47 protein-coding genes and 1 pseudogene (2 of these 48 cut by a window edge) are annotated in these 57,671 nt (G+C 71.7%); 25 read left to right on the forward strand and 23 right to left on the reverse strand.

The window, feature by feature from the left end:
* The 6 genes in view from ASE25_RS07360 to ASE25_RS07385 are tightly spaced (at most 3 nt apart) and all read right to left on the reverse strand, a layout consistent with a single transcriptional unit that may run on beyond the window.
* Positions 1-185, reverse strand: the start of a protein-coding gene (locus tag ASE25_RS07360) for a hypothetical protein (protein ID WP_056824366.1). It extends 301 nt beyond the left edge of the window; only the first 185 of its 486 coding nucleotides appear in the window; it begins with the start codon at positions 183-185; its stop codon lies beyond the left edge, outside the window.
* Entirely contained in the window at positions 182-1,828 is a 1,647-nt protein-coding gene (gene pgm, locus ASE25_RS07365; protein WP_056824368.1) for a phosphoglucomutase (alpha-D-glucose-1,6-bisphosphate-dependent), read from the reverse strand. The genes ASE25_RS07360 and pgm overlap by 4 nt, the downstream gene beginning before the upstream one ends.
* Complete coding sequence (gene glgB / locus ASE25_RS07370; RefSeq protein ID WP_056824371.1) at positions 1,825-4,107, reverse strand: 1,4-alpha-glucan branching protein GlgB; 2,283 nt, start codon at positions 4,105-4,107, stop codon at positions 1,825-1,827. Before glgB ends, pgm begins: the two co-directional genes overlap by 4 nt.
* On the reverse strand, positions 4,104-5,531 hold the full coding sequence (locus ASE25_RS07375; protein ID WP_056824374.1) for a hypothetical protein: 1,428 nt from the start codon (positions 5,529-5,531) through the stop codon (positions 4,104-4,106). Before ASE25_RS07375 ends, glgB begins: the two co-directional genes overlap by 4 nt.
* Positions 5,531-7,237, reverse strand: a complete 1,707-nt coding sequence (treS, locus tag ASE25_RS07380) for a maltose alpha-D-glucosyltransferase (protein WP_056824377.1) — start codon at positions 7,235-7,237, stop codon at positions 5,531-5,533. Before treS ends, ASE25_RS07375 begins: the two co-directional genes overlap by 1 nt.
* A gap of 3 nt (positions 7,238-7,240) precedes the next feature.
* Positions 7,241-9,259: an alpha-1,4-glucan--maltose-1-phosphate maltosyltransferase gene (locus ASE25_RS07385; RefSeq protein ID WP_056825629.1), complete on the reverse strand. Its 2,019-nt coding sequence runs from the start codon at positions 9,257-9,259 to the stop codon at positions 7,241-7,243.
* Between the two features lie 310 nt (positions 9,260-9,569).
* Between ASE25_RS07385 and glgP the strand changes: the two genes are divergently transcribed.
* Positions 9,570-12,158: an alpha-glucan family phosphorylase gene (glgP, locus tag ASE25_RS07390; protein ID WP_056824381.1), complete on the forward strand. Its 2,589-nt coding sequence runs from the start codon at positions 9,570-9,572 to the stop codon at positions 12,156-12,158.
* An 84-nt stretch (positions 12,159-12,242) separates the two neighbouring features.
* Here glgP and glgX read toward each other — a convergent pair whose 3' ends face one another.
* Entirely contained in the window at positions 12,243-14,384 is a 2,142-nt protein-coding gene (glgX, locus tag ASE25_RS07395) for a glycogen debranching protein GlgX (protein ID WP_056824384.1), read from the reverse strand.
* A 78-nt stretch (positions 14,385-14,462) separates the two neighbouring features.
* Between glgX and ASE25_RS07400 the strand changes: the two genes are divergently transcribed.
* From ASE25_RS07400 to ASE25_RS07410, 3 genes are all read left to right on the forward strand, one after another.
* The gene (locus ASE25_RS07400; RefSeq protein WP_056824387.1) at positions 14,463-14,969 is read left to right on the forward strand and encodes a hypothetical protein; all 507 of its coding nucleotides are present in this window, start codon (positions 14,463-14,465) and stop codon (positions 14,967-14,969) included.
* A complete protein-coding gene (locus ASE25_RS07405; RefSeq protein ID WP_020142899.1) occupies positions 14,969-15,748 on the forward strand; it encodes an enoyl-CoA hydratase/isomerase family protein in 780 nt (259 codons plus the stop codon). The genes ASE25_RS07400 and ASE25_RS07405 overlap by 1 nt, the downstream gene beginning before the upstream one ends.
* A gap of 91 nt (positions 15,749-15,839) precedes the next feature.
* Positions 15,840-16,187 (forward strand): hypothetical protein, encoded by a 348-nt coding sequence (locus ASE25_RS07410; RefSeq protein ID WP_056824391.1) that lies wholly within the window; start codon positions 15,840-15,842, stop codon positions 16,185-16,187.
* Between the two features lie 113 nt (positions 16,188-16,300).
* Here ASE25_RS07410 and ASE25_RS07415 read toward each other — a convergent pair.
* Positions 16,301-17,099 (reverse strand): annotated as a pseudogene (locus ASE25_RS07415) (SDR family oxidoreductase).
* Between the two features lie 246 nt (positions 17,100-17,345).
* Here ASE25_RS07415 and ASE25_RS07420 point away from each other — a divergent pair.
* Positions 17,346-18,128, forward strand: coding sequence for an electron transfer flavoprotein subunit beta/FixA family protein (locus ASE25_RS07420; protein WP_056770359.1), 783 nt, complete (start codon positions 17,346-17,348; stop codon positions 18,126-18,128).
* 41 nt (positions 18,129-18,169) lie between these two features.
* Positions 18,170-19,135: an electron transfer flavoprotein subunit alpha/FixB family protein gene (locus ASE25_RS07425; protein ID WP_056824396.1), complete on the forward strand. Its 966-nt coding sequence runs from the start codon at positions 18,170-18,172 to the stop codon at positions 19,133-19,135.
* 95 nt (positions 19,136-19,230) lie between these two features.
* Here ASE25_RS07425 and ASE25_RS07430 read toward each other — a convergent pair whose 3' ends face one another.
* Together ASE25_RS07430 and ASE25_RS07435 are read right to left on the reverse strand one after the other, a co-directional pair.
* Entirely contained in the window at positions 19,231-19,704 is a 474-nt protein-coding gene (locus tag ASE25_RS07430) for a hypothetical protein (RefSeq protein ID WP_056770354.1), read from the reverse strand.
* Positions 19,705-19,780: 76 nt separating this feature from the next.
* Positions 19,781-21,298 carry a S8 family serine peptidase gene (locus ASE25_RS07435; RefSeq protein WP_056824398.1) on the reverse strand — a complete coding sequence of 506 codons (1,518 nt, stop codon included), beginning with the start codon at positions 21,296-21,298 and terminating at the stop codon, positions 19,781-19,783.
* A 189-nt stretch (positions 21,299-21,487) separates the two neighbouring features.
* Between ASE25_RS07435 and ASE25_RS07440 the strand changes: the two genes are divergently transcribed.
* Both ASE25_RS07440 and mnmA read left to right on the forward strand, forming a co-directional pair.
* Complete coding sequence (locus ASE25_RS07440) at positions 21,488-22,678, forward strand: cysteine desulfurase family protein (RefSeq protein ID WP_056824401.1); 1,191 nt, start codon at positions 21,488-21,490, stop codon at positions 22,676-22,678.
* A complete protein-coding gene (gene mnmA, locus ASE25_RS07445; RefSeq protein ID WP_056770343.1) occupies positions 22,675-23,781 on the forward strand; it encodes a tRNA 2-thiouridine(34) synthase MnmA in 1,107 nt (368 codons plus the stop codon). The genes ASE25_RS07440 and mnmA overlap by 4 nt, the downstream gene beginning before the upstream one ends.
* Before the next feature lie 13 nt (positions 23,782-23,794).
* Here the strand turns inward: mnmA and ASE25_RS07450 are convergent, their stop codons facing one another.
* The gene (locus tag ASE25_RS07450) at positions 23,795-24,688 is read right to left on the reverse strand and encodes a GNAT family N-acetyltransferase (RefSeq protein ID WP_235508592.1); all 894 of its coding nucleotides are present in this window, start codon (positions 24,686-24,688) and stop codon (positions 23,795-23,797) included.
* 84 nt (positions 24,689-24,772) lie between these two features.
* On the opposite strand from ASE25_RS07450, the gene ASE25_RS07455 reads away from it, so the two are divergent.
* On the forward strand, positions 24,773-25,753 hold the full coding sequence (locus ASE25_RS07455; RefSeq protein WP_056824402.1) for a methionine synthase: 981 nt from the start codon (positions 24,773-24,775) through the stop codon (positions 25,751-25,753).
* A gap of 88 nt (positions 25,754-25,841) precedes the next feature.
* On the opposite strand, the gene ASE25_RS07460 is transcribed toward ASE25_RS07455, so the two are convergent.
* Positions 25,842-27,074, reverse strand: a complete 1,233-nt coding sequence (locus ASE25_RS07460) for an Ig-like domain-containing protein (RefSeq protein ID WP_235508593.1) — start codon at positions 27,072-27,074, stop codon at positions 25,842-25,844.
* 158 nt (positions 27,075-27,232) lie between these two features.
* A complete protein-coding gene (locus ASE25_RS07465; RefSeq protein ID WP_056824407.1) occupies positions 27,233-28,744 on the reverse strand; it encodes a long-chain fatty acid--CoA ligase in 1,512 nt (503 codons plus the stop codon).
* Between the two features lie 129 nt (positions 28,745-28,873).
* On the opposite strand from ASE25_RS07465, the gene ligA reads away from it, so the two are divergent.
* The 6 genes from ligA (at position 28,874) to ASE25_RS07495 (ending at position 36,232) form a co-directional block, all read left to right on the forward strand.
* Positions 28,874-31,021, forward strand: a complete 2,148-nt coding sequence (ligA, locus tag ASE25_RS07470; RefSeq protein ID WP_056772500.1) for an NAD-dependent DNA ligase LigA — start codon at positions 28,874-28,876, stop codon at positions 31,019-31,021.
* Between the two features lie 258 nt (positions 31,022-31,279).
* Positions 31,280-32,044: an ABC transporter ATP-binding protein gene (locus ASE25_RS07475; protein ID WP_235508594.1), complete on the forward strand. Its 765-nt coding sequence runs from the start codon at positions 31,280-31,282 to the stop codon at positions 32,042-32,044.
* Entirely contained in the window at positions 32,037-32,828 is a 792-nt protein-coding gene (locus ASE25_RS07480; protein WP_200959017.1) for an ABC transporter ATP-binding protein, read from the forward strand. Before ASE25_RS07475 ends, ASE25_RS07480 begins: the two co-directional genes overlap by 8 nt.
* Before the next feature lie 153 nt (positions 32,829-32,981).
* Positions 32,982-34,226, forward strand: coding sequence for an ABC transporter substrate-binding protein (locus ASE25_RS07485; protein ID WP_056824410.1), 1,245 nt, complete (start codon positions 32,982-32,984; stop codon positions 34,224-34,226).
* Positions 34,227-34,346: 120 nt separating this feature from the next.
* Positions 34,347-35,216 carry a branched-chain amino acid ABC transporter permease gene (locus ASE25_RS07490; RefSeq protein WP_056770330.1) on the forward strand — a complete coding sequence of 290 codons (870 nt, stop codon included), beginning with the start codon at positions 34,347-34,349 and terminating at the stop codon, positions 35,214-35,216.
* The gene (locus ASE25_RS07495) at positions 35,213-36,232 is read left to right on the forward strand and encodes a branched-chain amino acid ABC transporter permease (protein ID WP_157623358.1); all 1,020 of its coding nucleotides are present in this window, start codon (positions 35,213-35,215) and stop codon (positions 36,230-36,232) included. The genes ASE25_RS07490 and ASE25_RS07495 overlap by 4 nt, the downstream gene beginning before the upstream one ends.
* 61 nt (positions 36,233-36,293) lie before the next feature.
* On the opposite strand, the gene ASE25_RS23170 is transcribed toward ASE25_RS07495, so the two are convergent.
* The gene (locus tag ASE25_RS23170; protein ID WP_200959018.1) at positions 36,294-36,893 is read right to left on the reverse strand and encodes a hypothetical protein; all 600 of its coding nucleotides are present in this window, start codon (positions 36,891-36,893) and stop codon (positions 36,294-36,296) included.
* Between the two features lie 165 nt (positions 36,894-37,058).
* Here ASE25_RS23170 and gatC point away from each other — a divergent pair, with 165 nt between their 5' ends.
* The 3 genes from gatC (at position 37,059) to gatB (ending at position 40,549) form a co-directional block, all read left to right on the forward strand.
* The gene (gene gatC / locus ASE25_RS07505; protein ID WP_056824413.1) at positions 37,059-37,355 is read left to right on the forward strand and encodes an Asp-tRNA(Asn)/Glu-tRNA(Gln) amidotransferase subunit GatC; all 297 of its coding nucleotides are present in this window, start codon (positions 37,059-37,061) and stop codon (positions 37,353-37,355) included.
* 118 nt (positions 37,356-37,473) lie between these two features.
* Complete coding sequence (gatA, locus tag ASE25_RS07510; protein ID WP_056825636.1) at positions 37,474-39,000, forward strand: Asp-tRNA(Asn)/Glu-tRNA(Gln) amidotransferase subunit GatA; 1,527 nt, start codon at positions 37,474-37,476, stop codon at positions 38,998-39,000.
* 1 nt (position 39,001) lies between these two features.
* Positions 39,002-40,549 carry an Asp-tRNA(Asn)/Glu-tRNA(Gln) amidotransferase subunit GatB gene (gene gatB, locus ASE25_RS07515; protein ID WP_056824416.1) on the forward strand — a complete coding sequence of 516 codons (1,548 nt, stop codon included), beginning with the start codon at positions 39,002-39,004 and terminating at the stop codon, positions 40,547-40,549.
* A 107-nt stretch (positions 40,550-40,656) separates the two neighbouring features.
* Here the strand turns inward: gatB and ASE25_RS07520 are convergent, their stop codons facing one another.
* The 3 genes from ASE25_RS07520 to ASE25_RS07530 form a co-directional block, all read right to left on the reverse strand.
* Positions 40,657-41,340, reverse strand: a complete 684-nt coding sequence (locus ASE25_RS07520; protein ID WP_056770322.1) for a DUF937 domain-containing protein — start codon at positions 41,338-41,340, stop codon at positions 40,657-40,659.
* Positions 41,341-41,449: 109 nt separating this feature from the next.
* Complete coding sequence (locus ASE25_RS07525) at positions 41,450-42,628, reverse strand: sorbosone dehydrogenase family protein (protein WP_056770319.1); 1,179 nt, start codon at positions 42,626-42,628, stop codon at positions 41,450-41,452.
* Positions 42,629-42,668: 40 nt separating this feature from the next.
* Entirely contained in the window at positions 42,669-43,334 is a 666-nt protein-coding gene (locus tag ASE25_RS07530; protein WP_056824419.1) for an MOSC domain-containing protein, read from the reverse strand.
* Between the two features lie 104 nt (positions 43,335-43,438).
* Between ASE25_RS07530 and ASE25_RS07535 the strand changes: the two genes are divergently transcribed.
* Genes ASE25_RS07535 through ASE25_RS07545 form a run of 3 tightly spaced genes read left to right on the forward strand, consistent with a single transcriptional unit; the run spans position 43,439 to position 45,806 of the window.
* Entirely contained in the window at positions 43,439-44,395 is a 957-nt protein-coding gene (locus tag ASE25_RS07535) for a 2-hydroxyacid dehydrogenase (protein WP_056824422.1), read from the forward strand.
* A gap of 14 nt (positions 44,396-44,409) precedes the next feature.
* Positions 44,410-45,492 carry a hypothetical protein gene (locus ASE25_RS07540; protein WP_056825638.1) on the forward strand — a complete coding sequence of 361 codons (1,083 nt, stop codon included), beginning with the start codon at positions 44,410-44,412 and terminating at the stop codon, positions 45,490-45,492.
* A gap of 17 nt (positions 45,493-45,509) precedes the next feature.
* Entirely contained in the window at positions 45,510-45,806 is a 297-nt protein-coding gene (locus ASE25_RS07545) for a MoaD/ThiS family protein (RefSeq protein ID WP_056824425.1), read from the forward strand.
* On the opposite strand, the gene ASE25_RS07550 is transcribed toward ASE25_RS07545, so the two are convergent.
* Positions 45,795-47,180, reverse strand: a complete 1,386-nt coding sequence (locus ASE25_RS07550; protein ID WP_082619327.1) for a sensor histidine kinase — start codon at positions 47,178-47,180, stop codon at positions 45,795-45,797. The genes ASE25_RS07545 and ASE25_RS07550 overlap by 12 nt on opposite strands.
* Entirely contained in the window at positions 47,170-47,823 is a 654-nt protein-coding gene (locus ASE25_RS07555; protein WP_056824429.1) for a response regulator transcription factor, read from the reverse strand. Before ASE25_RS07555 ends, ASE25_RS07550 begins: the two co-directional genes overlap by 11 nt.
* Before the next feature lie 235 nt (positions 47,824-48,058).
* On the opposite strand from ASE25_RS07555, the gene ASE25_RS07560 reads away from it, so the two are divergent.
* Positions 48,059-49,057, forward strand: coding sequence for a BTAD domain-containing putative transcriptional regulator (locus ASE25_RS07560; RefSeq protein ID WP_056824432.1), 999 nt, complete (start codon positions 48,059-48,061; stop codon positions 49,055-49,057).
* Here ASE25_RS07560 and lepB read toward each other — a convergent pair.
* The 3 genes from lepB to ASE25_RS07575 form a co-directional block, all read right to left on the reverse strand.
* Entirely contained in the window at positions 49,035-49,601 is a 567-nt protein-coding gene (gene lepB / locus ASE25_RS07565) for a signal peptidase I (RefSeq protein ID WP_162260594.1), read from the reverse strand. The genes ASE25_RS07560 and lepB overlap by 23 nt on opposite strands.
* 83 nt (positions 49,602-49,684) lie before the next feature.
* Positions 49,685-50,299, reverse strand: a complete 615-nt coding sequence (locus tag ASE25_RS07570) for a hypothetical protein (RefSeq protein WP_056770302.1) — start codon at positions 50,297-50,299, stop codon at positions 49,685-49,687.
* The gene (locus tag ASE25_RS07575) at positions 50,296-51,867 is read right to left on the reverse strand and encodes a multicopper oxidase family protein (RefSeq protein WP_056770299.1); all 1,572 of its coding nucleotides are present in this window, start codon (positions 51,865-51,867) and stop codon (positions 50,296-50,298) included. The genes ASE25_RS07570 and ASE25_RS07575 overlap by 4 nt, the downstream gene beginning before the upstream one ends.
* Before the next feature lie 171 nt (positions 51,868-52,038).
* Between ASE25_RS07575 and ASE25_RS07580 the strand changes: the two genes are divergently transcribed.
* Positions 52,039-54,174, forward strand: coding sequence for a PKD domain-containing protein (locus ASE25_RS07580; RefSeq protein ID WP_056824435.1), 2,136 nt, complete (start codon positions 52,039-52,041; stop codon positions 54,172-54,174).
* Between the two features lie 120 nt (positions 54,175-54,294).
* Here ASE25_RS07580 and ASE25_RS23175 read toward each other — a convergent pair whose 3' ends face one another.
* A complete protein-coding gene (locus ASE25_RS23175) occupies positions 54,295-54,915 on the reverse strand; it encodes a TetR/AcrR family transcriptional regulator (RefSeq protein WP_056824438.1) in 621 nt (206 codons plus the stop codon).
* Between the two features lie 57 nt (positions 54,916-54,972).
* Here ASE25_RS23175 and ASE25_RS23040 point away from each other — a divergent pair, with 57 nt between their 5' ends.
* Both ASE25_RS23040 and ASE25_RS07595 read left to right on the forward strand, forming a co-directional pair.
* Complete coding sequence (locus tag ASE25_RS23040) at positions 54,973-55,851, forward strand: hypothetical protein (protein WP_056824441.1); 879 nt, start codon at positions 54,973-54,975, stop codon at positions 55,849-55,851.
* On the forward strand, positions 55,848-57,671 hold the 5' portion of the coding sequence (locus ASE25_RS07595) for a YhgE/Pip domain-containing protein (RefSeq protein ID WP_056824444.1). The gene runs 240 nt beyond the window's last position; 1,824 of the gene's 2,064 nt are visible here — the first part of the coding sequence; the start codon lies at positions 55,848-55,850; the stop codon falls past the right edge of the window. The genes ASE25_RS23040 and ASE25_RS07595 overlap by 4 nt, the downstream gene beginning before the upstream one ends.

Raw genomic sequence — 57,671 nt, forward strand, 5'->3', positions numbered from 1 at the left:
GGCGGCTCGTCCCACCCGGGGACGGCGCCGCTCGTGACGGCCGCCTCGAGGGCCGCACCGTCGACGACGACGGCCCGTTGGAGACGAGCAGCCACGGCCGACGCGAGGCCGGCCCGAGCGTCGGCGCGGGCCGCCGTCACGAGCACCAGCCGGCCGCGCGGACCAGACTCGTCGAGCTCGCTCATCCGCCGAGGGCCGCCGACACGACGTCCTTGGCCTCGGCCTGCACCCGGGCGAGGTGCTCGGCACCCTGGAAGGACTCGGCGTAGATCTTGTAGACGTCCTCGGTGCCCGACGGGCGCGCGGCGAACCACGCGCTCTCGGTCGTCACCTTGAGACCGCCGATCTTGGCGCCGTTGCCCGGGGCCTCGGTCAGCTTGCCTGTGATCGGCTCTCCCGCAAGGGTCTCCGCCGTCACGTCGCTGGGGGAGAGGGCGCCGAGCTTGGCCTTCTCCTCACGCGACGCCGCCGCGTCGATGCGGGCGTATGCCGGGTCGCCGTGTCGCGCTGTCAGCTCGGCGTAGTGCTGGCTGGGCGTCCTGCCGGTCGCGGCGAGGATCTCGGACGCCAGGAGGGCGAGCAGGATGCCGTCCTTGTCGGTCGACCAGACCGTGCCGTCCTGGCGCAGGAAGCTCGCTCCGGCGGACTCCTCCCCGCCGAACCCGACCGAGCCGTCGAGCAGCCCGGGCACGAACCACTTGAAGCCCACGGGGACCTCGAGGAGCGTGCGACCGAGGTCGGAGGCGACGCGGTCGATCATCGAGGAGGACACGAGGGTCTTGCCGATGGCGGTCGTCGCGGGCCAACCCGGTCGGGCCCCGCCGTAGAGGTACTGGATGGCCACGGCGAGGTAGTGGTTGGGGTTCATCAGGCCGGCGTCGGGCGTGACGATGCCGTGCCGGTCGGCGTCGGCGTCGTTGCCCGTCGAGATGTCGTAGGCGTCCTTGGCGTGGATGAGCGAGGCCATCGCGGACGGCGAGCTGCAGTCCATCCGGATCTTGCCGTCCCAGTCGAGGGTCATGAAGGCCCACTGCGGGTCGACGCGCGGGTTGACGACGGTGAGGTCGAGCCCGTGCCGTTCACCGATCTCTCCCCAGTAGGCGACGGACGCGCCACCCAGCGGGTCGGCTCCGATGCGCACGCCGGCCTCGCGGACCCGGGCGAGGTCGACGACGTTTGGCAGGTCGTCGACGTAGGTGCCCATGAAGTCGTAGGAACCGGCCTCGCCGCGGGCCTGCTCGAAGGCCACGCGGCGGACCTCGCGCAGCCCACCGCGGATGAGGTCGTTGGCGCGCTCGGCGATGACCGACGTCGCGTCGGTGTCGGCCGGGCCGCCGTGCGGCGGGTTGTACTTGAAGCCGCCGTCGGCCGGCGGGTTGTGCGACGGCGTGACGACGATGCCGTCGGCCAGTCCGCTGGCGCCCGAGGCCTTGCCGCGATTGGCGCGGAGGATGGCGTGCGAGACGGCCGGGGTCGGGGTGAACCCGTCGCGGTCGTCGACCAGCACCTGCACACCGTTGGCCACGAGCACCTCGAGCGCCGAGCGCCAGGCGGGCTCGGACAGCGCATGCGTGTCGCGGCCGATGAAGAGCGGCCCGTCGAAACCCTGCGAGACGCGGTAGTCGACGATGGCCTGCGTCGTGGCGAGGATGTGGTCCTCGTTGAACGCCGTGCGCAGGCTCGACCCGCGGTGTCCCGACGTGCCGAACGCGACCTGCTGGTCGGGGTCGTCGACGTCGGGGTGCCGGTCGTAGTAGGCCCCGACGAGGGCGTCGACGTCGACGAGGTCCTCGGCCTGTGCGGGCTGACCGGCGCGCGGGTGGGTCATGAGGGGTCTCCGTTCGGGGTCGGGTCGGCGTCGCTGCTCGCGAGGGTCCCGGACACGACGGCCGGGACGGAGGGCTCGTCGACGGGGACGAGCCAGACGGTCGACAGGCGCGGGACGGTGAGGTCGGCGGCATACGGCTGCTGGTGCCAGGCCTCCTCGCGCGCCTCGACGACGGTGCCGGTGCTGCTCGGGGCGTCGGGGTGGTAGCCGGCCGTGTCGAGGACGACCGTCCACCGCCCGCCGCGCGGCAGCCCGATGCGGTAGGACTGCTGCGTCTCGCCGCTGAAGTTCATGACGCACGCCACGACCGGGGCGTCGGTCGCCCGGTCGCCCGTGCCGAAGCGCAGCCACGAGAACGTGTTGTGGGCTGCGTCGTCGGCCTCGAGCCACTCGAAGCCCGAGCGGTCGGAGTCGAGCTCCCACAGCGCCCGGTTGCCGCGGTAGATGCCGTTGAGGTCCTTGACGAGGTTGTGCACGCGGTAGTGCAGCGGCTGCTCGAGCAACCACCAGTCGAGGCTGCGGCCCTCGGACCACTCGGACTCCTGGCCGAACTCGCAGCCCATGAAGAGCAGCTGCTTGCCGGGGTGGCACCAGAGGTAGGCGAGGAAGGCGCGAAGGGTCGCGACCTGCTCCTCGCGCGGGCCCCGCGACTTGCGCAGCAGCGAGCCCTTGCCGTGGACGACCTCGTCGTGGCTGATCGGCAGCACGAAGTTCTCGTCGAAGGCGTACATCAGGGAGAAGGTGAGCTTGCCGTGGTGGTAGCTCCGGTAGATCGGCTCCTCGCCGAGGTACTTCAGCGAGTCGTTCATCCAGCCCATGTTCCACTTGAAGCCGAAGCCGAGACCGCCCTCGTTGGTCGGCTTCGTGACGCCCGGCCACGTCGTCGACTCCTCGGCGATCGTGACGATCCCGCCGACCCGCTTGTAGGCGGTGCCGTTCGTCTCCTTGAGCAGCTCGACGGCCTCGAGGTTCTCGCGCCCGCCGTCCTTGTTGGGCACCCAGGCCCCGGAGTCGCGGGCGTAGTCGAGGTAGAGCATCGAGGCCACGCCGTCGACGCGGAGGCCGTCGAGGTGGAACTCCTCGAGCCAGTAGATGGCGTTGGCGACGAGGAAGTTGCGCACCTCGGGCCGGCCGTAGTCGAAGATGTTGGAGCCCCACTCGGGGTGCCAGCCCTTGCGGGGGTCCGGGTGCTCGTAGAGCGGCAGGCCGTCGAAGCGGGCGAGGGCCCACTCGTCGGTGGCGAAGTGCCCGGGCACCCAGTCGAGCAGGACGCCGATGCCGGCACGGTGCAGCTCGTCGACGAGGAAGCGGAAGTCGTCGGGCCGGCCCCAGCGCGAGCTCGGGGCGTAGTAGCCGGTCACGTGGTAGCCCCACGACGGGACGTACGGGTGCTCCATGACGGGCAGGAACTCGACGTGCGTGAAGCCGAGGTCGCGCACGTAGTTGACGAGGTGCTCGGCCAGACCGCGGTAGCCGAGCTCCTGGCGCCACGAGCCGAGGTGGACCTCGTAGATGCTCATCGGTCCCTGGTGGGCGTTGCTCGTGCGGCGGCGCTCCATCCAGTCGTCGTCGCGCCAGTCGTAGTGGGTCTCGGTGACGATGGCGGCCTGCTTGGGCGCGACCTCCGTCATCCGCGCCATCGGGTCGCTCTTGAGCCGGACGAGCTCGTCGGGGCCGCGCACGGCGAACTGGTAGTTCATCCCCTCCTGGGCGCCGGGCAGGAAGAGCTCCCAGATGCCGCTCTCGCCGAGCGCCCGCATCGGGTGCGAGCGGCGGTCCCAGTCGTTGAAGTCGCCGATGACGTGGACGGCCTTGGCGCGCGGCGCCCACACCGCGAACGACACGCCCCGGACGTCGCCGAGCGGGCCGGGGTAGTGGCGCACGTGCGCGCCGAGGACGGTCCACAGCTGCTCGTGGCGGCCCTCGTTGATGAGGTGGCGGTCGATCTCGCCGAGGGTCGGGGCGAAGCGGTAGGGGTCGTCCTGCTCGTGCTCCACGCCGTCGCCGTACTCGACGAGGAGGCGGTAGTCGTGGGTCGTGCCGAAGTCGGGCGAGGTCATCGACCAGATGCCGTCGCGGACGTGCTGCAGCTCGACCCGCTCGCCCGAGTCGAGACGGGCGCCGACCCGTGTCGCGAACGGGCGGTAGGCGGTGATCGTCAGGCCGCCGGGCCCGACGTGGTGGCCGAGCAGGTCGTGCGGCTGGCCGTTGCGGCCCTGGAGGAAGGCCGTGATGGCGGCGTCGTCGAGGGAGGGACCGTGGGCGGTCTCGGTGGTCATGGCGTGCCTTCCTCGGTGGTGAGTCGCTCGACGGCGCCGAGCGGGATCGGCAGCCACGAGGGCCGGTTGCGGGCCTCGTAGACGACCTCGTAGAGCGCCTTGTCGAGCTCGAGCGCGCGGGTCAGTGCCTGCGCGTCGGCGTCGGGCGCCCCTGCGACGGAGGCGTACCCGTCGAGGAAGGCGGCCCGGCAGGCCGCCGCCCAGGCGGTCGCGTCGACCGGTGACTCGGCCAGCGCCACCGAGCCCGCGGCGTAGTCGAAGGAGCGGAGCATGCCTGCGACGTCACGCGCCGTGAGGTCGGGGAGTACGCGTTCGGCGAGCGGGCGCAGCGGCTCACCCTCGAAGTCGAGGGCCACCCACCCGCGCTCGGGCACGTCGAGGACCTGGCCGAGGTGGTAGTCGCCGTGGATCCGCTGCAGCGACGGCCAGTGCACGTCGCGCACGGACGCGACGACGCGCTCGACGGCGGCCGAGCGGGAGGCGAGGTCGGGCACGAGGGCCACGGCGGCGGCATACCGCTGGCGCATCGACGCGACGACGGCCTCGCGCGCCTCGGGCGTCACCTCGTGCGTGCCGAGAGCGTGCGCGAGCGCCGTGTGGATCTGGGCGGTGACGATGCCGAGGTCACGGGCCCGGTCGGTGAAGTCCGTGCCCGACGCGGCGGCGACGAGTGCGACTCGCCACGCGTCCTCGACCCCGGGGATGAACTCCTGGGCGAAGGCGAGGTGCCCGTGCATCGTCGTGCCACCGGTCGGGGCGTCCCAGGCACCCGACAGGTGGCCGATGGCCATCGGCACACGGTCGGAGCCCTCCTCCGTCAGGGCGGACTGCACGACGACGTCGGGGTTGTCGCCGTCCTGGAGGGTGCGGAAGACCTTGACGATGACCGGCTCGGCCGGGCCGCCGTCAGGAGCGGTCATGCGGCAGATGACCGACGTGTTGGACTGCTCGCCGCTGAGCACCGTCGACGACGACACCGAGCCGTCGGCGTGGCCGGTCGAGGAGCCGGTGGCGAGCGCGTTGCTGCCGACCGAGGCCTGCGCCTCGTCGGAGGCGCCGCCGCCGAGGATCGTCGCCATGAGCTGGCTGACGTAGACCGGGTCGTGCGGTCCGTCGTAGACCCACCGTGTGCCGAGGACGCTGTGCTCCATCGTGCCGAGCAGCGCGTGCTCGGCGCCCTCCAGAGGGGCCGAACGGTAGGTGAGGGGCACCTGGTAGACGACGGCCGGGGCCACGGCCTCGTCGGCGAGGAGCAGCGTCTCGCAGCCCACGTCGCCCTCGGGGTCCTCGAAGCGGAACCCGCCGACGCGGCGAAGCTGCGGGACGTGGCCCTTGCCGTGGTACCACCGCTGGTGCGGCATCCACTCGGTGACCATCTCGGTCTTGGTCGGCACGATCGACGCGCCCTTGTGCACGATGGCCATCAGCCGCGGTCCTCCCCGCCCCGCACGCGGAGCCAGAAGAAGTCGCGCGAGCCGAGCGTCAGGGTGACCCGTCCGTCGCTCGCCACCCACGGGAAGCCGCTGCCGCCGAAGAGGTCGATGAGCTCGCGGCCGGCGAGCTCCTCCGGCAGCTGGATCGTCGCGGCCTGGGGGCGGCTCGAGAGGTTGTTGACGCAGAGCACGGCCTCGCCGGGCTCGTTGCCGTCGGCCTCCAGGGTGCGTGTGAACGCGAGGATGGACTCGTTGTCGGCCTCGACGACGGTGAAGTCGCCGAGCCCGAAGACCGGATGCCGTCCGCGGATCTGGAGCATCCCGCGCACCCAGTGCAGGAGCGAGGCCGAGGAGGCCATCTGCGCCTCGACGTTGATGTTGTTGTAGTGGTAGACGAGGCTGCTGATGACGGGCAGGTAGAGCTTGCCCGGGTCGACGCTCGAAAAGCCGGCGTTGCGGTCGGGGGTCCACTGCATCGGCGTGCGCACCGCGTCGCGGTCGGTGAGCCAGATGTTGTCGCCCATGCCGATCTCGTCGCCGTAGTAGAGGCACGGCGACCCCGGCAGCGAGAGGATCAGCGCGTGGATGAGCTCGATCTCGGGCCGTGAGTTGTCGAGCAGGGGAGCGAGCCGGCGGCGGATGCCGACGTTTGCACGCATCCGGGGGTCGGGGGCGTACCAGCCGTACATCGCGGCGCGCTCCTCGGGCGTCACCATCTCGAGCGTCAGCTCGTCGTGGTTGCGCAGGAACGTGCCCCACTGGGTGCCCGACGGGATGGCCGGCGTGTCCGCGAGCACGTCGATGATCGGGGCGGCGGTCTCCTCGCGGAGCGAGTAGTAGAGCCGGGGCATGACCGGGAAGTGGAAGCACATCTGGCACTCCGGCGCCTCCTCGGTGCCGAAGTAGTCGACGACCTCGGCGGGCGGCTGGTTGGCCTCCGCGAGCAGGATGCGGCCGGGGTACTCGGCGTCGACCATGGCGCGCAGCTTGGCGAGGAACTCGTGCGTCCTCGGGAGGTTCTCGCAGTTCGTGCCCTCCTCCTCGAAGAGGTACGGGACCGCGTCGAGACGGAAGCCGTCGATCCCGAGGTCCATCCAGAAGCGCACGATGTCGAACATCGCCTCCTGCACGGCCTGGTTCTCGAAGTTGAGGTCGGGCTGGTGGCTGAAGAAGCGGTGCCAGAAGAACTGCCGCCGCACCGGGTCGAAGGTCCAGTTCGAGACCTCGGTGTCGACGAAGATGATGCGGGCGTCGTCGTAGCCGTCGTCGGTGTCGGACCAGACGTAGAAGTCGCCGTAGGGCCCGTCGGGCTCGGCACGGCTCGCCTGGAACCACGGGTGCTGGTCGCTCGTGTGGTTCATGACGAAGTCCGTGACGATGCGGATGCCGCGGGCGTGGGCCTGCGAGACGAGCTCGGTGAACTCCGGCAGCGTGCCGAACTCGGGCAGGACCGCCTTGTAGTCGGCGATGTCGTAGCCGCCGTCGCGCAGCGGAGACGCGTAGAAGGGCGGCAGCCAGAGGCAGTCGACCCCGAGCCACTGGAGGTAGTCGAGCCGGTTGATGAGACCGGTGAAGTCACCGGCGCCGGAGCCCTTCGAGTCGGCGAAGGCCCGGACGAGCACCTCGTAGAAGACCGCCTTCTTGAACCACTGCGGGTCGTGCTTGAGGCCGGGCTGGGACAGGTTGAGGCCCTGCATGCGTCAGTGGCTCCTCACGTGGATGATGTGGACGGGTTCGGAGTCGGGACCGAGCCGCACGAAGTTGTCCTGGCGCCACTCCCACGTCTGGTTCGTGATGTGGTCGTGCGCGTCGAACGTCGACCACGTGGCCATACCCAGTGCCTCCATGTCGAGGTGCACCCACGTCTCACGCGTGGCGTGCGGGTCGAGGTTGGCGATGACGAGGACGGTGTCGCGCTCGCCCGTGGCCCGGTCGACGACACGGGACTTGCTGAAGACCATGACGTTCTCGTCGTCAGCCGCGTGGAAGCGCAGGTTGCGCAGCCAGTGCAGCGCGGGGTGCCAGCCGCGGATGTCGTTGAGCCGCTTGAGGTACCAGGCGAGCGAGCGGCTCTCGAGGGGGCCGCCCGGCTCGTAGAGGTACCACTGCCGGTCCTTGTACTCGTACTTCTCGTTGTCGAGCTGCTCCTCGGCCCCGGGACGCGCCACGTGCTCCATGAGCTCGTAGCCGGCGTAGATGCCGTAGGTCGGGGCCATCGTCGCGGCGACCGCGGCGCGCAGCTTCCACGCGGTCGGGCCGCCGTACTGCATGTAGGGCGTGAGGATGTCGTGCGTCGTCGGCCAGAAGGCCGGGCGCATGTACGCCGACCCGGTGTCCTCGCCCGCGAGCTCGGTGCCGTACTCCTCGAGCTCCCACTTCGCGTTGCGCCACGCGTAGTAGGTGTAGCTCTGCTGGAATCCGGCCTTGGCGAGGTGGTGCATCATCGCCGGCTTGGTGAAGGCCTCGGACAGCCAGATGGTGTCGGGGTGGTCCTGCGCGACATCGGCGATCAGCCACTGCCAGAAGGCGACCGGCTTGGTGTGGGGGTTGTCGACGCGGAAGATGCGCACGCCGTGGTCGAGCCACACCTGGATGACCCGGCGCACCTCGGCGTAGGACCCGGCAGGGTCGTTGTCGAAGTTGAGCGGGTAGATGTCCTGGTACTTCTTCGGCGGGTTCTCGGCGTAGGCGATGGTGCCGTCGGCCCGCGTCGTGAAGAGGTCGGGGTGCGTCTGGACCCACGGGTGGTCGGGGGAGGCCTGCAAAGCGATGTCGAGGGCCACCTCCATGCCGAGCCGTCGCGTCTCGGCGACGAAGTGGTCGAAGTCCTCGAACGTGCCGAGGTCGGGGTGGATCGCGTCGTGTCCGCCGTCGGGCGAGCCGATGGCATAAGGCGATCCGGGGTCGCCGGGCTGGGCCGTGAGGGTGTTGTTGCGCCCCTTGCGGGCCGTCGTGCCAATCGGGTGGATCGGCGTCAGGTAGACGACGTCGAAGCCCATGTCGGCGATGGCGGGCAGGCGCTCGGCCGCGGACCGGAACGTGCCCGACACCCACTCGCCGGTCTTCTCGTCGCGGTGGGCGCCCTCGGACCGGGGGAAGATCTCGTACCAGGCGCCGTAGAGCGCGCGCTCGCGCTCGACGAGCAGGGAGTATGCCGGTGACGCCGACACGAACTCCCGCAGCGGCACGAGGGCGGCGAGGCCGGCGATCTCCGGCGAGGTCGCCGCGCCGAAGCGGTGCGCGGCTGGGGTCCGGTTGTCGCCCAGGGCGACGACGCCCTTGTCGATCTCGGCGGCGTCGACGCCCAGTCCGCGGACGGCCGCGGCGAAGCGCTCGAGCACGCGGACGCCCTCGGCGCACATGAGGTCCTCGTCGACGCCGGCGGCGATCTTGATGCCGGCGTCGTGCACCCAGGTCGCGTAGGGGTCGGACCAGCCCTCGACGCGGTAGGTCCACCAGCCCTCGCGGTCGGCGACGACGGTGGCGGCCCACTCGGACAGGCCGGGGTTGACGCTGTGCATGGCGAAGTAGTGGTCAGTGCCGTCGGGGTCCGTGAGCACGGCCGTCGCGTTGACGGCGTCGTGGCCCTCGCGGAAGACCTTGGCCCGGACGGTGAACTCCTCGCCGACGACCGACTTGGCCGGGCGGGTCCCGCCGTCGACGAGCGGACGGACGTCGCTCACGGGGATGCGTCCCATCGGGAGCGCGTCACCCGGCATGCCCTCGACGGTCGGCGGGGCGCTCACGGGGTGGTCGGGGGCGAGGTGGACGGCTCCTGCCTCGGTGTCGTCGACGAACGCGGTGTCTGCGGTCGGGGTGGCATCGTCGCGTCGTGGTGCTTGGGGGGCGGCGTTGCGCACACGGTTCGGCTTGCTGGAACGGGGCTTCTTCGCTGAGCCAGTCACGTGATCGACCGTATCGAAGTTGCAGCGTTTGGCCCATGACGCGCCGAGGCCCCCCGTCCGATGGGTGAAACCCCGCTGCAAGGGTTGCAAGAAGCCGTCATCGCGACCCCTATGCTGTCCCCTTGTGAAGGCCATCCGTCGCTTCAGCGTCCGTACCGTCCTGCCGAGCCGCATCGAGGGACTCGGCGTCCTCGCGAGCAACCTGCGCTGGTCCTGGCACCCGCCGACCCGCGACCTGTTCGAGAGCATCAGCGCCCGCAAGTGGGCCCAGGCCGGTGAGGACCCCGTCAAGCTCCTCTCCCGCCTGTCCTCCGACGAGCTGGCCGCGCTGGCCGCCGACGACGAGTTCGTCGGCAGCGTCGTGGCCGCCAACGAGGACCTGCACCACTACCTCTCCGACGAGCGCTGGTACCAGTCGTGGAGCCGCGAGCAGGAGGCCGCCGGCAAGGCTGCCCCGGCCGCGATCGCGTACTTCAGCCCGGAGTTCGGCATCACGTCCGTGCTGCCGCAGTACTCCGGCGGCCTCGGCATCCTCGCCGGCGACCACCTCAAGACCGCGTCGGACCTCGGCGTGCCGATCGTCGGCGTCGGGCTCTTCTACAAGACCGGTTACTTCAAGCAGTCGCTCAACCGCGACGGGTGGCAGGTCGAGACCTACCCGGTCCTCGACCCCGACGGCCTCCCGCTGTCGCTGCTGCGCGAGGAGGACGGCACGCCCGCCGTCGTCACCGTGAGCCTGCCCGCGGGCCGCCAGCTGCACGCCCACGTCTGGAAGGCGCAGGTCGGTCGCGTGCCCCTGCTGCTGCTCGACTCCGACGTGCCCGGCAACGACGAGCAGACCCGCAAGGTCACCGAGTCGCTCTACGGCGGCGGCGGCGACACCCGCCTCGAGCAGGAGCTGCTCCTCGGCATCGGTGGCGTGCGCGCCCTGCGTCTGTGGTCCCGCCTGTCCGGCGACCCGACGCCGGAGGTCTACCACACCAACGAGGGCCACGCCGGCTTCCTCGGCGTCGAGCGCATCACCGAGCTGGTCCGCGACCACGGCCTGACCTTCGACGAGGCCCTCGAGGCCGTGCGCGCGGCGACGGTCTTCACGACCCACACGCCCGTGCCCGCCGGCATCGACCGCTTCGACGCCGCGAAGATCAACCTCTTCTTCGGCGGCGCCAACGCCATCCCCGGCGTGCCGGTCGAGCGCCTGCTCGCCCTCGGCGCCGAGGACTACGAGGGCGGCCAGCCGGGCATCTTCAACATGGCCGTCATGGGCTTGCGGCTCGCGCAGCGCGCCAACGGCGTGTCCCAGCTGCACGGCGTCGTGAGCCGCGAGATGTTCGACGGCCTGTGGCCGGGCTTCGACGACGTCGAGGTCCCGATCTCCAGCATCACCAACGGTGTCCACGCCCCGACGTGGGTCGACCGGGCCGTCTACGACGTGGCCCGCAAGCACCTCGGCACGACCGACATCTCGGGCGAGAACGCCTGGGAGCGCATCGACGAGGTGCCCGCCGATGCCGTGTGGTCGACCAAGCGCGTCATGCGCGAGAAGCTCGTCGCCGACGCCCGCCGTCGCGTCAAGGCCTCGTGGCAGAAGCGTGGCGCGAGCGACGCCGAGCTCGGCTGGGTCGAGGACATCCTCGACCCCGACGTGCTGACGATCGGCTTCGCCCGACGTGTGCCGACCTACAAGCGCCTCACCCTGATGCTGCGCGACCCCGAGCGCCTCAAGCGTCTCCTGCTCCACCCGGAGCGTCCCGTGCAGCTCGTCATCGCCGGCAAGTCGCACCCGGCCGACGAGACCGGCAAGCGCCTCATCCAGGAGATGGTCCGCTTCGCCGACGACCCCGAGGTGCGCCACCGCATCGTCTTCCTGCCCAACTACGACATCGCGATGGCCCAGCACCTCTACCCGGGCTGCGACGTCTGGCTCAACAACCCGTTGCGACCGTTCGAGGCGTGCGGCACGTCGGGCATGAAGGCGGCCCTCAACGGCGGCCTCAACCTCTCGATCCTCGACGGCTGGTGGGACGAGTGGTTCGACGGTCGCAACGGCTGGGCGATCCCGACCGCAGACGGCGTCGAGGACGCCGACCGGCGTGACGACATCGAGGCCTCGGCGCTCTACGACCTCATCGAGAACGACGTCGCCGCGAAGTTCTACGACCGGGACGCCGCGGGCCTGCCGCAGGGCTGGATCGACATGATGACCCACACCCTCAAGACGCTCGGCCCGAAGGTCCTCGCGAGCCGCATGGTGCAGGACTACACGGAGCAGCTCTACAGCCCCGCGGCCGGAGCCGGTCGCTCCGTGTCCGGGTCGGAGTTCGCCGGTGCCAAGGACCTTGCTGCCTACAAGACGAAGATCCGCAGCGCCTGGCCCAAGGTCAAGGTCGAGCACGTCGAGCCCTCGGGCCTGTCGGACTCGCCGCAGATCGGCGACGTCCTCGACCTGCGCGCCTACGTCGCCCTCGACGGGCTCACCCCCGACGACGTCGAGGTGCAGCTCGTCCACGGACACGTCAACGACGTCGACGAGCTGTGGGGCATGGAGGTCGCCCCGCTCGCCCTCGTCGAGTCCTACGCCGACGGCCGGCACCAGTTCGCCGGCTCGCAGCCGCTGCGTCGCACCGGGTCGTTCGGCTACAGCGTCCGCGTCGTCCCGAAGCACCCCGGGCTCGCCGGCCCGGCCGAGCTGGGACTCGCGCGCAACGCCTGAGGCTCGACGACCGATAGCCCGGACCCCGCTGGGGTCCGGGCTCTCGTCGTCCGAGGACGTATGCCGTGTGCCGGGGTCCCGACCTCAGCCCGCGGTCGAGCGCCAGACGTGCATCGACGCGGCCTCCATCGCGACGGGCGTCCCGGCAGCGCAGTCCCCGGCCGGGGGAGTGGGCCGCTCCCCGGCGCTGTCCCAGAGCAGCTCGTAGGCCGTGGCGCCCGGCGCCTTCGGCAGCGTGACCTCGGCCTTCTGGGCCGACCCGTTGACGACGATGAGCACCGACTGCTGGTCGAGTCGCGCACCGTCGTAGAGGGCCTGGAGGACGTGGGCGGCGGGCCCGTCCCAGCGGTCGCCCATGGGGTGCCCGTCGGAGGCGAACCACGCGAGGTCGGTCGAGCCGTCCGCATGGATCTGCCTGCCGGAGAAGAACGCCCGCTGCCGGAGCACGGGGTGCTCGTGTCGAAGGCGGACGAGGTGCCGCGTCGTCTCGAGGAGGTCGTCCTGCCAGGGCTCGAGGTCCCACGACATCCAGCTGATCTCGTTGTCCTGGGAGTAGGGGTTGTTGTTGCCGCGCTGGCTGCGACCCACCTCGTCGCCGGCGTTGAGCATCGGCACGCCCGTCGACAGCAGGAGCGTGCCGAGCAGGTTGCGGATCGACCGGCGTCGCGCAGCGGTGATGTCGGGGTCGTCGCTGCGACCCTCCACGCCGTGGTTCCACGACCGGTTGTCGTTGGACCCGTCGGCGCCGCTGTGGCCGTTGGCGCCGTTGTGCTTGGTGTCGTAGGTCGTGAGGTCGGCGAGCGTGAAGCCGTCGTGGGCCGTGACGAAGTTGACCGAGGCGATGGCGCCGCGGTCGTGGCGGTCGAAGAGGTCCTGTGACCCCGCCAGGCGGGTCGCCAGCTCGCGGACGCCGTGGCCGACCCCTCCCGACGCGGAGGCGGCGAGGTCGCGCAGCCAGAAGGTCCGGGTCGCGTCGCGGTAGCGGTCGTTCCACTCCGAGAACGGGGGCGGGAACTGGCCCGTGCGCCAGCCGTGGATGCCGAGGTCCCACGGCTCGGCGACGAGCTTGGCGCGGGACAGGACGGGGTCGGTGCGCAGGGCCACGAGGAAGGGGTGGTCGCGGTCGTAGCCGTCGTCCTTGCCGCGGCCCAGTGCGACGGCGAGGTCGAAGCGGAAGCCGTCGACGTGGCACTCCTGCACCCAGTAGCGCAGCGAGTCGAGCACCATCTTGGCCACGACCGGGTGCGTGAGATCGAGCGTGTTGCCGCACCCCGTGACGTCGATGTCGCGGCCGCGACCGTCGACGCGGTAGTACGCCCGCTGGTCGAGCCCGCGCCACGAGAGCGTCATCCCCTCGCGGGCGTTCTCGGCCGTGTGGTTGTAGACGACGTCCAGGAGCACCTCGATGCCGGCGGCGTGCAGGTCCTTGACCATCGTCTTGAACTCGTCGAGGGCGCCCTGCGGGTCGGCCGTCGCCGCGTACGCGGCGTGCGGCGCGAAGAAGCCGAGCGTGTTGTAGCCCCAGTGGTTCGTCAGGCCGCGCAGCACGAGGTCGGGCTCGTGGGTGAACGTGTGGACCGGAAGGAGCTCGACCGCGGTGACCCCCAGCCCGAGCAGGTGGTCGACGAACGCGGGGTGGGCGAGGCCGGCATACGTCCCGCGCAGCTCCTCGGGGACGCCCGGGTGCAGCTGGGTGGCGTTCTTGACGTGGACCTCGTAGATCAGCGACTCGGTGAGTGAGCGCCTCGGGAAATCGTCTGCACCCCAGTCGAACTCGTCCTCGACGATGACGCAACGAGGCAGGTGCGGGGCCGAGTCGCGGTCGTCGCGCACCCAGAGGTCACCGCGCAGGTCCGGGCCGACGTGGTGGGCGTAGACGGCGGGGTCGAGGAGCACCCCGCCCTCGATGGCCCGGGCGTAGGGGTCGAGGAGCAGCTTGGCGGGGTTGTGCAGCAGGGACCGGTCCGGGTCCCAGTCGCCGTCGACGCGGAAGCCGTAGCGCTGCCCGGCCCCGACCCCGGGCACGGTGTCGAACCACGTGCCGTGCGCGCGATGCCGGAGCGGCACCCGGCGCTCGGTCTCGGTGCCGTCGGCGGCGATGTCGAAGAGGCAGACCTCGACGGCCCTGGCGTGGCCGGCGTAGACGGAGAACTGGGCTCCTTCGGCGGTGAGCCGGACCCCGTGCTCGGGAGGCAGGTCTGGCGTCGTGGGAGGGGGCGGGCACATGTGTCTGAGCGTAGGGGGTGGCCGATCGCACCCCCGGGCCGGATCGACCTCGTCGCGCAGGCTCGTTACGGTTGGCGCATGACCGATCCGACTTCGCTGCCCAACTTCATGCCGAGCGCGCCCGACGCCGGCCCCAACGGAGCCCCTGTCAGTGACGCGCCCGTGCGTGACCGCATCCTCGACGTGCTCAAGGGCCTCGGCATCGGGGCGAGCATCGACGGGGACGGCGACCTCGAGTTCGCCATCGTCGACGACCAGGGCACCAGCACGACCCTCTTCGCCCGCATCGCCGAGGGAGACCTCGCCCTCGTCCGCTTCTTCGGCCAGTGGCAGCTCGCCGAGCCCGTCTCGTCCGATCGCAACGAGCGCCTCGCCCGCTGCAACGACCTGACGATGCAGCTCAACATCGTCAAGCTCTCCCTCGTCCAGGAGAGCCTCGTCGTCTCGGCCGAGCACGTCGTGACCCCGAACGCCGACCTCGACATCCTCGTGCCGCTGTCGGTCAACCACATCCTCCAGAGCGTCGGCTTCTTCTTCCAGTCCTGGCTGCCGATGGACGACGCGCCCGCTCCCGGCGACGCCTGATGGGTGAGTTCGTCCGGCTCGAGGTCGAGGACGGCGTCGGCACGATCCGTCTCGACCGGCCGAAGATGAACGCCCTCAACGTCCAGGTCCAGGAGGAGATCCGCGAGGCCGCCGCCGAGGCGACCGCGCGCACCGACGTGAAGGCGGTCATCGTCTACGGCGGTGAGCGGGTCTTCGCCGCCGGGGCGGACATCAAGGAGATGCAGACGATGTCGTACACCGACATGGTCGAGCGCTCCGGTCCGCTCATGAGCTCGATCAGCGCCGTGGCGCGCATCCCCAAGCCGGTCATCGCCGCGATCACCGGGTATGCGCTCGGTGGAGGCTGCGAGCTGGCGCTCGCGTGCGACTTCCGGGTCGTCGCCGACGACGCGAAGCTCGGCCAGCCCGAGATCCTCCTCGGCATCATCCCGGGCGCCGGCGGCACGCAGCGCCTCTCGCGGCTCGTCGGAGCCTCGCGCGCCAAGGAGATCATCTTCAGCGGCCGCTTCGTCGACGCCCAGGAGGCGCTCGCCATCGGCCTCGCCGACAAGGTCGTGCCGGCCGCCGACGTCTACACCGCCTCGCGTGAGTGGGCCTCGACCTTCGTCGGCGCCGCATCGTATGCCGTCCGCGCCGCCAAGGAGGCCATCGACCGTGGTCTCGAGGTCGACCTCGAGACCGGGCTGGAGATCGAGCGTCTGCTCTTCGCCTCCCTCTTCGCGACGAAGGACCGGGAGATCGGCATGTCCTCGTTCGTCGAGCACGGCCCGGGCAAGGCGCAGTTCGAGGGTCGATGACCCTCACCCGTACGCCGCTCGAGGCGGACCCGCGGCGCCCGTGCCGGTGGGTCCGCCTCGGGCGTCTCCGGGAGCTCGGGGGGACTCGGCCGTGACCGCCGTGCCGGGGCGCGGGCCCCTCGACGTCCTCGTCGTCTACGTCCCCGTCGGCGACACCGACGCAGTGCTCGGGGCGCTCTTCGCCGCCGGGGCCGGGGCGGTCGGCGACTACCGCGAGTGCGCCTTCGTCACCCGCGGCACGGGACAGTTCCGGCCGGTCGAGGGTGCGACCCCGACGATCGGCGTCGTCGGGGACCTCGAGAAGGTCGCCGAGAACCGCGTCGAGGTCGTCCTCGAGCGGAGGCTGCGGGCCGACGTCGTCGCCGCGCTCCGGGCCGCGCACCCCTACGAGGAGCCGGCCTTCCACGTCCTCGAGACCGCCGACGTCGACCCGGCCTGACGGTTCGGCGCCCAGGTCGGTATGCCGTCCGGCGCAGGAACTGCGCCATGGCCCGGTCTCGTGCACGGCGGAGGTGGGTTCGGCGCAGGAACTCCGCCGCGGCGCGGTCCGGCTCAGGAGGTCTTGAAGCCGCCGTTGCTGTGGAGCAGCTGGCCGTTGATCCAGCCGCCCTGCTCCGAGAGCAGGAAACGCACGAGGTCGGCCGTGTCGCGCGGCGTGCCGAGTCGGCCGGCCGGGGTGTCGGCGGTGCCGAGCGCCCGGATCCGGTCGTCCATCCAGCCCGTGTCGATCGGACCGGGGTTGATGACGTTGGCCCGCACCCCGCGGTCCGCCAGCTCGACGGCCGCCGCGATGACGATGCGGTCGAGGGCACCCTTGCTCGAGCCGTAGGGCAGGTTGTGCGCGGTGTGGTCGCTCGTCAGGGCCACGACGTGGGCGGCGGCAGGCCCGACGGGCTCCTGGACCGGCAGCCGCCCGGCCACGGCCCGGATGAGGAGCCACGTGGCGCGGGCGTTGACGGCGTAGTGCCGCTCCCAGCTCTCGAGCGAGGTCGTGAGGATCCCCGCTGTCGACCGACTCGCAGTGCGACATGACGAGGCCGGTCACGGGTCCGAGTCGCCCCGTCGCCGTGGCGACGAGCGCCTCGGGGACAGCCGGGTCCGAGAGGTCGCCGGGCAGGAGCTCGACGCGGCGACCCAGGGCTCGGCACTCGTCGGCGACGGCTGCCGGGTCGTCGGCGCCGCGCTCGTAGCCGAGCCGATCGTCGTAGGGCTGCCAGTGCCCGAGGGCGAGGTCCCAGCCGTCCGCGGCGAGTCCGAGGGCGAGCTCGGAGCCGATCGAGCGACGCCTGCCGACCCCGGTGACGAGGGCGACCCGGGGGCGCGTGGACGGGACGGGGGAGGCGGACGACATGGCGCCCATCCTTCGCAGTTCGGACAACGCTCGACAACCGGTTTGCCTCGTCCCAGCCCTCCCGGCAGGCCCACGGCGTGCGCGCGGACGACGGGGGACGGCATACGCCAGGGGTCTGGTGGTGAGCGTCACGCCAGAGGCGTGCGGACTGAGCGGGCGCTCAGTGAGAGGATGGACGGCAGTGCCGGAGCGACCTCCGGCAGTTCCATGAGCACCACCACCAGCAACGGAAGAGGACGTTCACCCATGAACATCGTCGTCTGTGTCAAGTACGTGCCGGACGCCCAGGCCGAGCGCACGTTCAACGCATCTGACAACACGACCGACCGCGAGAACGTCGACGGCCTGCTGTCGGAGCTCGACGAGTACGCGGTCGAGGAGGCCCTCAAGATCGTCGAGGCCGGCGAGGGTGAGGTCACCGTCCTGACGGTGGGCCCCGACGCCGCCGCCGACGCCATCAAGAAGGCTCTGCAGATGGGCGCCGACAAGGGTGTGCACGTCAACGACGACGCCATCCACGGCTCCGACGCGATCGCGACCTCGCTCGTCCTCGCCGAGGCCATCAAGAAGATCGGGGACGTCGACCTCGTCGTCACCGGCATGGCCTCCACCGACGGCACCATGGGTGTCGTGCCCGCGATGCTCGCCGAGCGGCTCGGCCTGCCGGCCGTGACGTTCGCGTCCGAGCTGACCGTCGAGGGCACCACGGCGACGATCCGCCGCGACGGCGACGCCTCCACCCAGACGATCACGGCCACGCTGCCGGCGCTCGTGTCGGTCACCGACCAGATCAACGAGCCGCGCTACCCCTCGTTCAAGGGGATCATGGCCGCGAAGAAGAAGCCCGTCGAGCAGTGGAGCCTCGCCGACCTCGGCGTGGACGCCGCGCAGGTCGGCCTCGACGCCGCGTGGACGAAGGTCGAGTCCTTCGCCGCCCGTCCGCCGCGCTCGCAGGGCGAGATCGTCGCCGACGAGGGCGATGGCGGCAGCAAGCTCGCCGCCTTCCTCACCGAGCGCAAGTTCGTCTGACCTGCCCCTGACCTTCCCAGCCAGCAAAGGAGATCCGCACCATGGCTGAAGTACTCGTGCTCGTCGACCACGTCGAGGGCAAGGTCCGCAAGACCACGTCCGAGCTGCTGACGATCGCCCGCCGCCTCGGCGAGCCGTCCGCCGTCTTCGTCGGCCCCGGTTTCGACGCCGCCAAGGAGACCCTCGCCCGCTTCGGCGCCGAGAAGATCTACCGCGTCGAGTCGCCCGAGGTGCTCGAGCACCTCGTCGTCCCCCAGGCCGAGCTGCTCGCCCAGCTCGTCTCCTCGACGTCCCCGGCCGCGGTCCTCGTGCCGTCCTCGCCGGAGGGCAAGGAGATCGCCGCCCGCCTCGCCGTCAAGACCGAGTCGGGCCTCATCACCGACGCCGTCGACGTCCAGGCCACTGGTGACGGCAGCGGTGGCGTCGCGACGACGCAGTCGGTCTTCGCCGGCTCCTACACCGTGTCGGCCACCGTCACGAAGGGCACGCCCATCGTCGCCGTGAAGCCCAACTCGGCCACCCCCGAGGAGGTCGCGGGTGCGGCCGCCGACGAGGTCGTCGACTTCACCCCGTCCGACGCCGCCAAGGGCGCGAAGATCACCGAGTCCAAGCCGAAGCAGGCCACCGGCCGCCCCGAGCTGACCGAGGCCGCCATCGTGGTCTCCGGTGGACGTGGCACCGGCGGCGACTTCTCCAAGGTCGAGGACTTCGCCGACTCGCTCGGTGCCGCCGTCGGTGCCTCGCGTGCCGCGGTTGACGCCGGGTGGTACCCCCACACCTCGCAGGTCGGCCAGACCGGCAAGCAGGTGAGCCCGCAGCTCTACGTCGCGTGCGGCATCTCCGGTGCCATCCAGCACCGCGCCGGCATGCAGACGTCCAAGACGATCGTGGCCGTCAACAAGGACAACGAGGCCCCGATCTTCGAGCTCGTCGACTTCGGCGTCGTGGGCGACCTCTTCAACGTCCTCCCGCAGGCGACCGAGGCGATCACGGCCGCCAAGGACTGACCGCCCCCGTCGGGCCGAGTGCCCGACGCCGCACGACGGCGGCCCCCGACCACGAAAGGTCGGGGGCCGCCGTCGTGCGAGCACGAGGCCGACCCTCAGGCCGCCTCGGAGTCGAGGTCGACCCGCGACGACAGCCGGATCCAGCTCTCGAGCCGCTGCCGGTTGAAGGCGTATGCCGAACGCCCCGTCCCGAGGGTCCACCATCCTCCGCGCAGCGCCTCCGACGGCAGGCGCACCGGTCGCCCCTGCCCGTGACGCCACTCGAGCCGTCCGCTCGACGACACGCGCCGTACGTTGCGCCGGTCGATCGTCGTCGTCATCAGGGTGTTGTGCACGCGCAGGCGCTTCGTCCCGAGGTCGATGCGGGCCGACCACGCCCGCCAGGCGAGGGCGAGCGCGAGGGCCAGGCACACGGCATACGTCATCGTCGCGGGCAGCGACGGGACGAGGCGCACGAGCAGGCGGGCCACGAAGTAGCCGATGGCGGGACAGGCCAGGGCCGCGACGGCCCGGTGGCCGGCGGGCGCGCGCAGCCGGCTGCCGCCGGTGCCCTCGTGCCTGCCACCCATGGGGCCGATCATAGGCAGACCGGCCCCACGGGTGGGGTGGACGGGTGATGCGTGTGGTGCTGGGTGCGCCCCGGCGTCAGGGACGGATCGCGGTGGCCGCCGCCACGACGTCGACGAGGCCGTGACCCTTGTCGAACGACGTCGTGCCGTTGCCGGCCGGGTCGCTGACGTAGGCGGCTCCGTCGGCGTACTTCCAGGCCGTCGCCTTGATGGCGGCCTCGACCTGGGCCGGCGTCGCGCTCGGGTTGGCCTGGAAGAGCTGGGCGACGATTCCCGAGATGTGCGGCGTCGCCATCGAGGTGCCGCTGATCGTGTTGTAGTCGCCGTTGTTGCGCGGGTCGCCGCCCGTCGTGCAGATCGGCAGGTAGATCCGGCACGACGACGTGATGCCCTCACCCGGCGCCGAGATGTCGGGGTAGGAGGCGAACTGCCCCGAGCGCCCGCGCGAGCTGAAGTCGCTGACCGTGCCGCCCCGGGTGCCGGTGTCCTGGTCGTTGTACGACGCGACGGAGATGATGCCGCCCGTCGGGTCCTGGCCGGGAGGGTTGGAGAGGTTGGCGGACCCGTCGCCGCCGTCGTTGCCGTTGGCCCAGACCGAGACGACGCCCTCGCCGACGAGCGCGCGCTGGAGCTTGACCGTCGCCGAGTTCGGGTCGAACTCGCCGCCGCCCGTCGGTCCGTAGGAGTTGCTCGTGACCTTGATCGGCGGGCAGGTGCTGGCCGGGACGCCCGCGCCGCAGGGCGCGGCGTGGTGCTCGAGGACCCAGTTGAGCGCCGAGTCGGCGCCGACGATGAGCAGCACGGCGCCGGTGCTCAGGCTGACGATGCTCGCGCCGGGGGCGGCCCCGTGCATCTTCGTGCCGTCGGACAGGGTGACGTCGCGCCCGGCGACGATGCCGGAGACGTGCATGCCGTGACCGCCTGCGGCGAGCAGGTCGGTGTTGAGGCTGCCGGCGTCGACGGGCTGGCAGGGGAGCAGCTCGAGCGGGTCGCACACCATCTTGAGGTTCTTGACGACGGCCGAGGTGCCGTCGGCGTTCTGGAGGAACGGGTGCGTCGGGTCGACGCCGGAGTCGATGACGGCCACGCTGACACCGGAGCCGTCGAGGGCCGTGCCGTTCGCCCCCGTGAGGGTCGCCCGGGCCTCGGAGCCGCGGGTGGCCGTGTTGGACGTCGACAGGAACATGTCGATGGGCTGGTTGCCCTCGACGTACGTGACGCCGGGGACGGAGCGCACGGCGTCGATCTGCAGGGGGAGCCCGGCCGCGACGACGACACCGATCTTGTCGTAGGTGTCGCGGACCGTGAGCCCGGACGCGGTGGCGGCCCGGCGTGCGGCCCCGACGTCCGTCGCGTGGACGAGGACCGTCGTCGGCGTGACGGCGGACAGGGTCGACCAGTGCTGCGCGAGCCACGTCGACAGCGGTGCGCGGGCCTGGCCGGTGCCCAGCAGGCCGGCGGCGGCGCCGGACGGCGCGGACTGCGGACCGGACGAGGCCGGCGACGCGGCGGCGACGGTGGCCGAGGTCAGGGCGGTGGCTGCTGCCAGGGTGACCGTTCCGAGACGGAGGCGGCGTGAGGCGGTCAATCGCATGAGATCCCTCTCTGCTGGGCCACCCCACGTCAGTGGAGGGTGGCGACGTGACTGGCCAACGAGGGGGCGCGGTGTGAGGTTACGCACGGGTAGCCGGCGGGACGGCATACGCCATCGCCCACGGGAGTGGGTGGACGCCTCGTCCTGCGGCCGTCCGGCCGGGGTGTCCGGGCGTCCTAGAATCGGTGGGTGACTGCCTATCTCGACCATGCGGCGACCACGCCGATGCTCCCCGCCGCCCTCGCGGCGATGACGGAGCAGCTGGCGGTCGTGGGCAACGCCTCGTCCCTGCACCGCACGGGTCGCGCCGCGCGCCGGGCCGTCGAGGAGTCGCGCGAGAGGATCGCCCGCTGCCTCGGTGCGCGACCCTCCGAGATCGTCTTCACCTCCGGTGGCACGGAGTCGGACAACCTCGCCGTCAAGGGCACGTACTGGTCCCGCCGGGATCGCGACCCGGCGCGGGTGCGCCTCCTCGTCGGCGCCACCGAGCACCACGCCGTGCTCGACTGCGTCGACTTCCTCGTCGCGCACGACGGTGCCAAGGTGACGTGGCTCGACTGCACGCCCGAGGGTGTCGTCGAGCCCGCGACCGTGCGCGCCGCCATCGAGTCCGACCCCGACTCGGTCGCCCTCGTCTCGGTGATGTGGGCCAACAACGAGGTCGGAGCCGTCCAGGACGTCCGTGCCATCGCCGACGTGGCGCACGAGTTCGGGGTGCCGTTCCACACCGACGCCGTGCAGGCGGCCGGGCACCTGGCCGTCGACTTCGAGGCGAGCGGCGCCGACCTCATGTCGGTGACCGCGCACAAGCTCGGCGGTCCCATCGGCGTCGGCGCCCTCGTGCTGCGCCGTGACGCGAAGCTCGTCCCGCTGACGCACGGCGGCGGGCAGGAGCGGCAGGTGCGGTCCGGCACCCTCGACACCCCGGCCATCGTCGGCTTCGCTACCGCGCTCACCGAGGCCACGGCCTCGATCGAGGCCGAGTCGGCGCGGCTCGTCGCGCTGCGCGACGACCTCATCGAGCGCGCCATGGCGATCGCCCCGGACATCCGGCCGTCCGGGGTCTGGCGCCGTGGCGAGGGCGTGAGCCGGCTCCCCGGCAACGTGCACCTGCTCGTGCCCGGGTGCGACGGTGACTCCCTGCTCTACCTGCTCGACGCTGCGGGGGTCTCCTGCTCGACGGGGTCGGCGTGCCAGGCCGGCGTGCCCCAGCCCAGCCACGTGCTGCTCGCGATGGGGGTCGCCGAGAGCGACGCCCGGGGCGCCCTGCGCCTGACGCTCGGGCACACCTCGACCCAGGCCGACGTCGACACGTTCGTCGACGCGCTGCCCGCTGCCATCGAGCGCGCGCGCCGCGCGCGGGAGGCGACCGCGTCGTGAGGGTCGTGGCGGCGATGAGCGGTGGCGTCGACTCGGCGGTCGCCGCCGCCCGCATGCTCGACGCCGGTCACGAGGTCGTCGGCGTCCACCTCGCCCTGAGCCAGAGCGCGGCGACGCTGCGCGAGTCGGCGCGCGGCTGCTGCACCATCGAGGACGCCGGCGACGCCCGTCGGGTGGCCGACGTGCTCGGGATCCCCTTCTACGTCTGGGACATGGCGGCCCGCTTCAAGCGCGACGTCGTCGACGACTTCCGCGCCGAGTACGCTGCCGGGCGCACGCCCAACCCGTGCCTGCGCTGCAACGAGAAGATCAAGTTCGCCGCGCTGCTCGACAAGGCGCTGGCCCTCGGCTTCGACGCCGTGGCCACGGGTCACTACGCCCAGGTCGTCGAAGCGGAGGACGGGAACGGGGGAGTGCGGCGCGAGCTGCACCGCGCCGTCGACATGGCCAAGGACCAGAGCTACGTCCTCGGCGTGCTCGACGCCGACCAGCTGGCCCGGTCGTTCTTCCCGCTCGGTGACACGACCAAGCCGCGGATTCGCGAGGAGGCGGCCGAGCGGGGCTTCTTCATCGCCAGGAAGCCCGACAGCCACGACATCTGCTTCATCGCCGACGGCGACACCAAGGGGTGGCTGACGCGCGAGCTCGGCGAGGCCCCCGGAGACATCGTCGACACGTCCGGTGAGGTCGTGGGCCAGCACGCCGGGGCCTTCGCCTACACGGTCGGACAGCGCCGCGGGCTCGCCCTCTCGCGGCCCGCCGCCGACGGCGAGCCGCGCTACGTCGTCGAGGTCCGCACCGAGACCAACCAGGTGGTCGTCGGCGCCGCCGACCTGCTCGGCGTCAACGCGATCACCGGCGACCATGCCCGCTGGTGCGGCCCGGCGCCGCAGGGCGTCGTGCACGTCGGTGCGCAGGTGCGTGCGCACGGCGAGGAGTATGCCGCGACGGCCTGGGCCGATGGCGACCGCGTCGAGGTGCGGCTCGAGGGCCGCGTGCGTGGCGTCGCGCCGGGACAGTCCGTCGTGCTCTACGAGGGCACGCGGGTCGTCGGCTCGGCCACGATCTCCGCCTCTCGGCTGGAGCGAACCCCCGTCGGGTAGCCGGGAGGCGACCTCAGTCCAGCGAGCGGCGCCACGTGACGGTGCGGGCGCGCGGTCGGAAGCCCAGGGCGCGGTAGAGCCGCTGGGGACCCGGGTAGTCGTCGTCGCCGCGCGGGCTCACCTGTGCGACAGAGGCGCCCACCTCGGCGAGCCGGTGCAGGGCGGCGAGCGTCACGGCTCCTGCGAGTCCGCGACCGCGGTGCTCGGGCACGCACCCCACCGGCTCGACGAGACCCGCGCCGTGGGCCGGGTCGAGCCACACGAGGGCCGAGGCCACCATGGTGTCGTCGGCGTCGAGGGCGACCCAGTCGAGGTCGTGGCGGTAGGGCCACGCGCCCATGAGCTGCTCGTAGGCCCGCTCGTCGACCTTCGACGGGCCCACGTCGGACCACGAGGCGGCGTGGACGGCAGCGCGGGCGCGGGCCTCGTGCGGCTCGATGTGACGGAAGGTGTAGCCCGGGACGTCCGGCACCGGCGGAAGATCGGCGAGGTCGAGCTCGTGGTGCGTGAAGAAGGGCTCGTCCGCGTGCGGCTCGAATCCTGCTGCGGCGAGGGCCTGCTCGGCGACATCTCCCTCCATGACGAGGGCCGACTGCGTCTCTGCGTCGCTCACCTCCTCGAACCAGTCGACGACCTCCGCGGCGACCTCGGGCCGCGCGGGGTCGACCTGGAGCTCGAACCAGTCCGGCGCCTCGGCCCAGCCGAAGCCGACGACCTCGCCGCCGTCGGTCCAGAGGGCGATGGCCTCGTCGTCGTCGAGACCCATCGGGTCGACCGGCCGGTAGTAGCGGCTCCACGCGAGCTGACCGGGGTGGAAGCGGGAGGCGGGTGTCCAGAGCCGCGAGGCAAGGCCCTGCATCGCCCGCAGGTCTGCAGGTCCCGAGAAGTCATGGCGGCGCACCGGCATCACGCTACTGCCGTCAGACTCCGGTGGGGCGTCGACCACACCTCGCGGTGCGGTCCCGGATCCGGGTGCGCCTAGGCTGGCGCGGTGACTCTCGCTTCCGGCATCGGCTCCTGGCCCGGCACCTCGGTGCGCGACGCGGTGCGGCAGGTGCGCGAGATCCTGGACGGCCACGTGCCCTACCTCCCCGAGCTGCCCGCACGGGGGCCGGGAGCCGACATGGTCGGGCGCACGGCAGGCCTGCTCGTCGAGCTGCCCGTCGACCTCCAGCCCATCGGGTGGCGGCTCGTCGACCGCCCCGGACGCGACGCGTCGCGCACGGCGGCGATGCTCCGCGAGGACCTCGACGAGCTCGCCGAGGCCTACGACGGGCACACCGGCCCATTCAAGCTCCAGGTCGTCGGACCGTGGACCCTCGCCGCCAACGTGTGGCTCTCGCGCGGCGAGCGCGTCATCGTCGACGACGGCGCCAGCCGTGATCTCGTCGAGTCCCTCGCCGAGGGCGTACGCGTTCACGTCGCCGCCGTGCGCAGCCTCGTCCCCGGGGCGCGGATCGTGCTCCAGGTGGACGAGCCCAGCCTCCCGACCGTGCTCGCCGGCCGGCTGCCGACCTCGTCGGGGTTCGGTCGCCTGCCGAGCCTCGACCCCCAGGTGGCCGCGGCCGGCCTGACGACGGTGCTCCGGGCACACGACGGCGAGACGGTCGTGCACTGCTGTGCGGCCAGCCCACCCCTGCCACTCCTGCGGGCCACCGTGCCGACCGCGTTGTCGCTCGACACCTCCGTGCTGCGCCCCCGCGAGTGGGAGGGCGTCGCCGTCGCGGTCGAGGACGGCATACGCCTCCATGCCGGCGTCGTGCCCACCGACGGGAGCCGGACGCGACCGCAGGACCTGGCCGCCGACCTCGTCGGGGCGTGGACGCGGACCGGCCTCCCGCTCCGGTCGCTCGCGGACGTCGTCGTGACGCCCGCGTGCGGCCTGGCCACTGCCTCACCGGAGGTCGCGAGGGCCGTGCAGCGGGCAGCCGTGGAGACCGCCCGCGAGCTCGAGGAGCGCAGCGCCGGCTGACCGTCCCCGGCGGCTCCCCATCCTGAACGGCAGAGGCCGGCCACCCCGAAGGGTGGCCGGCCTCTGCTCGGTGAGCTCGGTGGTCAGCTCAGAGCGCGGAGCCCGCGGTCCACTTGGCCCAGCTGAGGTTCCAGTCCGAGTAGCCGTTGCCCATCGTCATCGGACGGCTGGTGCCGGTCGTCTCGACGACGTCGCCGATCTGCATCTGGCCGAAGAGCCACTGGCCGTTGGCGTCGCTCATGCCCGTGCAGCCGTGGCTGACGTTGCGCTTGCCCTGGTCGGCGACCGACCACGGGGCCGTGTGGAGGAACTCGCCGGAGTTCGTGACGCGCATGGCGTACTTCACCGGGGTGTCGGCGTAGTAGTTGGGGTCGTCCTTCTTCAGGCCGATGGTCTCTGCACGCATCGTGATGTTGGTCTGCTTGTCCATGATGACCTTGACGCCCGAGCGGGTCACGAAGCCGGGACGACCACCCGTGACGGGGATGCGCTTGGCCCACTTGCCGTTGATGAAGAGGTCCAGCTGGTCCGTCTTGAGGTTGACCTTGGCCACGACGGCACGCCCGATGGTGAAGTCGGAGGTCCGGCTCATCTGTCCGTAGCGGTTGCCGCCGGCGGGGACGCCGTTGAGGTTGGCCTCGACGTGCACCTTGGTGCCGGCCTTCCAGTACGTCTTGGGACGCCAGTGCGCCTCGCGTGAGCTGAGCCAGTACCAGGACCCGGCCTGGGCGGGGGTCGAGGTCACCTTCATGTGCTTCTCGAAGCTCGCCTTGTCGACGACCGGGAGGTCGAAGCGGGCGACGACCGGCATGCCGATGCCGACGGTTCCTCCGTCACGCGGGGAGACGGCGACGTAGACCTGGTCGTCGAGCGTGAGGTTCGCGGTGCGGAACGTCTGCGTCGACTCGGTGGTCTTGCCGTCGGAGTCCTCGGCCGTGAGGTCGAGGGTGTACTTGACGCCGGGCTCGAGCAGGTCGGACGCGGTCCACGTGCCGCCGTCGAGGGTGCCGTCGACGGGGATGCGGTTGCCCTTCTTGCTCTTGTACGAGAGCGAGGCCTTCTTGAGCGTGCCCTTCTCGGCCGAGGCGGTGACCCGCGTGTCGACGGAGACGTCCTCGGACTCGTCGCCCGGGGTCGTCTTGAAGACCACCGGGTCGGTGGTCGGCGTGGGTGCCGCCGACGTCGTGCCACCAGCGGTCGCCGAGGAGGTGCCCGCGGGCTTGCCGTTCTCGGCCGTGGCAGTTGCATTGCAGGCCGTGACGCCGAGCATGGCCAGGACGGCCATCCCCGAGACTGCGGCGGAACGGATGCTCAACTTCACGCGTGAATACCCTTCGCAGACGTGACGCCGGGCGTCCCAGGGCGGGACGGGGTGCGGCACGTCGATAGTGACCCTGCTCCAGTGTCACCGATCCGGCGCAATACGCCAAAACGTACGGCGAGTCCAAACTCCTGCGTGTCGCAGGGTCGGGCGGCGCGTCAGGACGTGGTCCGCGGACGCACCTCGCGACGCAGGATCTTGCCGGTGGGACCCTTCGGCAGCTCGTCGAGCGACCAGATGCGGCGGGGGTACTTGTAGGCCGCCAGGCGCTCCTTGACGTACGTCTGGACGTCCTCGAGGGTCGCCGTCGAGCCGGGCCGCAGCACCACGGCGGCACCGACCTCCTCGCCCATGAGGTCGTCGGGGACACCCACGACCGCGGCCTCGAGCACGTCGGGGTGCGTGTAGAGGACCTCCTCGACCTCGCGCGGGTAGACGTTCAGGCCGCCGCGGATGATCATGTCCTTCTTGCGGTCCACGATCGTGTAGTAGCCCTCGTCGTCGACGGTGGCGAGGTCGCCCGAGCGGAACCACCCGTCGGGGATGGCCTCCTTCGTGGCCTCGGGCCGGTTCCAGTAGCCCTTCATGATGTTCTCGCCGCGGATCGCGATCTCGCCGATCTCGCCCGCCGGGGTGTCACTGCCCTCGAGGTCGACGAGCTTCATCTCGCAGCCCGGGATGGCCCGGCCGATGGTGCCCGGCTTCGTCGGCTTGTCGGGCATGTTGAACGAGGCGACGGGGGAGGTCTCGGACAGGCCGTAGCCCTCGAGGATCTGGCAGTGGAACTTCTCCTCGAACGCCTTCATCACGGCCTCGGGCATCGCCGAGCCGCCCGAGGCGCACGTGCGCAGGCTGCTCGTGTCGGCCTCGTCGGCGTTCGGGTGGTTGAGGATCGCGGCATACATCGTCGGGACGCCCTGGAAGATCGTCACGTGGTCGCGACCGAGGACCTCGATGGCCTTGGCCGGGTCGAACCGGGGGATGAGCGTCAGGGTGGCGCCGCGCTGGACCGACGTGTTGAGCCCGCACGTGAGGCCGAAGACGTGGAAGAGGGGCAGGCAGCCCATGATGACGTCGTCCTCGGTGATCTCCATGATGTCGGTGGCCGAGCGCTCCGCGTTGCGGTGCAGGTTGAAGTGCGTCAGCTCGGCGCCCTTGGGCTTGCCGGTGGTGCCGCTCGTGTAGAGGATCACGGCGGTGTCGTCGTCGGCGCGCTCGACCGGCTCGAGCACCGGGGCGCCCGCCGTCTCGGACGCGTCGAACTGGCCGTCGGCCGGCCCCATCGGACCGCACACGACCAGCCGGGTCCCGGTCTCGGCCGCAGCCTTCCCGGCCTCGTCGGCGAAGTCCGGCCACACGAAGCTGAAGCGGGCGCCGCTGTCCTCGTAGAAGTACTGGATCTCGCCCGACTTGAGCAGCGGGTTCATCGGCACGACGACGCCGCCCGCGAGCAGGGTGCCGTAGAAGGCGACGGGGTATGCCGGCACGTTGGGGAGGATGAGTGACACCCGGTCGCCGGGCTCGAGTCCCGCCGCACGCAGCTGGCCGGCCACGGCCGCCGCCGCGCTGTGCAGCGCCGACCACGACAGCTCGACCTGGTCGAGCTTGATGCCCACCTTGTCGGGGACGCGTGCCGCGGTGGCGGTGAGGTTGGCGGCGAGGTTGGTCATCTCTGCTCCTTCGCAGGGGGCGGGCTCCGGCCCATTGTCACTGCTGGGTCGCCCGGTGAACAGACCCGCCGCCACGTGAGGAGTGTCATCGGGCGGGTGACCGTCGGAGCCGGCTGGCAGGATGAGCGCGTGAGCGAGAGCAGCGGCCCCACGCCCGTCACCGACGACGTCCCGACCGAGGTCCACCAGGAGTGGGCCGAGCTCGCCGAGCAGGCCGCGGCGGCCCAGTTCGCCTACCACGTCAAGGATGCGCCGACCATCAGCGACGGTGAGTACGACGCGCTGATCCGCCGGCTCAACGCCATCGAGGACGAGCACCCCTCGCTGCGCACGCCCGAGAGCCCGACCCAGAACGTCGGGGGTGCGTCGTTCGCGACCGGCTTCGAGACGGTCGACCACGTCGAGCGGATGCTGAGCCTCGACAACGCCTTCTCCTTCGAGGAGCTGCAGACGTGGGCCGAGCGCGTCGAGCGCGAGGTCGGCGACGGCGCCCACTTCCTCACCGAGCTGAAGATCGACGGCCTCGCCATCAACCTGCTCTACGAGAAGGGCCGCCTCGTGCGCGCCCTGACCCGCGGCGACGGCCGCACCGGCGAGGACGTCACCAACAACGTCCGCACGATCGAGGGCATCCCCGAGCGGCTCGCGGGCGACGACGTGCCCGACCTCGTCGAGATCCGCGGTGAGGTGTTCTTCCCGACGGCGGCGTTCGCCGACCTCAACGCGGGCCTCGTCGAGGCGGGCAAGGCCCCCTTCGCCAACCCCCGCAACGCCGCTGCCGGCTCGCTGCGCCAGAAGGACCCCAAGGTCACCGCCACCCGGCCGCTGCGCATGCTCGTCCACGGCATCGGAGCGCGCCGCGGCTTCGACATCGAGCGCCAGAGCGAGGGGTACGCCGCCCTCCGCGCCTGGGGTCTGCCCACCTCCGACGAGGTGCGCGTCCTGCCCGACATCGCGTCCGTGCAGGAGTTCGTGACCTTCCACGGCGAGCATCGCCACGACCGGGCCCACGACATCGACGGCATCGTCGTCAAGGTCGACGAGGTGGCCCTCCAGCGCCAGCTGGGCGCCACGTCGAGGGCGCCGCGGTGGGCCATCGCCTTCAAGTACCCGCCCGAGGAGGTCAACACCAAGCTCCTCGACATCCGCGTCAACGTCGGGCGCACGGGCCGGGTGACGCCCTACGGCGTCATGGAGCCCGTCGTCGTCGCCGGGTCCACGGTCGAGCAGGCGACGCTGCACAACGCGTACGAGGTCGAGCGCAAGGGGGTGCTCATCGGCGACACGGTCGTGCTGCGCAAGGCGGGCGACGTCATCCCCGAGATCGTCGGCCCCGTCGTCGACCTGCGCGACGGCACCGAGCACGCCTTCGTCATGCCGACCGACTGCCCCGCCTGCGGCACGCCGCTCGCCCCCGAGAAGGAGGGCGACAAGGACATCCGCTGCCCCAACACACGTTCGTGCCCGAGCCAGCTGCGCGAGCGGGTCTTCGCGCTCGCCGCGCGCGGCGGTCTCGACATCGAGGCCCTCGGCTGGGAGGGCTCGATCGCGCTGCTCGAGTCGGGCGTCATCACCGACGAGGGCGACCTCTTCGCCCCGGCCCCCGACAGCCCCCACGCGGGGGAGTACGGCCTCACCCGCGAGAAGCTCGCGCAGGTCCCGCTCTACACCAGGGCCGCCAAGAAGACCGACCCGGACGAGGCCGTCCTCGACGGGCGCGTGCTCTCTGCGGGTGGCGACAAGCTGCTCGCCGAGCTCGAGAAGGCCAAGACCCAGCCGCTGTGGCGGGTCGTCGTGGCCCTCTCCATCCGGCACGTGGGACCCACGGCGGCCCGGGCGCTGGCCACCCACTTCGGCTCGATGGAGGCGATCCGGTCGGCGTCGACCGAGGAGCTGGCCCAGGCCGAAGGTGTCGGCGGGGTCATCGCCGAGGCCGTCACCGCGTGGTTCGAGGTCGACTGGCACCAGGAGATCGTGCGCAAGTGGGCCGACGCCGGGGTCCGGATGGCCGACGAGGTCGACGAATCCGTCGAGCGGACGCTCGAGGGCAAGACCGTCGTCGTCACCGGCTCGCTCGAGGGCTTCTCCCGTGACGAGACGAAGGAAGCCATCATCAGCCGAGGCGGCAAGGCCTCCGGCTCGGTGTCGAAGAAGACCGACTTCGTCGTCATCGGGGCCAACGCGGGCTCCAAGGCGGCCAAGGCCGAGGAGCTGGGGCTGACGATCCTCGACGAGGACGGCTTCCGCCGCCTGCTCGAGACGGGCGCGGCCGACTGACGGGTCCGACCCCGTCGGACCTGATCGCACCCGTCGAGCCCGCGTGACCGCACCGGCGACCGCCCGGTCCCGAGGCTGGCTCGCATGTGTCGCGAGCCCACAGAACCGCGTCAGGTGTGTGGGTCCCCACCGTCCTTTCGGCGTGCAGCCCTCCTAGGCTTTGCCGAAGTTTCCCGGACTTTCCGGAGTCGTCGCCCGCCCGTCACACCGACCGGCACGGCCCGACACCACGCTCACCCGAGCGCGACGCACGAGGAGGTGCAGGTCTTGACGGGTACCCCGTTGCTCGAGACCAGGGCCCTGACCAAGGAGTTCCGTGGCTTCCGGGCCGTCTCGGAGGTCGACCTGACGGTCGCCCGCGGCACCGTCCACGCGCTCGTCGGACCCAACGGTGCGGGCAAGACCACGCTCTTCAACCTGCTCACCGGCTTCCTGACCCCGACGTCCGGCGCCGTGCTCTTCGACGGTGAGGACATCACCGGCAAGGCCCCGGAGCAGATCGCACCGCTCGGCATCGCGCGCTCCTTCCAGATCACGAGCCTCTTCGAGGCGATGACCCTGCGCGAGCACCTCGAGCTGGCCCTCGCCAGCCCGACCGGCATGGGCAAGCAGTGGTGGCGCTCGGTCACCCGCATGGCCACGTTCAAGGACCGCGCCATGGAGCTGCTCGAGCAGGTCGGCCTCGCCGACCGGGCCGGCGCACCCGCCTCGTCGCTGGCCTACGGCCAGAAGCGCGCGCTCGAGCTCGCGATCGCCATGGCACTCGACCCCAAGCTGCTGCTCCTCGACGAGCCGACGGCCGGCATGGGCATCGAGGACGTCGACCGCACCATCGCCCTCGTCAAGCAGCTCGCCGAGGGCCGCACCGTGGTCTTCGTCGACCACAACATGCACGTCGTCGGATCGCTCGCCGACCGCGTCACCGTGCTCCAGTCGGGGCAGGTGCTCGCGGAGGGACCCTACGAGCAGGTGCGCGCCGACGAGCGGGTCATCACGGCATACCTCGGAGCAGCCCATGAGTGACGACACGACGGCCACGACGACGACGGAGCAGCCTGCGCCCGACCGCGCCGGTGCGCCGGAGGCCGGGAGCCCCGGGCCTGGCGCCGCACGGATGCTCGAGGTGTCCGGGCTCTCCGCCTGGTACGGCGAGGCCCGCGTCCTCACCGAGGTCAGCATCGACGTGGCCCCCGGTGAGGTCGTCACCCTCGTCGGGCGCAACGGAGCCGGCAAGACGACCCTGCTGCGCTCGGTCATGGGCCTGCACCGGCAGATCGAGGGCACGATGACCCTGGACGGCGCCGACCTCGCCAAGCGGTCGGCCGACGCCCGGGCCCGCGCGGGCATCGGCTGGGTCCCCGACGACCGCGGCATCTACGCGAGCCTCACCGTCGCCGAGAACCTCCTGCTCCCGCCGGTCGTCCACGCGGACGCGTGGCCGCTCGAGCGGGTCTACGAGTTCTTCCCCGTGCTCCACGAACGCCGCGACTTCCCCGGCACGAAGCTCTCGGGCGGCGAGCAGCAGATGCTCGCGATGGCCCGGGTGCTGCGGATGGGTTCACGGCTGCTGCTGCTCGACGAGCCGAGCGAGGGCCTGGCCCCCGTCATCGTCCAGCGCATCGGCGAGATCATCCGCGAGATCAAGGGCCAGGGGGTCGCCGTCCTCCTCGTCGAGCAGAACGTCACGTTCGCCTCGACGGTCGCCGACCGGCACTACCTGCTCGCACAGGGCAAGGTCGTCGAGCACCTCGGCAACGAGGACTTCCGCGCTCGCGAGGGCGAGCTGCTCACCTACCTCGGGATGTAGCACCCACCCGTCGCCCGGCCGCGTCAGGCGCCCGGGCGCAGCCGGCTCCGTCGTCACGACGCCCTCGCGTCACACCGCACACACCGCACCCACCGTGGTACCCCGTCACACCCGCACCACACGTCACCACTCGTCACAACCCCAGGAGGGGACATGCGTAGCAGGACAGTCCAGGGCACCGTCGCCATCGCCGCGACCGCGTCGCTCGCGCTCGCCGCGTGCGGAGGGGCCGGCGGCCCCCAGTCCGGCGGCTCGAGCAAGCTCACCGACGACAAGCTCGTCATCGGCCTGCTCAACGACCAGTCGGGCGTCTACAAGGACCTGTCCGGTCCCAACAGCAAGGTCGCCATCGAGATGGCGATCGAGGACTACAAGGCCAAGTACGGCGACAAGGCCGTGGCCAAGGACATCGAGGTCGTCACGGCCGACCACCAGAACAAGGCCGACATCGCCAACTCCAAGGCGCAGGAGATGTACGACCGCCAGAAGGCTGACATCATCCTCGACGTGCCGAACTCGGCCGCCGCGCTCGCCGTCGCCACGCAGGCCAAGAACAAGAAGAAGCTCTACATCAACATCGGCGCCGGCACGACGGCGCTGACGGGCGCGAGCTGCAACAAGTACACCTTCCACTGGGCGTACAACACGAGCGTCCTGGCGCGCGGCACGGCCGGCACGATCACCAAGGCCGGCGGCAAGAAGTGGAACATCGTCTACCCCGACTACGCCTTCGGCCAGGACATGAACAAGTCCTTCACCAAGGAGATCACCACCGCGGGCGGCACCGTCGGCCAGTCGATCGCCTCGCCCTTCCCGAGCGACAACTTCGCCACCTTCATCACCAAGGCCGGCGAGGGCGACCCCGACGTCATCGGCTCGATGCACGCCGGTGGCGACCTCATCAACTTCGTCAAGCAGTTCAACCAGAGCTCGCTCAAGGGCAAGGTCCAGCTCGCGGTCGGCCTGATGTTCATCACGGACATCCACTCGCTCGGCGTCGACCAGTTCGCCGGTACCCAGTTCACCGACGCCTGGTACTGGAACTTCGACGCGCAGAACAAGAAGTGGGCCGACCGCTTCAAGGAGAAGACGAACACCCGTCCGTCGTTCGCCCACGCCGCCAACTACTCGGCCGCGATGAACTACCTCGAGGCCGTCCAGGAGGCCGGCACCGACGACGCCGACACCATCGTCGGCAAGCTCGAGGGCAAGAAGATCAACGACGTCTTCCTGCGCAACGGCGAGATCCGCAAGGCCGACCACGCCGTCATCCACGACGTCTACCTCGCCAAGGTCAAGAGCTCCGCCCCGGAGGAGTGGGACTACGAGGACATCGAGAAGACGATCCCGGCCTCCGAGGCCTACGGGGAGGCCAACCCCGCCTGCTCGATGAGCTGACACCCCCTTGCGTATGCCGTCCGGTCGCGTCCCACGCGGCCGCGCCGGACGGCATACGGCACAGCGCGACTGTCGAGGCAGCCGCACCCAGCCCGATCGACCGCGAACCGAGCGAGAGACATGAGCGAATTCATCCAGTACACCCTCCAGGGGCTCGCCGCCGGGGGCTTCTACGCGCTCTCCGCGCTGGGCCTCGCCGTCATCTTCGGCGTCCTCGGGGTCGTCAACTTCTCCCACGGCGCCTGCTACATGCTCGGCGCCGTCCTGTCCGCCGTCCTGCTCGCCGAGCTGAACGTCGGTTTCTGGGCCGCGCTCGTCATCGTGCCGATCCTCATGTTCGGGTTCGGCGTGCTCATGGAGCGCCTGCTCGTGCGCTGGTTGCTCGAGCTCGACCCGCTCTACAACTTCCTGCTCACGTTCGGCCTCACGCTCGTGATCGTCGAGGCGGTCAAGCAGCGCTACGGCGTCTCGGGCCTGCCCTACCAGGTGCCTGCCGGACTCGGGGGCCAGGTCTCCGTCGGCTCGGTCAACCTCTCGGTCTACGCGATCTTCGCCTGTCTCTTCTCGGTCGTGGTCTGCGTGGCGGTCGGGCTGCTGCTGACGAAGACGCGCATCGGCATGATCGTGCGCGCCGCCACCGAGGCACCCGACCGGACGCGGGCCCTCGGCATCAACGTCGGGCTCTGGGTCACGCCCGTCTTCGGCTTCGGCATCGCCCTCGCCGGCCTCGCAGGGGTGCTGGCCGCCCCGACCCGCGCGATCACCGCCGAGATGGGCAGCAACTTCATCATCATCCTGTTCGCCGTCGTCGTCATCGGAGGCCTCGGATCCATCCTCGGGGCGGTGGTCGCGGGCTTCCTCGTCGGACTCGTCGAGGCCTACGGCATCGCCTACGCCCCCACGTACGCCCAGATCGTCATCTTCGTGCTGATGGCGATCGTCGTTCTCGTCCGGCCCTCGGGGCTCTTCGGACGGGAGGAGGTCGCATGAGCGAGCAGATGACCGCCAAGGTCGACGTCGACCTGGCCCAGCCCTCGATCCTGTCGCGGCGCAACCCGCTGCGCTACGTCATGCTCCTGGCCGGCCTCGCCGTGCTCGTGATGCTGCCGTACTGGATCTACCCGCCAGTCGCGATGGACATCCTCTGCTGGGGTCTCTTCGCGATCAGCGTCGACCTGCTCCTCGGCTTCACGGGGCTGCTCAGCTTCGGCCACGCCGCGTTCTGGGGCGGCTCGGCCTACTGCACGGGGCTCATCGCCACCCACTGGGGCGTGCCCTTCCCGGTCGCCGTCATCGGCGGTGCCGTCTTCGCGATGCTCATCGCCTGGCCGATCGGCTACCTCTCGGTGCGGCGGACCGGCATCTACTTCGCCATGGTCACCCTGGCCTTCGCGCAGATGCTCTACTTCATCGCCAACCAGGCGCGTGACCTCACGGGCGGCGAGAACGGGCTCCAGGGCATCCCGAGGAACTTCTTCGGCATCGAGGCGGTCGAGACCGACCCGTTCTACTTCTACTACGTCGGCGCCGCGATGATCCTCGTCGGGATCCTCGTCGCGTGGCGCGTCGTCAACTCGCCCTTCGGCCGGGTGCTGACGGCCGTGCGCGACAACCCGGCCCGGGCGCGCGCCCTCGGCTACGACGTCGAGCGCTACAAGATCACGGTGTTCATCATCTCGGCCGGGCTCGCCGGCCTCGCCGGCGGCGTCTTCGCCGTGAGCCACCAGTTCGCGTCGCTGCAGGAGCTGATGTGGACGACGTCGGGCAAGGTCGTGCTCATCACGGTCCTCGGCGGCATCGGGACGCTCTGGGGCGGCCTCGTCGGCGCCGGCGTCGTCGTGACGCTCGAGGACTATCTCGCGAGCTCCGGCTTCGAGGGCATCGGCCTCATCACCGGCACGATCTTCGTCGTCATCGTCCTGCTCTTCCGCCACGGCATCTGGGGCACGGCGCGCAACGTCCTGCGCCGCTACGTCCTCGAGAGGCGCGGCAGGCAGCGCGACTGAGAGACCTACCGGTTGGAGGTATCCGCGCGGCGGTTCCGTCGGCGCGGATACCTGCAACCGGTCAGGACCGAGGCGTCAGGATGCGGCGGCCGCCGCGGCCCACCACGAGCCACGCCACCGCGCCGAGACCCCAGTTGGTGACGGTGTTCTTGACGACGGCGTTGTCGCCGCTGAACTGCTTGACGCCCGCGGTCCGGCTGAAGACGCCGAGGTCGGCCCAGTCGGCGGCGCGCAGCACGGCCGCCACGAGGGCGTTGCGTGTGTTGGCGTCCAGCACGACGAGGACGGCTCCGAGCAGGAGCGCCGTGGCGGCGAGCAGGCACGCGAACCAGACGATGTCGCCGAGCAGGGTGCGCACGCGCCTGATCCCGGCCCCGGTGAGGGTCGCGGCGCGGCGGGCGCCGGCCCGCACGTCGGGGGAGCGGCGCGCCCGAGGCGCGACCTCGGCCATCTCGGCCTTGGCGGAGGCCCGGTCGGCCGGTGCGTCGGTCGACGTCTCGGTCGCCGTGTCGGTCGCCGTCTCGTTCGCCGTCGGGGTGGGTGCTGGGCCGGCCGAGGCGGCGGGGGTCGGGTCGGCCGCTTCGGCCGCGGGGGCGGGAGGCGCTGGCACGTTCTCCCTGGGCGCGGTCGTCGTCGTGGTCGGGCTGGCCGGGCTCGTCATCGAGGGTTCTCCTTGGGTGGTTCGTGGATCCGCCGTGGTCAACGAGCGACACCCGCGGCAGGACACGCCTCGCGCCGGAGGACTTCGCGGCAGGGGCCACGCGATGCCGTGCACGGCCCGGACGCGTGGTCCGGGCCCGAGGGGCTGCCCCATAGACTGGCCCGCATGTCATCCCTGTCCCGCGACGACGTAGCCCACCTGGCCGGCCTCGCCCGGATCGAGCTCTCGGACGCCGAGCTCGACCGCATGGTGGGTGAGCTCGGAGTCATCCTCGAGTCCGTGGCCAAGGTCCAGCAGGCCCCGACCGACGGCGTCGCCCCGATGTCGCACCCGATGCCGCTCACCAACGTGACCCGCCCCGACGTGGTGCGCCCCAGCCTCGGCGCGGGCGCCGTGCTGGCCGGGGCGCCCGAGTCCGAGCAGCAGCGCTTCTCGGTGCCGCGCATCCTCGACGAGGACTGAGCAACCCCTGAAGCCTGCGTATGCCGCCTCGCCGAGCACCCGGCATACGCCCCGCCCGTGACGGGCACCACGAAAACTCCTGTCGCAGCTACGAACCGAAGGCACTGACGTGACCGACCTGCCAACTGACCTGACGAGGGCCACCGCCGCCGACCTGGCCGGCGCGCTCGCGAGCGGGGCCATCAGCTCCGTCGAGGTGACCCAGGCGCACCTCGACCGGATCGCCGCCGTCGACGGCCAGGTGCACTCCTACCTCCACGTCGACGAGGCCGGGGCGCTCGCCCAGGCCCGGTCGATCGACGACCGGCGTCGGGCCGGCGAGACCCTCGGCGCTCTCGCCGGGGTGCCGATCGCCGTCAAGGACGTCATGACGACGAAGGGCCTGCCGACGACGTGCGGCAGCAAGATCCTCGAGGGGTGGATCCCGCCCTACGACGCGACCGTCGTGTCGAAGCTGCGCGAGGCCGGCCTGCCGATCCTCGGCAAGACGAACATGGACGAGTTCGCGATGGGCTCCTCGACCGAGCACTCGGCCTACGGGCCGTCGCACAACCCGTGGGACCTCGACCGGATCCCCGGTGGCTCGGGTGGTGGCTCGAGCTCGGTGCTCGCCTCCTTCCAGGCACCGCTCGCGACCGGCACCGACACCGGCGGCTCGATCCGCCAGCCCGCCGCCGTCACGGCCACGGTCGGCACCAAGCCGACCTACGGCGGCGTCTCGCGCTACGGCCTCGTGGCGCTCGCGAGCTCGCTCGACCAGGCCGGCCCGTGCGGTCGCACGGTCCTCGACACCGCCCTGCTCCACGCCGTCATGGGTGGGCACGACCCGATGGACTCGACCTCCATCGACGCGCCGGTCCCTCCGGTCGTCGAGGCCGCCCGCGCCGCCAGCGTCAAGGGGATGCGAGTCGGCGTCGTCAAGGAGCTCGGCGGCGAGGGTTACCAGCCCGGTGTGCGCGCCCGCTTCGACGAGTCCGTCGCCCTGCTCGAGGAGCTCGGTGCCGAGGTCGTCGAGGTGAGCTGCCCGAACTTCGAGTACGCCCTCGCGGCCTACTACCTCATCCTCCCGAGCGAGGCGTCGAGCAACCTCGCCAAGTTCGACGCGATGCGCTACGGCATGCGCGTGCTGCCCGAGGGCATCGACGCGCCGAGCGCCGAGCAGGTCATGGCCGCGACGCGCGACGCGGGCTTCGGCCCCGAGGTCAAGCGCCGCATCATCCTCGGCACCTACGCCCTCAGCTCCGGCTACTACGACGCCTACTACGGCTCGGCGCAGAAGGTCCGCGCGCTCATCGCGCAGGACTTCGACAACGCGTACGCCCAGGTCGACGTGCTCGTCAGCCCGACGGCGCCGACGACGGCGTTCAAGCTCGGCGACAAGCTCGAGGACCCGATGGCCATGTACCTCAACGACATCGCCACCATCCCGGCCAACCTCGCCGGCGTCCCCGGCATGTCGATCCCGTCCGGTCTCGCCGACGAGGACGGCCTGCCCGCGGGGATCCAGATCCTCGCGCCGGCCACCAAGGACGAGCGTCTCTACTCCGTCGGTGCCGCCCTCGAGGCCGCGCTCGTCGACCGCTGGGGCGGTCCGATCCTCGACCGCGCGCCCGTGCTGGGCGCCGCTGCTGCGAAGGGAGCCTGACATGACCACCGTCGCGACCGATGCCGTCATGGACTACGACGAGGCCATGACGAAGTTCGACCCCGTCATGGGTCTCGAGGTCCACGTCGAGCTGCACACGGCCACGAAGATGTTCTGCGGCTGCCCGACCGAGTTCGGCGCCGAGCCCAACTCGCAGGTCTGCCCGGTGTGCCTGGGCCTCCCCGGCGCCTTGCCCGTCGTCAACGAGAAGGCCGTCGAGTCGGCCATCCGCATCGGCCTGGCGCTCAACTGCGAGATCGCCGAGTGGTGCCGCTTCGCACGGAAGAACTACTTCTACCCGGACATGCCGAAGAACTTCCAGACGTCGCAGTACGACGAGCCGATCGCCTTCGAGGGCCACCTCGACGTCGAGCTCGAGGACGGCAGCGTCTACCGCGTCGAGATCGAGCGCGCGCACATGGAGGAGGACACCGGCAAGTCGCTGCACATCGGCGGCGCGACCGGTCGCATCCACGGCGCCGACCACTCGCTCGTCGACTACAACCGCGCCGGCATCCCGCTCATCGAGATCGTCACCAAGCCCATGGTGGGGGCGGGGGAGCGCGCACCCGAGGTGGCCAAGGCGTACGTCTCCGCACTGCGCGACCTGCTGCGCGCGCTCGACGTCAGCGACGTCAAGATGGAGCAGGGCTCGATGCGCTGCGACGCCAACGTGTCGCTGCGCCCGCGCGTCGGTGAGCCGCTCGACGAGGCCCAGCTCGAGGTGCCGCTCGGCACGCGCACCGAGACCAAGAACGTCAACTCGCTCCGCTCCGTCGAGCGGGCCGTGCGCTACGAGATCTCGCGGCATGCGGCGATCCTCGAGGGCGGCGGCTCGATCCTCCAGGAGACCCGGCACTGGCACGAGGACACCGGCATCACGACGTCCGGTCGCGTCAAGTCCGACGCGGAGGACTACCGCTACTTCCCCGAGCCCGACCTCGTGCCGGTCGCGCCGACGCGCGAGACCGTCGAGACCCTCCGGGGCACCCTGCCGGAGCCTCCCGGACTCCGTCGCAAGCGGCTCCAGTCCGACTGGGGCTACAGCGATCTCGAGATGCGCGACGTCGTCAACGCCGGAGCGGTCGAGCTCATCGAGGAGACCGTCGCAGTCGGCGCGAGCGCCGGCGCCGCGAAGAAGTGGTGGCTCGGTGAGCCGTCACGGCGCGCCAACGCCGAGGGTCAGGACATCGTCACGTACGCCGCCGGGCTGGGTCTGACGCCCGCGCACATCGCCGAGCTCGACGGGCTCGTCGCAGCGGGGCGCCTCAACGACTCGATGGCGAGGCAGGTGCTCGACGGCGTGCTCGCCGGCGAGGGGACCCCGACGGCCGTGGCCGACGCCCGGGGGCTCGAGCTCGTCCAGGACGACGGTGCCCTCGAGGCCGCCGTCGACAAGGTCATCGAGGCCAACCCCGACGTCGCGGCCAAGATCCGCGACGGCAAGGTGGCGGCCGCGGGCGCCCTTATCGGCCAGGTCATGAAGGAGATGAAGGGCCAGGCCGACGCCGGCAAGGCCCGCGAGCTCATCCTCGCCAAGCTCCAGTAACCCGCTCCACCCGTCGAAAGGCCACGTTCCGGCCGGTCCAGAGGTCCGTGACCTCGGGGAGGCCCGGGACGTGGCCCTTCGACGGTGACGAGGGCGTCGGCGCAGGGTCAGCGCTTGCCGCCGCCGAGGAGACCACCGAGCAGGCCGCCGAGGATGTCACCGGCGCCGCCGCTGCCAGCGGACGACCCGGAGCCGCCACCGAGCACCTGGCCGAGGATGTCCTGGAGCGGGTTCGAGCCGCCGGACGCGGCACCCGTCGACGTCGCGCTGCCCGGGGCCTGGACCGGCCCGCTGTCGGCGCCCACGCCGCCGGGGAAGAGCGAGCCGCCGTCGGTCGACCCGCCGCCCGACGGGGCCGTCGTGCCGGTCGAGCCCGACCCGCCGCCGAGCATCCCGCCCAGGCCGCCCTGACCCATCTTGTTGGCGAGCCACGACATGACGATCGGGGCGAGGATCGGCAGCAGCTTCTGCACGAGGCTGCCGGACGACCCGCCGAGCCCGCCGAGCTGGTTGACCACCTGGTCGGTGCTGCCGCCGAAGATGTTGCCGACGATGGCCTTCCCGTCCTGCTCGTCGACGTCGTCGAGGCCGTTGATCGTGCCCTGGTGGTCCGAGAGAGCCGTGAGCAGCGAGTCGGCACCGGCGGGGTCCGAGGCGTTGGCCTGGAGCCCGCCGAGCAGGGCTGGCAGCGCACTCTCCGCCGCCTGGCGGACCTCGTCACTCCCGACCCCGAGCTGGCCTGCCAGCTGGTCGATCGGTACCTGGTCGAGGATCTCGTCGTACGAACCCATGGGTGCCCCTCCTGCTCGTGGGTGGCGCCGGTGCCGACCCCTGCTCGTCAGGCTAGCCACGTCCGGTCGCCGGTGGCGGCCCACGCGGTGCGAAGCCTGCTGCGAAGGGTCAGACGGCTCCCACCGCGGAGAGGGGCAGCGAGATGAGCCGGTCGGCGCCGTCGTTGTTGCTCGTCGTGATCCAGACCCGGCTGCCGACGAAGTGGACGTCGCGGATGCGACCGTAGGTGCCCTGGAGGTGGCGGGTCGGGGTGCCGGCGGAGCCGTCGGCGTTGACCGGCACCCGCCACACCGACTGCCCGCGCAGGGCTGCCATGTAGACGGCCCCGTCTGGCCCGACGGCGATGCCGCTCGGTGACATCTCGGAGGTCGGCCACTCGGCGACGGGGTCGACGTAGTCGGGGTTGTCGGCGCGGCCCTCGACCTCGGGCCAGCCGTAGTTCTTGCCGGGCTCGACGAGGTTGAGCTCGTCGAACGTGTTCTGTCCGAACTCGCTGGCCCACAGGCGTTTGCGACTGTCCCAGGCCAGCCCCTGGACGTTTCGGTGTCCGTAGGACCAGATCGGGGAGCCGCCGAACGGGTTGCCCGGGGCCGGGTCGCCGTCCGGGGTGATGCGCAGGATCTTCCCGCCGAGGGAGTCGAGGTTCTGAGAGAGCGAGGTGTCGCCGGCCTCGCCCGTGCCGACGTAGAGGTAGCCGTCGGGCCCGAAGGCGATGCGGCCCCCGTTGTGGTTCCGACCACGCGGGATGCCGGAGAAGATGACGACGGGCTCGCCGATCGTGCCGTCCCGCCACGGCACGGCGGCGATGCGGTTGTCGCTCTCGGTCGAGTAGTACGCGTAGAAGACGGGATCGGCGTCGAAGTCCTCGGGTACGGCGAGCCCGAGGAGTCCGCCCTCGCCCTCCGTGCGGGTGATCGGCACCTTCCCGGCGACCGTCGCCCTGCCCCCGGCTCCGGGCTTGGGCACGTGGTGGATCAGGCCCGTGTTGCGCTCGCTCACGAGGGCGCTGCCGTCGGGCAGCACGGCCACCGACCAGGCGATGTCGAGGCCGCCCAGCAGGGTCACGGGTCCGACCGGCTGGGCTGCGGGTGGACGCGTCGGAGTCGTGGGGGCCGACGACGCCGAGGTGCTCCCCGTCGCGGTGGTGGCGCTCGAGGTCGCCGAGGTGGTCGTGCCGGCACCCGTCGCGGGGGCGGAGGGTTCGGCCGTCGAGCAGGCGGTCGTGACCAGGGCGACGACGACGCCACCCACGAGCGCGCGGCCGATCGGTCGGGAGGTGTGCGGCATACCTCATTGTGTCCCACGTGGCGTCTGGGACAGCGGTGTCTCAGCCCCCGCGTCGTCGTTCGAGCGTCTCGACGAGCCCGTCGCGCACCTCGGGGTGGACGACGTCGGCGTCGACGACCCGTCGTGCGGCGGCGAGGTCGCCGGTGACGGCGCGGAAGAGCACGAGCAGGTCGATGTCGTGGGAAGGTCGCTCGATCTCGATGGTCGCGCCGGTGTGCACGGTGCCGGGGACCACGACCGAGTGGTAGGCGCCGGTGCGCCCGGCCTCGGTGAAGCGGCGTACCCAGCGGGGCACACCCATGTGCGCGGCGAAGGTGCTGCACGGGATGCGCGGCACCTCGACCTGCAGCACGACGTCGCCGATGCGCCACCGCTCGCCGACGAGCGCGTGTGTCGTGTCCACGGCGAGCGTCGTGATGTTCTCGCCGAATCCCCCTGAGGGGATGGAGCGCCCGATCTGCTGCTCCCAGAGCTCCTGGTCCTCGCGCGGGTACGCGTAGACCGCCTGGAGCGCGCCGCCGTGGTGCTTCGGGTTGCCGATCTCGTCACCGACGACCCCGCTGCCGAGACCGCCGTGCTTCGGCCCCGGATCGCGGACCGCGAACGACTCGACGGGCCGCTTGTCGATCGCGGTGGGTCGGCCGCCGCCCTCGGGGGCGGTGCGTCGGCCCGAGCCGAGGGCGAGGACGTGGGGGTGGTGCGTCACCCGGGCGAGCCTAGCGGCGTCGCGCCGGACCTTTCCCCGACCGGTCCACGACCGTTCCCGGTCCCCTCCAGGTCGGGCCGCCCGTCTTGGCTAGCGTGGGCGCCATGACTGCCCAACCCGTCGTCGTGTCCGTCCCCGACCCCGAGTTCGCCGAGGCGCTCGCCGACCTCGACGGCGTCGACACGGTCGTGTGGGACATGGAGGGGCCCCACCCGCGCGGTCCCGAGATCCGCTACGCCGTCATGCCCTACATGACGAGCCTCGACCTCGCCGACGTCACCCGCGGACTCGACGCCCTCGAGGTCGTGCAGCTGCAGAGCGCCGGCTACGAGCAGTTCGTGGGCCGGCTCCCCGAGGGCGTGACCCTCTGCAACGCGGCGGGCGTGCACGACGCGTCGACGGCGGAGCTCGCGCTGACCCTGACCCTGTCGTCGATCCGGGACATCCCGGAGTTCGTCGGGTCCCAGCACCAGGGGCGCTGGGAGCCGCTGCGCCTGCGCTCGTCGCTGGCCGACCGGCGGGTGCTCGTCGTCGGCTACGGGCGGATCGGCCGGGCCATCGCGCGGCGCTTCGCCCCGTTCGAGGTCACGCTGACGGCGGTGGCCTCTCGAGCCCGGGAGGGCGACGAGCTCGTGCCGCGGGTGCACGGCATCGACGAGCTGCCCGACCTGCTGCCCGACCACGACGTGGTCGTCGTCATCGTGCCGCTGACCTCCGCGACACGTCGTCTGTTCGACGCGACGCTGCTCAGCCGTATGCCGGACGGCTCCCTCCTCGTCAACGTGGCCCGGGGGCCGGTCGTCGACACCGACGCCGTCGTGGCCGAGTGCGCCTCCGGCCGGCTGCGGGCGGCGCTCGACGTGACCGACCCCGAGCCGCTGCCGCAGGACCATCCGCTGTGGACGACGCCGGGCGTCCTCGTCACACCGCACGTCGGGGGAGCGACGGACGCGATGCGCCCGCGGGCCGTCGCCCTGGTGCGCCGACAGGTCGAGGCGCTGCTCGCCGGTGAGCCGGTCGACAACGCCGTGGCCGGACCCTTGTCTGCCCCTCGGACATAGTGGACACTGTCAACATGACCGAGACCATCGTCGCCATCGGCACGCGCAAGGGGCTCTGGATCGCCCGCAGCGCCGACCGGCAGGACTGGACCCTCGAGGGTCCGCACTTCCTCATGAGCGAGGTCGCCTCCGTCGCCGTCGACACCCGCGAGGGGCGCTCGACCGTGCTGGCGGGCGTCAAGTCGTGGCACTGGGGACCCACGGTCCAGGCCTCCACCGACGGTGGCCGCACGTGGACCGAGAGCGCCCAGCGGGCCCTGGCCTTCCCGGCCGACACCGACACCGCGCTCGAGCGCGTCTGGCAGCTGACGCCCGACCCCAACGACACCGACGTCGTGTGGGCGGGGGTCGAGCCGCACGCCCTCTTCAAGAGCACGGACCGCGGCGAGCACTACGAGCTCGTCCGGGGCCTCTGGGACCACCCCCACCGCCCGACCTGGGAGCCCGGCTTCGGCGGTGGCGCCGTGCACACGATCGTCCCCGAGCCCGGGCACCCGGAGTCGGTGCTCGTCGCGATGAGCGCGGGCGGCGTCTACCGCACGGGCGACGGCGGGCAGACGTGGGCTCCGAGCAACCCCGGCATCCGGGCCGGCTTCATGCCCGACAACGAGTACCCGGAGTACGGCCAGTGCGTGCACAAGGTGGCGCGCGGCCAGGGCGAGGGGGAGCTCTTCGCCCAGAACCACAACGGTGTCTACCGCTCGCACGACAACGGCGCGACGTGGGACTCCATCGCCGAGGGGCTGCCGACCGACTTCGGCTTCACGGTCCTCGCCCACCCGCGCCGTCCCGGTGTCGTCTGGGTGGTGCCCGTGGCCGACTCGGGTGAGCGCATCCCGCCGGACGCCCAGCTGCAGGTCCAGCGGTCCGAGGACGCCGGTGCGACGTGGCGCCAGCAGGCGACCGGTCTGCCCGGCCACAGCTACACGTGCGTGCTGCGCGACGCAGCCTCCCTCGACGCGGCCGACCCGGTCGGCGTCTACCTCGGCACCCGCAACGGCGACGTCTTCGCCTCGGCTGACGAAGGTGAGACCTTCCAGCGCATCGCGACCCAGCTGCCCGACGTGCTCGTCGTGCGCGCCGCCCAGCTCGCCTGACACGCAAGGGATTCCGTATGCCGTCCGCCCCCGTCCGCGTCATCCTCCCCGGCATGCTCCGCGACCTCGTGGGCGGCGTCGCCGAGATCGAGGTCGAGTCGCCGTCCGAGTCGCAGACCGTGGCCGAGCTGCTCGACCGGGCGTTCTCCGGTCATCGCATCCTCGACGGGAAGGTGCGTGACGAGCGCGGCCAGATCCGTCGGCACGTCAAGGTCTTCGTCAACGGCGAGGACGCCACGCGCGGCGAGGGCATCGGCGCAAGGGTGCCGGCCGGAGCCCGGGTCCACATCATCAACGCCGTCTCAGGAGGCTGACGGCACCCCGGACATCGGCCCGAGCACGGGGAAGTCGGCCCGCAGCACCGCCCCGCCCGGGGTCTCGCGGCTCAGTGTCAGGTCGCCACCCAGTGACCGCAGGGTGTCGCGCAGCAGCCGGAGCCCGAGGTGCCCTCGGTTCGAACCGGACGGAGGCTCGTCAACCGTGGCCGAGGGCCCCACGCCGTCGTCGCGCACCTCGACGACGACGCGCTCGCCACGGAGGGCGGCCGACACCGCCACGGTCGAGGCGTCCGCGTGCTTGTCGACGTTGCGCAGCCCTTCGCGCACGACCCGGAAGGTCAGCTGGGCGACGGCGAGCGAGTCGTCGAGCCGGGGGTCCACCGAGACGTCGACGTCGGTTCCATGGCGGCGCTGCCGGTCCGCCAGCTCCTCGACGGCAGCCACGAGGCCCCCGCTGCGCAGGTCCGCCGGGTAGACGTCGGTGAGCAGCTCGCGCGCCCCCGTGGCGCTGCGTGCGAGGTCGGCCGTCGCCTGCTCGAGCAGGTGCCGCTCTGCGGTCGCCTCCTCCGGCAGGGCGGCCGCGACGGTCGGCAACGCGTACCCGAGCCCCACGATGTCCTGCACGAGTCCGTCGTGGAGGTCCTGCGAGAGGCGTCGGCGCTCGAGGTCCGAGGCCGACAGCGCGTGGGCCATCATCTCCTCCCGCTCGGCGAGGCCGCGGTCGACGCGGCGGGCGAGGGACAGCGCGAGCGGGAGCAGGGCGAGGGCGAGCAGCAGGAGCGAGACGAGGCCCAGCGTGGTGAACTGCCAGCGGATGTCGGCGACGTCGTGCTGGATGCGCTCGGTGGGCCAGTAGGCCTCGAAGACGAGGGGATGGCCGTCGGCGGCGCGGAAGCCGACGTAGACCTCGATGAGCTCCTCATGGGACTGCTCGGCGGCGTTCTCGGGCTTGTCGAGGTCTGACAGCTCCGCGGTCGCGCCGGTGCCCCCGAAGAGGGCTGCGACGTCGGGTTCGAGCTCGTACGTCCTGCCGGTCATGCCCGCCTCGTCGGTCCACAGCACGAGCCCGTCGGCGGTCCAGATCTTCATGTGGGCGATGGACCCGTCGGCCATCCGTGCCCGCATGAGGCGCTCGAGGGGTGCCATGGCCTCGGGCCGTCCGGCCCGCACCCCCTCGTCGACGAGCGGTGCCACGACCGAGTTGGCGAACGCGACGCTGCGCACGTCGGCCTCGTGGAGGGAGAGGGACTCGGCCAGGGGTTTGGACAACAACAGCGTGCCCGAGGCGACGACGAGCAGCACCGCCACGCTCCAGACCACGAACCGGGTCACGGCGCTGCGCACGACGGTCGACCGGCCGGGTGGGAGCGGCCCTCGGCTCGCCCTGCCGGAGGCGAGGTCAGATCTCATCGTCGAGCCGGATCAGCTTGCGCCGCAGAGCGATCATGACGGCCTCGAGCTGGCTGTGCGCGTCGAGCTTGACGAGGATGTTCTTGATGTAGCCGCGGCAGGTGAGCACCGAGATGCCGAGCGTGCGGGCGATGGCCGTGGGGTCCCGCCCCTGGGCGAGCAGGGCCAGGACCTGCTGCTCCCGAGAGGTCAGCAGCTCCGGGGTGCCCTGTCTGCCGGACCCGTTGCCGACGAGCGCCCTCAGCAGCACCGGGTGCACGGCGAAGGTCCCGCGACTGGCCTCGCGCAGCGCTTGGATCAGCTCGGCGAGCGGGCCGCCCTTGGGCAGCAGGGCCGAGGCTCCGGCCTCGGCGGCGCGGGCCAGCAACGCGTGGGTGACGTGGGCGGTGAGGACCACCACGCGCACCTGCGGGTGCGCATCGGTGACGCGGCGGGTCAGCTCGATGCCGTCACCGTCGTCGAGGTGCACGTCCATGACGATCGCGTCGGGGCGCGCACGGTCGATGATCGCGAGCGCGTCGACGACGCCGCCCGCGGTGCCGACGCTCTCCATGTCCGGCTGGGCTGACACGGCGAGCGACAGGGCGTCGGCGACAGTTCGGTGGTCGTCGACGACCAGCACACGCATCATCTCGGACGACATCGAGCCCCCTCGTCGTCAGGACAGTGCGCTCCCCGGCGCACCGCTCCGCGCACCAGTATCACGGCTGGAGGCCTCGCGTGCGGAGAAACGGCCCTCGAAAAGTGGGGGTCGGGGCACCCGCCGCTGGGTGGTCCGGCGTCATCCGGCGGCGCCCACCATGGGAGGAGTTCTGCAAGGGGGGATCCGGATGAACGGAACTGCTGGGCTTCGCGTACGCCTGTGTGGGGGACTCGTCGTGGGAGACGGGGACCTCGCCCTCGGCCCGCGCGACGTCGGAGGGGCCAAGGCGCGTCAGGTGCTCATGGCGCTGCTGTTCGAGGCCGGTGCGGGTGTCTCGAAGGGACGTCTCATCGAGTTCCTCTGGGGTGGAAGACCGCCCGCCGGTGCACTCGGCACGCTGGAGGCCTACGTCAGTGTGCTCCGGAAACGGCTCGCGATGGTGTTCCCGGGCGGGACGCCGGTCGTCACGGTCCCGGGCGGCTACCGCTGGGACGTGGACCGGGCGCCCGTCGACGTCGTCGAGTTCACCCGCCTCGTCGCCGCCGCACGCGCGGTCGACGTGTCCGGGACCGATGCGCTGGAGGCGTATGCCGCTGCCCTCGCCCTCGTCGAACGTCCTCTGGCGCCGGTGGACGGCGACCTGCCCTGGCTCGAGGAGCACGTCTCCGGTCACCACTCTCGGGTGCTGCGCGTGCTCACCGACGCCGCGCGCCTCGCGCTGGACGAGGGCGACCCGTCCCGGGCCGAGACCTGGGCCCGGGACGCGATCGAGCGCGACCTGCTCGTCGAGGCGGCTTGGCAGGTGCTGCTCGAGTCGCTGGAGCGCCAGGGACGCCAGGCCGAGGCGATGCGGGAGTACGAGACCTGTCGCTCGGTCTTCGCCGACGAGCTGGGCTGCGACCCGGGACCGGGACTGCGCACGGTCTTCACGCGTCTGCTCGCGGCGACCTCGTCCGACGACGACGGGCTGCGCGACCTCGTCGACGCCGTCGTGCGCCTGCACGTGCGGCTGCTCGCCCACGGGGCTGACGGTCGCGGGGCGGGCCGGCTGCCCTCCGCGCACGCGGCCGGAGGTCGTGGGGCCGGGGGCATGGCACAGCCCGAGGCGCTCGCCTCCCTCGAGGAGGACTGCCGGCGGCTCCGGTCGCTGCTCCGCGCCGCACGCGAAACGGTGCCGTCGGGTCTCCCGGGTGGCCGACCGGCCGAAGACGTCAGGAGAGCGGCCACGGCGTGACGACGCGTCCGTCGAGCTCGTCGAGGAGCACGGGCCCGAGGATCCGGGAGTCCACCGAGCGGGAGCGGTCGTCGCCCATGACGAAGACGGCACCTGCGGGCACGGCGACGGGGCCGAACCACACACTGTCCATCGACTCCTCGTCGACCCACGGCTCGGTCACCGGCACGCCGTCGACGACGAGCCGCCCGTCCTCGAGGCCGACCACGTCGCCGCCGACCGCGACGACGCGCTTGACCCACGACGTCCCGGTGGGCACCTGAGCGCCGGCGTTCGTCGTGGACGCCGCCCGCTCGGCCCACCCCGGGCCGACGACGACCACGTCGCCGCGGTACACGGTCCCCGCCCACGGCGTGCGGAGCAGGATCACGTGGTCGCCCGCCGACAGCGTCGGGCTCATCGAGTCGGAGGTGACACGGACCGGCTCGACCACCCAGTGCGACCCGACGGCGAGACCGACGGCGAGCACGGCGAGTGTCCGGCGCGCGCGGCGCGAGCCGTGGTGGAGGCCACGACCCCGACGACCCGCGAACGGCGACTGCACGTGCGGCGTCCGAGGGGAGCGCACGGTCCCGGTTGCCGACGCGCCATCCCCTGGCGGTCGTCCCGACGCGGACATCGGCAGGCTCACGTGAACCGGGCCACGGCCCAGACGATCCAGCCACAGACGCCCACCGCGAGCAGCAGGTTGGTGACGGAACGGCGCTGGGCGGGGGCCATCAGGCCGACGAGGAGGGCCAGCGCCGCGAACTCGGCGGTGACGCAGACGGCATCGAGCAGCCCCAGGGCCTCGACGGTCGAACCGCCCTCGGACCCCGGGATGACCGGCATCCCGTTGCCGTGGCCGCCGGGCACGAGCAGGGGACCGTGGTGCCCGCCACCGGACACGGCCGCACCCTCGCTGTGGAAGGGCAGTCCTGCGGTGCGGGACACGACGTAGAGGGCGATGAGGCCGGCCGTCGAGAGCACCGCCGCGGGCAGGACCCGCCTCGCGGTGCCGCGCCACAGCGCCTGGCCCAACCACAGCTGGGCGGTGGCGACGACCGCGAAGAAGACACCGGCCGGTGCCCACTCGTCGACGTGCTCCGGCGTCACGACCACGTGGACGAGCCCGGCCACCCCGAGGAGGGTGCCGGCCGCGCGGGCCTCGGCCGACGGCGTACGCCAGCGGTGTGCCGGCTGCGGCGTGCCCTCGTCGTCGACCGCGGCACCGGGAAGGCCCTCGCGGGCCGTCGCGGTCACAGCTCACCATCCTCTGGCAGCGACCTGCACGGATCACTCATCGGGTCGGTCGACTCCCCGGCCACGACCTCGAACTGGCTCATCATGTCGTGGTCCTCGTGGACGAGGTTGTGGCAGTGGATCATGTACTTGCCCCGCCCCTCGAAGCGCATGACGACCCGCACCGTCTCGTTCTCGCCGACGTAGACGACGTCCTTGGGCCCGAGCTCGTGGGCCATCGGCGCCGCGCCGTTGCGGTCGAGCACGCGGAAGTCCACGAGGTGGATGTGGACCGGGTGGAACCAGCCGCCCGACGAGTTGCGGATCTCCCACACCTCGACGTCCCCCTCTGCGGGGTTTGCCTCGACGAGCGCGAACCGGCTGCGCACGACGTCGTCCCACGTGTGGCCGTTGATCGTCCACTGGCTGTTCTTGCGCACGAGGTCGAGCCTTCGGGTGCGCACGGCGTCGGCGGCGGTCAGCGCCATGACCGGGTTGGTCGGGTTGAGCTGGTCGGGAACGGCGTTGTCGGCCGGGTCGAAGTCGTCGCCGACGACGTCGAAGGCCATGACCTTGTTCGTGTTGTCGTAGTCGATGTTGTTCTTCGGGCTCGAGTTGCCGAGCACGACCCGCCGGCCCACGGGGTAGCGGCTGAAGTCGACGACGACCTCGTAGCGCTCAGCCATGCCCTGCCGGAAGCTCCTGACCCGCTGGGGTGCCGGCATCAGGCCCCCGTCCGTCGCGATGACGACGAACGGGTCGCCGGAGTCGAGCGACCACTGGTAGGACCGTGAGATCGAGGCGTTGAGCAGCCGGAAGCGGTAGCGCCGCCGCTTGACCTTCATGACCGGCCACGGCACCCCGTTGACGAGGACGACGTCGCCGAACATCCCGGACTCGTCGTGGTTGTCGAAGTAGAGCTGCCCGTCCGTCGCGAACATCGCGTCGCTGACGACCAACGGGACGTCGAACTCGCCGTGCGGGATCGGCAGCGACTGCTCGAGCGGGTCCGTGAGGTGGTACTGCGCTGCCAGGCCCATGAGGACGTTCTCCGCCGTGTGGTGCAGGCCGTGGTCGTGGTACCAGAGCGTCCGGGCCGTCGGGGTGTTCGGGTAGACGTAGTCCTTGTACTGACCCGGGTTCGTGATGTCACTGGCGTACCCGTCGTACTCCGGGGCCGACGGTGACCCGTGCAGGTGCACCGAGGTCCACGGCGTGTAGCGCAGGAGCGGGTGGGTCGCCGGCAGGTTGTTGACCTGGCGCATGACGGTGCGGCGGCCCTGCGCGACCTTGACCGTCGGCCCGGGCACGCTGCCGTTGTAGCCCCACAGTGGCGTCTTGAGGCCCGGGACGACGTCGGCCATGACCGGCTTCATGTAGACCTTGTAGTAGTCGGTCGTGCTGTCGACCCGGCTGGGCTGGAGCACGGGCGGCACCCGGAAGGGCAGCGTGAACGGCTTCGGCAGCCTGCTGGTGGCGAGCCGGCTCTGCGTGCTCGAGCCCGCCCGGACGGTGCGCTCCAGCGGCAGGGCCAGAGCGGCGCCACCCACGACGCCCAGCTTCATCAGGTCACGACGCGACAGTGACATGGTTCCTCCTCGATCGACTCCAACTCCCTCTAGGACAGCGGGGCGACCTTGGGATCTCCTTGTGGGTCGGGGGAGCCCGTGCCCAAGGTTTCCGCAAGGCCGCGCGCGGAGCCTGACGGGAACGCCCGTACCGGGCGCCCGTCACCGGACCTACGCGTGAGAAGGCAAGTCATGAGACGTCCAACCGCAGCGGCGCTCGCCGCAGTCATCGGCCTCCCGGTCGTCATCGGTGTCAGCGCATCCGCCGCCGTCGTCGGCGGTACGCCCGGACCGGGCCTGGCGGCCGTCGGTCCCGTGAGCGCGACCAACGGCTACCCCACCTGGTACAAGGACAAGAACGGGCTGCGGCTCGAGCTGTGCGTCGCCGCAGCCGACCCGCTCTGTCCCGCTCGAGGCGACCTTCCCGACGAGACGGCGCCCGTCGCCTTCCCTGACAACTACCCCGACGAGGCGTTCTACTCGCTGACCGGCGCCCAGGTCGACACGGCGAGCGCCGGCGTCGCGCGCCTCGACATGGCCCTCGAAGGAGCGTTCTCCGCCGGGCCGGTCGTCGACGGCGAGCAGGTCGTCTTCGCGCGGATGCGGCTCAAGATGACCAACGTCCGCAACGACACCGACTACACGTTCACGACACCCGTGGGGACGAAGACCCTCAAGGCCAACCGCGACGGGCTGATCTTCGACACCGAGGACATCGGCATCGGTGCGCCGGGCGACTTCTCCGGCGCCCTCGGCGGCCGCATCGGGCCGTTCCTGACGTGGGACACGTTCGGCACGCGGACGGACCCCGCTCTCAAGGGCGACACCTACGTCGGCGATGGCATCACCGACCACCGGATCAAGGGCAGCCCCTACGGCACGAACGTCTTCCGGATCCAGGGGCCGGGCGTCAACCCGTCCGCGACGACCGACGCGTGCCCGACGGTGACCGGGCCCGTGGCCGACTGCATCGAGACGGACCTCTTCACCGTCCAGGGAAAGGTCGCGACGACCTCCGGCGTGTCGGCCGACGCCGCGACCTACGCCCGCTCGTCCGGGGGTGCCTCGCTCGTCGACGTCTTCGCCTCGTCGGAGCCGGGGGAGCTGCAGGCCATCGAGGTGGGCGACGCCTCGAGCGTCGTCGGCTTCGCCACCACAGCCCTGACCGGGGGCGACGGGAGGTACTTCGCCCGGGTCGCCGCCGACGGGCTGCCGAGCCGAGTCCAGGTCTCGAACGTCGGCGACGTGCCGCCGTCACGCAAGACCATCGCCGTCGTCGACCGGGTGTCGGGCACCGCCGTCTTCGATGCGGGCCGGCGCGTGCTGTCGGTCGGGGCCAGCTCGAGCGACACGTTCGCCGACCCGACGCTCACCGCCGTCGGTCTCGGTGACCTCGTCGGCGGCACGCTGGTCGTCGACCCCCTCGTGGCGCCGCCCGTCACGGTCACGGTCACCTCCGCCGCCGGTGGCGCCGTCACGATCCCGGTGACGGTGACCGGCCCCGCCACGGACCCGATCCCGGTCAGGGCCCAGGCCGGACCTGACCAGACGGTCCAGCCGGGACAGGTCGTCACGCTCGACGGGTCCACGTCCCGCGGCACGATCCTGTCGTACGCGTGGGAGAGCCCCGCAGGAATCTCCCTGACCTCGCCGAACAGCGCCGTTGCGTCCTTCACCGCCCCTGACGCTCCCGGCGACTACGAGCTAGCCCTCGTCGTGACGGGACCCGGGGGCACGAGCGACCGTGCCACGGCCACCGTCACGGTCACGCCGCCGGTGACGGTCGTCGTCGCGAGCGCCGGGTCCGACCAGACGGTGCGGCGCGGGACCGTCGTGACCCTCGACGGTGGGGCGTCACAGGGAGCCGCGACCTATGCCTGGGCGCAGGTGGCCGGCCCCACGAGGCCGACGGTGACCCTCTCCGGCGCCACGTCCGCCCGACCGACGTTCACGTTCCCGCTCTTCCACGCCTCGGACGGCAACGCGGGCCCGCTGACGTTCCGGCTCACGGTTCGCGATGCCACCGGGGCCCTCACGTCCACGGACGACGTGGTGGTGACGCCCACCTCCGACACCGTCGTCGTGACGACGGCGCGCTTCAAGGGCCAGTGGCGCATCGACGGCACGAGCAGCGTCGTGGCGGGACAGCGGGTCACGGCGCACCTGGGTGGACTCGCCGGGGCGGTCATCGGATCAGCGGTCGTCGACGCGGCCGGCGGGTTCTCGATCCGGCCCGCCACCGGACCCGTCGCGACCCAGGGCGCCACGGTCGTCGTCGAGTCGGAGCTGGGCGGTGTCTCCACCCCGTTCACCGTGCGGCTGAACTGACCCCTCCCCGGGGTGGGCGCAGATACCCCCGGCCGTCCACCCCCGAGGTGGCCCCCTCCTTGCGGAGGGGGCCACCGTCGTGAGTGCTGGCTCGGGTCGCCCGCCTCGGTCGCGCCGTCGTCAGCGACCGACGCCGAGGAGGATGGGCAGGACGGTGCGCTCGAGCTCTCCGACCGCGAGAGAGCGCGGTTCGACGAGCCGCTGGGTCATCGAGCCCTGGGCGAGCGCGATCGCGACGCGGACGAAGAGGTCGGTGGGGATCGGGAGGGTGAGTCCCTGGCGCGACACCGCCTCGTCGACGACGGACACCAGCTCGTCGCGGACCCGACGCTGCTGGGCAGCCCAGGTGCGTCGCGCGTCGGCATCGCGGATGGCGTGCAGGGTGAACTCGGTCGTGAGCACGAGCCAGCGCTCTCTGCTGTCGTCGGCGAGCGCCGCGAAGACGTCGCGGAGCACCTCGTCGGCGCTCGCGTGCTCGCGTTTGCTCGCACGGCGGATCCGGTCGACGAGCGCCTCCGAGTGGCGTCGGGAGAGCTCGACGACGAGGTCGTCCTTGGAGCTGAAGTTGGAGTAGAAGGCCCCTCGCGTGAAGCCGGCGCGTTCGCAGATGTCCTCGACCGTGGCGCCGTGGAACCCGCGCTCGGCGAAGACCTCGCTCGCGGCCTCGAGGACACGGTCGCGGGTGGCCTGGCGACGCGCGCTGATGCGCGGAGCGGTGGACGGGGCTGTGGCGGACGGCATACGCCAAGGATACAACCTCGAATTGAATACAACCTCGTATCGGAGCATACTCGTCGGGTGACCACTCCCAGCCCAGGCCGACCCACGGACCCCGACCAGCGCACCGTCGTCGTCGACGACGTCAGCGTCGCCGGCACGCACGAGCCCTTCGTCGAGCACGTGAGCTTCACGGCCCCGGCGGGTGTCGTCACGTTCGTCCCGACCGACCCGGGCATTCCCCAGGTCGCACTCGCCCTCGCCATCGGAGGCCGGGTCGCCCTGCTGCGTGGGCGGGTCAGCATCGGCGGGGTCCCGGAGCGAGCCGAGCTGCAGCTGCGCACGCGGCTCGTCGACGTCGCTGACGTGACGGCCCCCGAGGACTCCCTGGCGGTGCGGGCCGTCGTGCAGGAGGAGCTCGCCCTCGCCGAGCGTCCTGCCTCCCGCTCGGCTGTCGCCACCTTCCTGTCCGAGCACGACCTCGCCGACCGCTCCGGGGTGCCCTGGGAACAGCTGCCCGCAGGGGTGCGCACGGGCCTGCTGCTCGAGCTCGGCGCCCTCCACCCCCACGTACGCGTCCTCGTCCTCGCCGGTGCCGAGCGGCACGGCGGGGACCACGCGGTCTGGCTCGAGACCTGCCACCGGCTGGCCCGGGAGGGCTTCGCCGTCATCGTCCTGACGACGGCTGCCCTGGCATCCACGCTGCCTCCCGACGAGGTCGAGGCCGAGCCCGCGCCGCAGCCGGCGCTCGCGTCCACATCGCAGCCCGAGCCCGAGCCAGAGCCCGAGCCAGAGCCCGAGCCGGAGCCCCAGCCGGAGCCCGAGCCAGAGCCCCAGCCGGACCCCGAGCCCGAGCCCGAGACCGAGCCGGAGACCGAGCCGGAGACCGAGCCGGGGCCGGAGACCGCTCCCGACCCGCAGGACACCACCGCAACCACCCCGAAGGAGCCCTCGGCATGAACCCCGTCCGCCTCGCGGTCGCCGAGCTGCGCCGCCTCACGAGCTCGCGCCTGGCCCGGCTCGCCCTGGCTGCCCTCGTCCTCATCCCCACCCTCTACGGCGGTCTCTACCTCTATGCCAACCACGACCCCTACGGCGGCTTCCCGCAGGTGCCGGCGGCCGTCGTGAGCGACGACACCGGCACCACCCTCAGCACGGGGGAGAAGCTGCAGGTCGGCGGGCGGGTCGCCGACCAGCTCGTCGACTCGAGGTCCTTCGACTGGCACCGGGTCTCGCACGACGAGGCGATGCGCGGTGTCGACGACGGGACCTACGCCTTCGCCGTCATCCTGCCCCGGACGTTCTCGGCCGACCTGGCGTCGACCGCCGAGTTCCGGCCGCGACAGGCCACGGTCGTGCTCGAGACGAACGACGCCAACAACTACATGACCTCGACCATCGGCAACCAGGTCATCAAGCAGGTGACGGCATCGGTCGCGAGCGAGGTGAGCCGGACCGCGGCCAGCAAGCTGCTCCTCGGCTTCAGCGACGTCCACGACCAGCTCGTCAAGGCCGCCGACGGCTCCGAGCAGCTGCGGGCCGGGGCGGTCAAGGCCGACGACGGCGCGAGGAGGCTGGCGAGCGGGGCCCGCACCCTCGCGACCGGTCTCGACGACCTCGCCTCCGGGGCCAGGCGCCTCGACACCGGTGTGGGCCAGGCGGCCTCCGGCGCCGACAGCCTCGAGGCGGGCGCCGCCCAGCTCGCCTCCGGCCTGTCCACGCTGCAGTCCCGCACCGCCAACCTGCCGGCCCAGACCGCGCGGCTCGCCGACGGCGCCGAGCAGGTCGCCGCCGGCAACCGGACCATCGCCTCCTACGGCACCAAGGCCGCGACCGCGTCGACCCAGCTCAAGAGCCGGATCGCCGCCGACCGGTCGAGCTTCCTGTCGGCCCTGCGCGCCCAGGGGCTCACCGACGCCCAGCTCGCCGTCGTCGAGTCGCGGCTCGACGTCGTCGACGGCTACGTCGACACGGCCGACAGCACGATCCAGTCGGCCTCCGGCAGCCTGACCCGCCTCTCCAAGGGCGCCGACCAGGTCGCGACCGGCGCCCGGACGCTCGCCTCGGCGACGCCGGCCCTGACGAGTGGCATCGCCCAGGCCCACTCCGGCGCCGTCCAGGTCCGCGACGGCGCGAGCGCGCTCGCCACCGGTCTCGACCAGCTCAAGACGGGCTCGAGCGCGCTCGCGTCCGGCGCGACGAAGGCCTCCACCGGCGCCGACCAGCTCTCGTCGGGCGCGAGCTCCCTCGCCTCCGGCCTCGACTCGCTCGTCAAGGGCGCCACCGACCTGCACGCCGGTCTCGTCAAGGGCCGTGACGCCGTGCCCGACCCTTCCGACGCCCAGCGCAAGGCGATGGCCCAGACGATCGGCAACCCCGTCGGGGTCTCGTCCGACTCCCTCTCGTCGGCCGGCTCCTACGGTGCCGGGCTCGCGCCGTTCTTCATGAGCCTCGCGCTCTGGATCGGCGCCTACGTCCTCTTCCTCTTCGTCCGGCCCCTGTCGACGCGTGCCCTCGCGACGAGCCAGCGCTCGGTCCGCACCGCCGTCGGTGGCTGGCTCGCGCCGGCGCTCGTCGGCGTCCTCCAGGCCGCGGCGCTCGTGCTCGTCGTCGGGAGGGGCGTCGACATCCGGATCGCGCACCCGGTGCTCGCCTTCCTCTTCCTCGTCTTCGTGTCCATGACCTTCGTCGCGATCCTGCACGCCCTCGCCGCACGGCTCGGCGCCGTCGGGAAGTTCCTCGGCCTCGTCTTCATGGTCGTCCAGCTCGTCAGCGCGGGC

It is taken from the genome of Terrabacter sp. Root85 (assembly GCF_001429185.1).
Lineage (GTDB): Bacteria > Actinomycetota > Actinomycetes > Actinomycetales > Dermatophilaceae > Terrabacter.

What these genes read in the sequence shown, in the direction of transcription:
- pgm (WP_056824368.1), bottom strand. Translation starts at nt 1,828, where the DNA reads ATGACCCACCCGCGCGCCGGTCAGCCCGCACAGGCCGAGGACCTCGTC.
- glgB (WP_056824371.1), bottom strand. Translation starts at nt 4,107, where the DNA reads ATGACCACCGAGACCGCCCACGGTCCCTCCCTCGACGACGCCGCCATC.
- ASE25_RS07375 (WP_056824374.1), bottom strand. Translation starts at nt 5,531, where the DNA reads ATGGCCATCGTGCACAAGGGCGCGTCGATCGTGCCGACCAAGACCGAG.
- treS (WP_056824377.1), bottom strand. Translation starts at nt 7,237, where the DNA reads ATGCAGGGCCTCAACCTGTCCCAGCCCGGCCTCAAGCACGACCCGCAG.
- ASE25_RS07385 (WP_056825629.1), bottom strand. Translation starts at nt 9,259, where the DNA reads ATGCCGGGTGACGCGCTCCCGATGGGACGCATCCCCGTGAGCGACGTC.
- glgX (WP_056824384.1), bottom strand. Translation starts at nt 14,384, where the DNA reads ATGTGCCCGCCCCCTCCCACGACGCCAGACCTGCCTCCCGAGCACGGG.
- ASE25_RS07400 (WP_056824387.1), top strand. Translation starts at nt 14,463, where the DNA reads ATGACCGATCCGACTTCGCTGCCCAACTTCATGCCGAGCGCGCCCGAC.
- ASE25_RS07405 (WP_020142899.1), top strand. Translation starts at nt 14,969, where the DNA reads ATGGGTGAGTTCGTCCGGCTCGAGGTCGAGGACGGCGTCGGCACGATC.
- ASE25_RS07420 (WP_056770359.1), top strand. Translation starts at nt 17,346, where the DNA reads ATGAACATCGTCGTCTGTGTCAAGTACGTGCCGGACGCCCAGGCCGAG.
- ASE25_RS07425 (WP_056824396.1), top strand. Translation starts at nt 18,170, where the DNA reads ATGGCTGAAGTACTCGTGCTCGTCGACCACGTCGAGGGCAAGGTCCGC.
- ASE25_RS07430 (WP_056770354.1), bottom strand. Translation starts at nt 19,704, where the DNA reads ATGGGTGGCAGGCACGAGGGCACCGGCGGCAGCCGGCTGCGCGCGCCC.
- ASE25_RS07435 (WP_056824398.1), bottom strand. Translation starts at nt 21,298, where the DNA reads ATGCGATTGACCGCCTCACGCCGCCTCCGTCTCGGAACGGTCACCCTG.
- ASE25_RS07450 (WP_235508592.1), bottom strand. Translation starts at nt 24,688, where the DNA reads ATGCCGGTGCGCCGCCATGACTTCTCGGGACCTGCAGACCTGCGGGCG.
- ASE25_RS07465 (WP_056824407.1), bottom strand. Translation starts at nt 28,744, where the DNA reads ATGACCAACCTCGCCGCCAACCTCACCGCCACCGCGGCACGCGTCCCC.
- ASE25_RS07480 (WP_200959017.1), top strand. Translation starts at nt 32,037, where the DNA reads ATGAGTGACGACACGACGGCCACGACGACGACGGAGCAGCCTGCGCCC.
- ASE25_RS07485 (WP_056824410.1), top strand. Translation starts at nt 32,982, where the DNA reads ATGCGTAGCAGGACAGTCCAGGGCACCGTCGCCATCGCCGCGACCGCG.
- ASE25_RS07490 (WP_056770330.1), top strand. Translation starts at nt 34,347, where the DNA reads ATGAGCGAATTCATCCAGTACACCCTCCAGGGGCTCGCCGCCGGGGGC.
- ASE25_RS07495 (WP_157623358.1), top strand. Translation starts at nt 35,213, where the DNA reads ATGAGCGAGCAGATGACCGCCAAGGTCGACGTCGACCTGGCCCAGCCC.
- ASE25_RS23170 (WP_200959018.1), bottom strand. Translation starts at nt 36,893, where the DNA reads ATGACGAGCCCGGCCAGCCCGACCACGACGACGACCGCGCCCAGGGAG.
- gatC (WP_056824413.1), top strand. Translation starts at nt 37,059, where the DNA reads ATGTCATCCCTGTCCCGCGACGACGTAGCCCACCTGGCCGGCCTCGCC.
- gatB (WP_056824416.1), top strand. Translation starts at nt 39,002, where the DNA reads ATGACCACCGTCGCGACCGATGCCGTCATGGACTACGACGAGGCCATG.
- ASE25_RS07520 (WP_056770322.1), bottom strand. Translation starts at nt 41,340, where the DNA reads ATGGGTTCGTACGACGAGATCCTCGACCAGGTACCGATCGACCAGCTG.
- ASE25_RS07525 (WP_056770319.1), bottom strand. Translation starts at nt 42,628, where the DNA reads ATGCCGCACACCTCCCGACCGATCGGCCGCGCGCTCGTGGGTGGCGTC.
- ASE25_RS07535 (WP_056824422.1), top strand. Translation starts at nt 43,439, where the DNA reads ATGACTGCCCAACCCGTCGTCGTGTCCGTCCCCGACCCCGAGTTCGCC.
- ASE25_RS07540 (WP_056825638.1), top strand. Translation starts at nt 44,410, where the DNA reads ATGACCGAGACCATCGTCGCCATCGGCACGCGCAAGGGGCTCTGGATC.
- ASE25_RS07545 (WP_056824425.1), top strand. Translation starts at nt 45,510, where the DNA reads ATGCCGTCCGCCCCCGTCCGCGTCATCCTCCCCGGCATGCTCCGCGAC.
- ASE25_RS07550 (WP_082619327.1), bottom strand. Translation starts at nt 47,180, where the DNA reads ATGAGATCTGACCTCGCCTCCGGCAGGGCGAGCCGAGGGCCGCTCCCA.
- ASE25_RS07555 (WP_056824429.1), bottom strand. Translation starts at nt 47,823, where the DNA reads ATGTCGTCCGAGATGATGCGTGTGCTGGTCGTCGACGACCACCGAACT.
- ASE25_RS07575 (WP_056770299.1), bottom strand. Translation starts at nt 51,867, where the DNA reads ATGTCACTGTCGCGTCGTGACCTGATGAAGCTGGGCGTCGTGGGTGGC.
- ASE25_RS07580 (WP_056824435.1), top strand. Translation starts at nt 52,039, where the DNA reads ATGAGACGTCCAACCGCAGCGGCGCTCGCCGCAGTCATCGGCCTCCCG.
- ASE25_RS23175 (WP_056824438.1), bottom strand. Translation starts at nt 54,915, where the DNA reads ATGCCGTCCGCCACAGCCCCGTCCACCGCTCCGCGCATCAGCGCGCGT.